A 48,752-nucleotide genomic window follows, 5' to 3' on the forward strand; every position below is an offset into this window, starting at 1 on the left:
CCGGCCGCTCCCCGAAACCGGAAGTGACCCGATGACCCGTCGAGGCCTCGTGCTGCCCGGACGCGCCTGTGGCGTCCGGACGACAGTAGCGCGCATCGCGCACCCCCGTCCGGTGCGACCCCGCACCGGCTGGACTTTTCCTGCGCCGTCCCACCCCGCTGTGCTGCGGGCCGTGACCACCGCCGGGCGTCGGCCCGGCGACCGGTGAGCCGCCCCGCCCCGCATCCGGTCACCGCACCCGTCCGCCGGGACGACCCGCCCGCCGACGCCTGGCTGGCGCACCGCCGTGCGCGCCTGATCTGGGGGTCGCTGCTGGTCGCGGTCCTGGTCGGCCCGTCGGTGATCTGGATGCTGCGTACCGGCCCGCTGCCGCTGCTGCACCAGATGTCGGTGCTGACCGGTCTGCTGGCGCTGTCCGCGATGGTGATCGTCGCCGTGCTCCCGTCCCGGGTGCGCGGGCTGTCCGGCGCACTCGGGCTGGAGACCCTGCTGGGCCTGCACCGCAGGCTCGGCATCCTCGCCGGGGCCCTGGTGGCGCTGCACCTGGCCTGCGTGGTCGCCGACCAGCCGGAGCGGGTGGGACTGCTCGTCCCGATGGCCGCCCCGGCCCGCGGTCAGGCGGCCACCGCCGCCACCGTCGCGATCGGCGTCCTGCTCCTGCTCGCGGTGCGCGGGGTGCGCTCCGGCACCCACGAGGTGTGGCGCTGGGTGCACCTGAGCCTGGCCGCGCTGGTGGTCGGGGCGTCGGCGCTGCACGTGTTCTGGCTGAACAACCTGGTCACCGACGCCGTCATGGGGCCGGTGCTGTCCGGGCTCGGGCTGGTGCTGATCGCGGTGCTCGTACTGCGCTGGGGCGCCCGCGCCGCGGCCGGCGAGTTCCGGGTGCACGTCGTGCGCCCGGAGAGCCCGACCGTGTCCACACTGGTGCTGACCCGGCCGGCCCGGCACGCCGGCCCGTGGTTCCGGCCCGGCCAGTTCGCCTGGCTGCGGCTGGAGCGGATGTCGGTGGAGGAACACCCGTTCACCATCGCCTCGTCCGCCGTCGACGGTGGCCGGGTCGAGTTCACCGTCCGGCACACCGGCGACTTCGCCTCCCGGCTGCGTGAGCTCGACCGCGGCACCCCGGTGTGGGTGGACGGCCCGTACGGCTCGTTCACCCCGGACGCGGTGCCCTCGACCGGGCTCGTGCTGATCGCCGGCGGGGTCGGCATCACGCCGATGATGAGCATGCTCCGCACCGCGGCCGACCGTGGCGACCGGCGGCCGTACCGGCTCGTCGTGCACGCCCGCGACCGCGCGGACCTGCTGTTCCGGGCCGAGCTGGCGCACCTGCGCACCTGCCTGGACCTGCAGGTCACCGAGGTCCTGCGCCGACCGGCCCCGAACTGGGGCGGTGCCACCGGGCCGATCGACACCGCGTTGCTCGCCGCCGTCCTGACCGACCTGGACCAGCCGCACCTGCGGCTCGACTACTTCATCTGCGGACGCCCGCAGCTGGTGACCGACGTCCTCGACACCCTCGGCGCGCTCGGCGTCCCGGACGACCGGGTCCACACCGAGCAGTTCGCCCAGGTCTGACCCCCGTTCCACAAGGAGAGACACCATGTCCCGCCGGATCCCCGGCCCGCTGCGCTGGTCGATCCTGGCCGCGATCGCCGCGGTCCTGGCCGTCGCGCTGGCCCAGTCCTGGGCGACCGTGCCCACCGCGGTCGCCCAGGGGTGGACCCAGACCCGGTGGGGTCCGCTCGGCCCCGCCGACCGCGACCTGCTGGAGAAGGTCCGCCTCGCCGGTCTGTGGGAGGCCCCCACCGGGGAGCAGGGCGAGCAGCAGGCCAGCTCCCCGGCCGTGCGCGAGATCGCCGGCAAGATCGGGGCCGAGCACCACGACCTCGACGAGCTCGTCCGCACCACCTCCGAGCAGCTCGGCGTCCCGCTGCCCAGCCGGCCCAGCGACCAGCAGATCGGCTGGATGAACGACCTGACCGCGCGGACGGGCACCGACTACGACCGGCAGTTCGTGCACATCCTGCGGTCGGCGCACGGCTCGGTGCTGCCGGTGATCACCGACGTGCGGGTGGGCACCCGCAACGACCTGATGCGCCGGTTCGCCACCGAGGCCGACACTTACGTGACCCGGCACATCGGTTACCTGGAGTCCACCGGGCTGGTGGACTACGCCGCGCTGCCCGCACCGCCCGATCCGGCGCCGCTGCGCAGCACGTCCGATGTCGTCGTCCCGGCGCTCGTCGTCGGGGTGGCGCTGCTCGCCGCGGGCGGGCTGCTGATGACGCTCTACCGGCGCGGCCGCCCCGGGGGCGGCAGCGCGATCCTCCCGAAGCTGCTGCCCGCCACCGGACTGATCCCGCGTCCGCGACGGCCGCGTGACGACGACGCCGGTGCCGCCGCCCGGCCGGTCCTGCCGGTCGGCCCGCCCGACCCGTGGGACGAGCTCACGCGCGTCCCGCCGACCCGGCCGGGACCGGACGACGACGTCCTCGGCACGGCCCGCGACCGGCCCCTCGGGGCCGCCGCCACGCCCTCCGACCCCGCTCCGCCCGTCGACCCCGCACCGCCTCTGGACACAGCCCCGCCCTGGGATCCCGCCCCGCTGTTCGGGGCCACGCCCACCGACCACCTGTCCGAACCCGATCCCGATCCGCACGGGACGGCGGAGCCCGCACCCGGGCGCCGCCGGCACCCGTCCCCACCCAGCGGCGCGCGCCACGCGCGGACCGCGCCGAGGAGTCGTCACCGATGAGAGCCAGAACAGCCAGCCGCCGCCGGATGATCGCGGCCGCCACCTTCGCCGCCTGCCTGCTCGTGGCGGGCCCGGCGGCCTACGCCGCCGGCGCGGTGACGGCGGACCGGGAGAACCCGGGTACCGAGAACGTCGCGGAGTCCGGCAGCGGGTCCGGGGTCACCGGGTCCGGGTCGAGCGGTGGTCACAACCACTCGGGGTCGGCGTCGTCGGGCCAGGAGGAGGACTCGGGCTCGGCGGGCTCCGGCTCCGCCGCGGAGGACTCCGACCGGGCGGCCCCCGGGCAGGAGGACCCGGCGCAGTCCGCTGCGGAGCAGGAGGACCCGGGACAGGAGGACCCGGCGCAGGAGGGAGCCGAGCAGGACGCTGCTGCTCCGGACGACGACAACCAGGCCGGTGACGGCAACGACGACAACGCCGGCGCCAACGACGGCCCCGACCAGGCCGCCGCCGAGCCCCTGGACATCCTGGCCTCCGACTGCACTGGCAGCGACCTCGTCGCGCACGACGGCTTCCAGAAGGCCCCGCGCTGCGTGTCGACGTCGTTCGGTGAGGTCGCCGCGGCCGACAAGAGCCCGTCCCTGCTGATCACCGATGCCCCGGACCGGGTCGCCCCCGGTGAGGCGTTCTCGATCACCGTCAGCACCCGGAACCTGGTCCGCGACCGGTTCCTCCCCGCGGCCCAGGGTGGCTACTACGTCGAGTCGTCGCTGCTGAACGAGGAAGGTCTGCAGCGCGGGCACTTCCACACCGCGTGCCGGATGCTCCCGAACTCCGACGAGGCCCCGGACGCCGCTCCGGAGCCGCTGTTCTTCGAGGGCACCGAGGACGGTGGCGGGGGCAGTGCCCCGGACAGCGTCACGGTCGAGGTGCCCGGCGTCGAGCAGGCGGGCGAGCTCCAGTGCTCGTCGTGGGCCGGGGACGGCTCGCACCGCACGCCGATGATGCAGCGGGCGAACCAGACACCCGCGTTCGACTCCGTCCGGGTCGAGGTGGGCTGACGTGCCCAGCGCCGCCGGACCCGCGCTGACCCTGGCCGCCGTCGGCGCGGTGGCGGTCGGGGTGGCGACGGCCAACGTCGTCCTCACCGCCGACCCGGCACCACCCGCCGTCGAGCAGGCGACCGGTGCCCTCGCACTCGGGTCGCCGCTGCCCGCGCCCGCCGCCCCACCCGCGCCGGATGCTCCGCAGGGCTCCGCCGGCTACACCGGCTGGTCGGCGGACCGGGCGGTGAGCGTCGACATCCGGGTCGAGAACGGCTCGGCGAAGGCCTACGTGTGCGATGGCGCGGCCGTCGAGTCGTGGACGACGGGGCCGGTCGCGCAGGACGGTCCGACGGTGCTCACCGCCGGGGACGGCAGCCGGGTCGAGTACACCGTGCGGGACGGCGCCGCGTCCGGCACCGCATCGGTGGGCGGGACGACGTGGGAGTTCACGGCTCCGCGCGCACCCGCCGCTGCGGAACCAGCCGCGCCGCCCGCCGGCAACACCGGGTCCGTCGGCGACGCCGGATCGGGCGGCTACGGAGGTGGCTACTGATGAGCCCGCGCGCGCGGCACGCCGACCGCGACACCACCGACCCGGTCGGTTTCCCACCGGTCGCGGACGCCGCCGTCCCGCACCCCCGCCGCCCCGACCACAGCGGCGGATGGGTCGGACGCCCGGCTGCGGCCACGCCGCCCGGCCGGGCCACCCGCTCCGGCCCGAGTGACCGTCCCGACCGGGCCGATCTCTCCGGGTGGGCCGGCCGGTCCGACTGGCCGGGCCCCGACGACGGATACCCGCCGGACGAGCGCACCTGGCTCGAGCCCGACCCCGCTGCGCCGGGACGGAACCGCGCGGGACACAGCGTCCGACGGTTCCCACCCGGCGACCGGCGGGCCGCCCCGCCCGACGACGGCTGGGACGCACCCGCACCCGAGGCCGCCGGGCGCTGGACGAGCATCGCCGCCCGGCGGCGCGCCATCGCCGCGCGCAACCGGCGCGTGCCGCCCGGCCCCGCGGCTCCGCCCGGACCTGCAGCTCCCCGCATCCCGGAGGCCGAGCTGTGGGACCCGTACGGGCCGGACGGCACCGGTCCCGAGCCCCGCGTTCCGCGGAACGCCGTGCGCCCGGGCGAGCCGGGCCCGCCGCAGGCCGGTCGCGTTCCGCGGAACGCGCCGGGCCCCGCCGGGGACCGGGACGAGCTGTGGGACGGACGCCGTCCGCCAGCCGTTCCGCCCGTCGGCGACATGCCCGCGCCACGTGACGGTCGCGTTCCGCGGAACGCTCCTGCTCCCGACGACGCAGGCGATCCGTGGGACGACCGTGTTCCGCGGAACGCGGCGTCGGCACCCGGCGACACCGACGAGCCGTGGGGCGACCGCGTTCCGCGGAACGCGTCAGGATCCGGTCTCGGGGACCGCCCGCGGGGTGAGCGTCGTCCGCACGGGTTTCCGGCGCCCGGGGACGGCCCCGAACCGCACGACGACCGCGTTCCGCGGAACGCGGTCGGTGGGACGGCCGAGCCGTGGGACGCGCCTGCCCCGTGGAACGACCCGAGCCCGGGCGAGGCGGACGCTCCGTGGGAGGGCCGCGTTCCGCGGAACGCTCCCGGCCTCGATGAGGCGGCCGAGGTGTCGCCCGGCAGCGTTCCGCGGAACCTCGGCGGCACCGTCGGCTCCGGCGACTCCGGTGACCCAATGGCCCCGACGGCCACCGCGGAACCGTGGGAGCGGCCCGGGCCGCGGGGGCCGGCCGACCCCTGGGACCCGGCCCCGCTGCTCGACCGCGCGGGCCGGGGTCCGCGCGCGGCGCCCGGCCGGGCCGACGCGCGGACGTGGACCGGCGAGCACGAGGCCGTCACACCTGCTCCGCAGGACCACGACCCGGACGCCGACCTCGCACACGGTCCCGGCGGCGCCGTGCCACCGGACGGGCCGCACGGCGGTCTCCCGTTGCGGTCGGTGCTGATCCCGGTCGTCGTCGGCTCCCTGGTCGCTGTCGCACTGGGCGTCCTGGCCCGGCAGCACGAGGGCACGGGCGTCGCGGTGAACCTCGCCGGTTTCTCCAGCGGAGGCGCCGTGAAGGCCTGGCTCGGGTCGTTCGCCCTGCTGCTCGCGATCGTCCAGGGCGTCACCGGGCGGATGCTGCACCGTGGCAGCGCCGACCCGATGACACCCGTCGTGCACCGCTGGTCCGGGCGGGCCGCCGTGCTGGTGACCGTCCCGGTCGCGGTGCAGTGCCTGTACGCCTTCGGCTGGTCCGGTGCGACGACGTCGGCCCTGCTGCACTCCGCGCTGGGCTGCGTGTTCTACGGCGCGTTCGTCACGAAGATGCTGCTCCTGCGTCGACCCGGCGTGCCGGGCTGGGCGCTCGCCGTCGCCGGCGGGCTGCTGCTCGCGATCCTCGCGGGCGTCTGGCTGACCTCGGCGCTGTGGTTCTTCACCGGCAACGGCCTGACGTTCTGACCCGTACCGACGATCCAGGAGACCCCATGTCACCGCTCACCCGGCGCCGGTTGCTGACCGGCGCGGGCGCCGCCGCGGCCTGCTGTGCCGCGGGCTGTGCCACCTACGGAACGCCCCGGGGGACCGCGTCGGCCGCGGCCACCGGAACCGGCCCCGCGCCGTCGAGCGAGCCGGCGGTCCCCTCCGCGCAGCCACAGGCGGCCGCCCAGCGCCTGGCCGCGACGGCCGACATCCCGGTCGGCGGCGGCCGGGTGTTCTCCGGTGAGGGCGTCGTCGTCACCCAGCCGCAGCCGGGCACCTTCGTCGGGTTCGACGCCACCTGCCCGCACGCCGGCTGCCTGGTCGACCAGGTGACCGACTCCGGCATCTCCTGCCCGTGCCACGGCAGTGTGTTCGGCACCGGCGACGGCGCCCCGCTGGACGGTCCGGCGCAGTCCGGGCTGGCCCAGCGACCGGTGCGGGTCGAGGGTGACCGCATCGTGCTGGCGTGAGCCCTGAGAGCCGCACCGGCGTTCGGGCGCAGCCGCTGCGCCGAATGGCCGAACGCCATCCCGTTCACCGTCCGGACGGTGACGCCCGGCGGTCCGATGTCTCAGACCTGATCACCCCGGCCCTGCGCCTCGTAGCGTGCAGGGGCGCCGCAGTGCGGCACGCTCCCCGACTTCCGGCCCGCGTGCGGCGACGTCACCGTCGGCCGGCGATGCTCCCCGTCGCCGGACACGACCCGAGGCGACGTCGCCGACCCGACCGTGGCGCCGGAGGACCTGCCGTGCCCGGGACCTCGACCCCGGGCACGGCAGGGCACGACCGACCCGGAGGTTCGACATGACCACCACCTCGGACACGCACGCCCCCGACACGCGTCCCACCGACACCCGCCCCACGGGCGCCCGTACGGCCGGGACCGAGCACCACGCCGCGGTCCCGACACCGCGCCGTACCGGCGAGGGCGAGAGCTGGCTCGCGCGCCTGGGCTGGGAGGAGACCGACTGACGGTCGGTCACCCCCGGTCGCCCGGTCGCGGTGTGGCCAGGGCGGCGAGGAGTCCGTCGAGCGCCGCCAGGCTGTGCGCACTGACGACGTCGTCGCAGTACGGCCGCGCGGCCGCCATCCCGCCGACGAGCGGCCGGTAACCGGACAGCCGGGTCCGCGGATTGCACCAGACCACGCGGTAGGCGAGTCGCGACAGGCGGGCCATCTGGCGGCCGAGCCGGTCCGGGCCGCCCGTCTCCCAGCCGTCCGAGATGATCAGGACGACGGCACCGCGGGCTGCTCCGCGTGCTCCCGGACCGTCCAGGAACGCCGCCAGCGCATCGCCGATCCGGGTTCCGCCGGAGCGGTCCCGGACGGTCCGGGCCGCCCGGTCCAGGGCGGCGCCCGGCGTACCGTGGCCCAGCTCCGCGGTCAGCCGGGTGAGCCGGGTGGCGAACGCGAACACCTCCGCGCGGCTCCCGGCCCGGGCGCACCACAACAGCTGCAGCAGGGCCCGGGCCCACGGCTCCATCGACCCGGACACGTCGCACAGCACCGTCAACCGGCGCGGCCGCAGCCGGCGCGACCGCCGCAGCGTGCGGACCGGGTCGCCGCCGGTGCGACGGGCGGCCCGCAGCGTGGCGCGAAGGTCGATGTGGCGCCCGTGCCGGTGCGGCTGCACCCGCCTGCTCCGCCGCCGCGGCGTGACCAGGTGGAACGCCGACATCGCGGCGACGAGATCGCGCAGTTCGGCCTCGGAGAGCTCGTCGAAGGGCTGCTCCGAGAGCCGCTCGGCCGCGCTCGCGACCGCCGCGGACGGCACGTCGGTCCCGCCCTCGGCGGTGCCGGCGGCCGCGCGGGGCGCGCCGGAGCCGGGTGCCCGGACGGCAGAATGCTCCGGGCCCGCCCCCGGGGTGCCCGCCGCCTCCGGCTCCACGGGGGGTGCGTGGGTGTCGCCGCGGGACACCGCGGGGTCGACGAGTCCGCCGAACACCCCGTCGAGCACGCGGTCCAGGACGGCGAGATGCTCCGGGTCGGCGATCAGGGTGGCGCGGGCGCAGTACCGCAGCCGTGCCGTCGTCGCCGGGTCCACCGCGACCACGGCTGCCGCGAACCGCGCCGCCCGATCCGGCCCGACCGGCAACCCCGCCGCCCGGCAGGCCGCGGTGAGCCGCGCGACCAGCCGGGCCAGGTCGGGTTCAGTCACCGGCCACCAGCCGGGACAACCCGTGCGCACGGACGGTCTCGGCGTCCTCGTCGTACTTCACGACCGCACCGAGGCTCAGCTCGGCCGCCCGCGCGTCGAGCTCGGACAGCCCGAGCACGTGCAGCGCGGTGGTCCAGGAGATCGCCTCGGCCACCCCCGGTGGTTTCACGAGGTCCAGCCTGCGCATCCGGGCGACCGTGCCGGCGACCCGCTCGGCGAGGTAGTCCGCCGCCTCCGGCACCCGACGCCGGATGATCTCTGCGACCCGCTCCGGACCCGGGTGCGCGATCCAGTGGTAGAGGCAACGTCGTTTGAGGGCGTCGTGCAGATCGCGGGTCCGGTTCGAGGTCAGGACGGCGACGGGTGGGATCACCGCCCGCCGCGTCCCCAGCTCCGGGATCGTCACGGCCGACTCGGCGAGGAGCTCGAACAGGAACGCCTCGAACTCGTCGTCGGCCCGGTCGATCTCGTCGATCAGCAGCACCGCGGGCCGCGGCCCGGGGTGTTCGACGGCGGCCAGGAGCGGACGGGCGAGCAGGTGGTCGGTGGTGAACAGGTCGTCGTCGCGCAGGTGCTCGCCGCGGGACTCGGCCAGCCGGATCGACAGCAGCTGGCGCGGGTAGTTCCACTCGTAGAGGGCCTCGGCCGCGGTGATCCCCTCGTAGCACTGCAGCCGCAGCAGCGGGGTGTCGAGCACCTCGGCGAGCGCGGCCCCCGCCCGGGTCTTGCCGACGCCCGGTTCCCCCTCGAGCAGCAGCGGCTGGCGCATCCGGACGGCCAGGAACGCCGCCGTCGCGAGAGCCTCGTCCGCCAGGTACCCGACCGCGTCCATCCGGTTCCGCAGGTCGTCGACCCCGGTCGTGCCGTCCTCGCCCGGGCTCATCCGCAACACCCCTGGCCCGCCGCACCGTCCGGGTCCGCGGCCGCCCCCGGCCCGCGGGTGCCGGACGTGCGGGCGGCGGTGAACTCGCACCAGATCGACAGGGCGATCTCGTGGGCGGAGCGGGCACCGATGTCGAGGCCGGCCGGGGCACGCACCCGGTGCCGCTGCTCGTCGGACACCTCCAGCCCGGCCAGGACGGCGGCCGCGCGACGACGGCTGGCCACCAGGGCCACGTACCCGGTGCCCGCGGTCAGCGCGGCGGTGAGCACCTCGGGTTCGTCCTGCCCGTGCGAGGCGACGACGACCGCGTCGGCCCCGGGCGGCGGAGGCGCCTGCGCGGAGGCGGCCACGACCTCGTACTCGAGTGCGGCCGCCAGCCGGGTCAGGGAACGCGCCACCGGGCCGTCCCCGCAGACCGCGACCAGCGGCGGCGGCAGCACGGACTCCAGGAAGATCTCCAGCGCACCGCCGGACAGGCACGGGTTCGCGACCGTCCGCACCCCCGGGCGCGGGTCGCCGGTGCCGTCCGGGGAGATCCGCAGGAGGGCGGACGCACCGTCCGCGAGCAGGCGCAGGCTCTCCGCCCGGGTCGTGGACTCGGCGCAGGTGCCGCCGACGAACCCCTCCATCGTCCCGTCGGGCAGGACCAGCGCCGAGTCCCCGGGCCGGGCGCTGGTCGGCCGTTCCGCACGGACGACGGTGGCCAGCACGAACGGTGTCCGGCCGGCGCGCAGCACCCCGGCCCGGGCCACGAGTTCCTGATCGACGCTCATCCGATCGCCAGATCCGTCCGCAGCGGTGTGCCGCGCACCGCCCGCCACACCGCCGCCGGGGTCAGCGGCATGTCGGCGTGCCGGACCCGGATGGCGTCGAGCACCGCGTTCGTCACCGCGGGCGGCGACCCGACGGTCGCGGACTCCCCGACCCCCTTGGCGCCGATCGGGTGGTGGGGCGACGGCGTCACCGTCTCGCCGAGCTCCCACGACGGGCACTCCATCGCCGTCGGCAGCAGGTAGTCCATGAAGGACGCCCCGAGGTGGTTGCCGTCGGTGTCGAACGCCATGACCTCCATCAGCGCCATCCCGATCCCGTCGGCGAGCCCGCCGTGCACCTGGCCCTCGACCACCATCGGGTTGATCCGCACCCCGCAGTCGTCGACGGCCACGAACCGGCGGACCTTCACCTGCCCGGTGGCGGTGTCGACGTCGACCACGCACACGTACGCACCGCACGGGTAGGTCAGGTTGGGCGGGTTGTAGACGCAGGTGGCGTCCAGGTGGCCCTCGACGTCGTCGGGCAGCTCCAGGTCGGAGTGCGCGGCCATCGCGATCTCGTTCATGGTCGCCGCGGCGGCCGGGTCGCCCGCCACCCGGAACGCGCCCTTCTCCCACTCCAGGTCGTCGGGGGACACCTCGAGCATCGCCGCGGCGACGATCCGGGCGCGGTCACGCACCTTGCGGGCCACCATCGCGGTCGCCGCACCGGACACCGGCGTGGACCGTGACCCGTAGGTGCCCAGCCCGAACGGGGTCTGGTCGGTGTCGCCCTGGACGACCTCGATGTCGTCCGGCGAGATCCCCAGCTCCTCGGCGACGATCTGCGCGAACGTGGTCTGGTGGCCCTGGCCCTGGGTCATGCAGGACAGCCGCAGGACGGCCTTGCCGGTCGGGTGGATCCGCAGCTCGGCCCCGTCGGCCATGCCGAGCCCGAGGATGTCCATCGTCCGGCGGGGCCCCGCCCCGACCGCCTCGGTGAAGAACGACAGCCCGATGCCCATCAGCATCGGGGACTCACCCCGTTCGTAGGCCGACCGGACCTGCTTCTGCTCGGCCCGCAACTCGTCGTAGCCGGCCATGTCCAGCGCGGTCGCCAGCGTCCGGGGGTAGTCGCCGGAGTCGTACTCCCAGCCCAGGGCCGTGGTGTAGGGGAACTGCTCGGAACGCAGCAGGTTGGTGCGGCGCAGCTCGGCAGGGTCCCAGCCCTGGTCGTGGGCGAGCACGTCGACCAGGCGCTCGATCAGGTAGACGGCCTCGGTGATCCGGAACGAGCAGGCGTACGCGACGCCGCCGGGCGCCTTGTTGGTGTAGACCCCGGTGACCGCGCAGTGGGCGGCGGCGAGGTCGTAGGAACCCGAGAACACGTGGAACAGGCCCGCCGGCATCTTCGACGGCTGGGCGGTCCCGTTGAACGCGCCGTGGTCGGCGAGCACCGTCACCCGGACGCCGAGGAGCTTCCCGTCGTGCGTGGCCGCGATCTCGCCGCGCATGTGGTAGTCGCGGGCGAACGAGGTGCTCATCAGGTTCTCCGAGCGGTCCTCGGTCCACTTCACCGGTGCGCCGGTGACGATCGAGCCGACGACCGCGCAGACGTACCCCGGGTAGATCCCGACCTTGTTGCCGAAACCGCCGCCGATGTCCGGCGAGATGATCTGGATCTTGTGCTCCGGCAGGCCCGCGACCAGGGCGTACACCGTGCGGTGCGCGTGCGGGGCCTGGGTGGTGGTGTACACGGTGAGCTTGCCGGACACCGGGTCCATGCTCGCGATCGAGCCGCAGGTCTCCATCGGGGCCGGGTGCGACCGCGGATACAGCATGTCGCACGAGGACACGACGTCGGCGCGGGCGAACACGTCGTCGGTCGCGGCCGCGTCGCCGGCCTCCCAGTCGAAGATGTGGTTGTCGGTACGGCCCTCCTGGTCGTCGCGGATGACGGGTGCGTCGGCGTCGAGTGCGTGCTGCGCGTCGATCACCGCGGGCAGCGGGTCGTACTCGACGTCGACCAGGGCGAGCGCGTCCCGGGCCGAGTAGCGGTCCTCGGCGACGACGAACGCGACCTCCTGCCCCTGGAAACGGACCTTGTCGGTGGCCAGGACGGACTGGACGTCGTGCGACAGCGTCGGCATCCAGGCCAGGCCGAGACCGGCCAGTGTCTCGCCGGTGATCACTGCGCGGACCCGGGGATGTGCCTCGGCGGCGGAGGTGTCGATCGAGACGATCCGGGCGTGCGCGTGCGGGCTGCGCAGGATCGCCGCGTGCAGCATCCCGGGGAGCACGATGTCGTCGAGGTAGCGGCCCTTGCCGCGGACGAACCGGGCGTCCTCCTTGCGCCGCATCGAGCCGTAGCCCATCGGGGTGGCGTCCAGGGCGCGGAAACCGGTGTCGGGATCGGTGGTGGTCATGCCCGCGCCTCCTGGTCGGCGGTGCGCTCGATCTCGGCGGCGGCGCGGACCGAGCGGACGATGTTCTCGTAGCCGGTGCACCGGCAGATCTGCCCGGAGATGGCCTCCCGGATCGTCGCCTCGGACGGATCCGGATCGTCGTCGAGCAGCCGGCGCGCGGTCATCAGCATCCCCGGGGTGCAGAACCCGCACTGCAGGCCGTGCCGGTCGGAGAAGCCCTGCTGGACCGGGTCGAGGGTGTCCCCGGTGGCCAGGTCCTCGACGGTGCGGACCCGGTGGCCATCGGCCATCACGGCCAGCACGGTGCAGGTCTTGACCGGGGTCTCGTCCAGCCAGGCGACGCAGACGCCGCAGTTGGAGGTGTCGCATCCCCAGTGGGTGCCGGTCAGGCCCAGGGTGTCGCGCAGGAAGTGCACGAGCAGCAGCCGCGGCTCGACGTCGCGGGTGTACCCGGTGCCGTTGACGGTGACGGTGATCTCCACGGTTCAGGCCTCCTGTCCGCGGGCGCGCGCAGCGGCGCGGCGCAGCGCCCTGGTCGTGAGCTCACCGGCGAGGTGACGCTTGTAGTCGACGGGTCCGCGCTGGTCGGCGACCGGGCGGCAGTCCTCGGCGGCGATCCGGCCGGCCTCGGTGAACGCGTCGTCCGATCCGGGAACCCCGCGCAGGAACTCCTCCGCCCGGGCCGCGGCGAACTGCGCCGCTCCGACGGCGGTCAGCCCGATCCCGGCATCGGTGACGACGCCGGTGGGGTCGAGCCACAGCGCGGCACCGGCCGCGGCGACCGACCAGTCGCCGACCCGGCGTTCGACCTTCTCGTAGGCGGACCCGCCACCCGGGCGGACCGGAACCCGGATCTCGACGAGGATCTCGGCGTCGCCGACGACGGTCTGGTAGGGCCCGACGTGGAACTCGCGGACCGGCACCTGGCGTCGTCCGTCCGCGCCCTCGATCACCGCGACCGCGTGCACGGCTGCGAACGCGGCGGACAGGTCCTCGGACGGGTCGGCCTGGCAGAGCGACCCGCCGACCGTTCCGCGGTTGCGGACGACCGGGTCCGCGATCACCCGCTCGGCGTCGACCAGGATCGGGAAGTGCTCGACGGCCAGCGGCGAGGCCAGCAGGTCGGCGTGCCGGGCCATCGCACCGAGCACGAGCTCGGTGCCGTCGAGGCGGATGCCGGTCAACTCGGCCACGTCGTTGATGTCGATCAGGGTCTCCGGTTCGGCGATCCGGAGTTTCATCATCGGGATCAGGCTGTGCCCACCCGCCACGAGGCGGGAATCGGGGCCGTACCTGGTGAGGAGTTCGACGGCGTGGGCCACGCTCGTCGCCCGCTCGTACTCGAACTGCGCCGGCACCTGCACGGGACGCTCCAGATGTCGGTGGCGCCCGTGACGGCGCCACGTCGGTGATGGGACGACCGAGAGTGATCCCGCTCACAGAAATGTTCAAGGGTCGGATAACCCTTCACTTAAGATCGGCGACCCGCACAATCGGTCCGCATGACCCTCACCCAGCTGAGCGCGTTCGTGCTGGTCGTGCGCCTGGGCACGGTCAAGGCGGCGGCCGCGGCACTCGGGGTCAGCGAACCCGCGGTCTCCCAGGCGATCACCGCGTTGCGGCGGCACTTCGGGGACCAGCTCCTGGTCCGCGGCGAGAACGGGATGGTCCCGACCGCGGCCGGGTCACGGCTGCTGGGCGTCGCGGCGCAGATGGTCGCGCTGGGCACGGAGGCCGAGGCGGCGGTCCGCTCGGCGCAGGGGGCGGCCGAGGTCGTCCGGCTGATCGGGCCCAGCGACGTCGTCGAGTTCGTCGGCGGGCCGCTGGCCGAGGCGTTCTCCGCCCGTTCGGGACGACGGGTCGAGGTGACCGCCGGGGTGGCCGGGGTCGCCGAGATGGCGGTGCTGGTGTCGCACCGGCTCGCGGACCTCGCACTCGGGCCCGTTCCGGTCGAGGACCGCAGCCTGCGCCTGGTCAGTGAGCCGGTCTTCCGCGGGCGGCTGGTCGTGCTGGCCGCGGAGCGTCCGTGCGGTGCGCCGAGCGCCTGGCCGTGGCTGGTCGATCCGGCCGGGGCGGACCCGGAGGGCGAGGTCGGACGCCTGCTGGCCCGGCTCGCCGTGCCCGAGTCCCGGATGCAGGTCTTCCCGAACCAGACCGCGGCGTGGGAGGCCGCGGCCCGGGGGGCCGGGGTCGCACCGGGGATGGCGCACCTGGCCGCACCCCGGCTGCGCCGCGGCGAGCTCCAGGTGGTGCAGGTCCCGGGCACACCGCTGCCGGTGGTGTGGCACGCGACCACCCTGCCGCCGGACCGGCGCGCGCCGGCGACCGGTTCCCTGCGTCGCTACCTGAGCACCCCGGAGGCGATGACGTTGCTGGGCAGCCCCGGCGCCGGCGTGCCGCCGTCCCGGTTCCGGCCGCCGGTGCACGTCACGATCTGGTCCTGAGCAGTGGGCGCCGCGCAGCGCCGCTACGACCCGCCGACGCCGTGCTCGGCCAGCCACGCCGCCCGCCGGCGGGCCGAGGCCTGGGCGAGCCACGCGTCCTGCACGATCTCGGCCAGCTCGGCCCGGTCGAGCTCGCCGATCCGGCTCGCCCGCAGCAGCACCGACGGGTGGCCGTCGAAGTGGGCGGTGGTGAAGAACGGCGTGCCCGGGTCCTGCACCAGGGCGAGCTTGTCCTCCTCGGAGTCCACCCAGAACACGATCACGTCCGGGTAGCGTTCCCCGGTCTCCGGGTCGCGGGCGTCGGGACGCGGGGTCCGGAAGAACACGAACGACTTCCGCCCGACCTGGTAGACCGGGTTGCCCCGAGTCCCGTGCACGACGGTGACGTGCGGCATCCCGGTCGCCAGCTCGTGCACGTCCTCGACCCGGGCCCGGCGCGGTGCCACGCCGCTCACCTACCCGAGCGTGAAGGGGTCCCGGGTGCCGCCGGAGAGCTCCACCCACACAGCCTTCTCCTCCAGGTACTCCTCGACCGCGCCGACGCCGTTCTCCCGGCCGAGCCCGGAGTGCCCGAACCCGCCGAACGGCACGCTGGGCGCCACCACCCGATAGGCGTTGATCCACACCGAGCCGGCCCGGATGCGCCCGGCGACCCGGTGCGCGCGGTGCACGTCCTTGGTCCACACCGCTCCGGCCAGGCCGTACGGCGTGTCGTTGGCCAGCTTCACCGCCTCGTCCTCGGAGGTGAACGTCAGCGCGGCGAGCACCGGCCCGAACACCTCCTCCCGGTACACGGTGGACTCCGGCGTCACGCCGGTGATCACCGTCGGCTGCACGAAGTAGCCGCCCAGCCCGCCGTCGGCCGCGCCGCCGTAGGCGATCGTGTTGCCCTCCGACCGGGCCTGGTCGAGGTAGCCGAGGACCTTCTCGTACTGGGGCCCGTTCGCGACCGGGCCCATCTCGGTGTCCTCGGCGTTCGGGTCGCCGAGCCGGATCCTCGCCGCCCGCTCGACGACCAGCCGCACGAGCTCGTCGTGCACGTCGGCGTGCACGATCAGCCGCGAGCCGGCCATGCAGGTCTGGCCGGTCGCGGCGAAGACGCCGGCGATGATCCCGTTCGCGGCGGCCTCCAGGTCGGCGTCCGGGAAGACGATCTGCGGGGACTTCCCACCCAGCTCCAGCGTGACCTTGTTGATGTTCTCGGCGGCCGCCTTCGCGACCGCCCGGCCGGTCGCCGTCGAGCCGGTGAAGGCGACCTTGTCCACGCCCGGGTGCCCGGCCAGGTGGGCCGCGGTGTCCCGGTCGTTCGTGGACACGACGTTCACCACCCCGGCCGGGATCCCGGCCTGCTCGATCAGCTCGGCGAAGCGCAGGGTCGACGCCGGGGAGTGCTCCGACGGCTTGATCACGATCGTGCAGCCCGCGGCCAGCGCGGGCGCCAGCTTCCAGGTCATCAGCAGCAGCGGCGAGTTCCACGGCGTGATCGCGGCGACCACGCCGACCGGCTCCTTGCGCGTGTAGACCAGGTAGTTCGGGTTCGGCGACGGGATCTGGCGGCCCTCGACCGTCGTCGCGACGCCGGCGAAGTAGGTGTACCAGCCGCCCAGCCCGGTCAGCTGGCCGATCATCTCGCGGTAGAGCTTGCCGGAGTCGTTGACCTCCGTGCGGGCCAGCGCCTCGGCGTTCTCGGCGACCAGCTCGCCGAGCCGGCGCAGGCAGACGGCCCGGGCGAACGCCGTCATCGACCCCCACTCGCCGTCCAGCGCGGCCCGGGCCGCTCCGACGGCGGCGTCGACGTCGTCGGGCCGGCAGTCGGGCGCGGTCGCCCACGCCTGTCCGGTGTAGGGGTTCTGCGTCTCGAAGGTGGCCCCGGACGCGGCGTCGACCTGCCTGCCGCCGATCAGCATCCGGAACGTCTCGAGCTCGGCCATGGGTGGTCCTCCTGCAGGCGGCTGTCGGTGGCGCACGTCGGTGATCGAGACCTTACGAATCCGGGTCGCCGTGCGCATCGGTAGGACGGGTGCAGCCGCGGGAGGATGGGGCACATGGCACTCGATCTCCACCACGTCGTCGACGGCCCCGCGGATCCGGGTACGGACGCGCCGACCCTGCTGTTCGGGCCGTCGCTCGGCACCGACCTGCACCTGTTCGACCCCCAGGTGGCCGCGCTCGCCGACCGGTACCGGTGCGTGCGGTTCGACCTGCCGGGCCACGGCTCCTCGCCGGACGCCTCCGGGGACCTCACGATCGAGGACCTGGCCCGCGGGGCGCTGGCCGCCGCGGACGCCGCCGGGGTGAGCGAGTTCCACTACGTCGGTGTCTCGATCGGCGGGGCGATCGGGCAGTGGCTGGGTGCGCACGGCGGCGACCGGGTGCGCAGCATCGCGTTGCTGGCGACGGCGGCACGGTTCCCGAACCCGGAGGCGTGGCCGCAGCGTGCGGCGACCGTGCGCGAGCAGGGCACCGAAGCGATGGTCGCCTCCCGGCCGGGCACCTGGTACGTCGAGGACTGGGCCCGGCGCAACCCCGAGGCGGAGCGGCGGCTGCTGGACATGCTGCGCGCCGCGAAGCCGGAGGGCTACGCGGCCTGCACCAGCGCGGTCGGTGCCTTCGACATCCGGGCCGAGCTGGCGTCGATCTCGGTGCCCGCGCTCGTGGTGGCGGGCGCCGACGACCCCGCCACGCCGCCCGCGGTGGTCCGCGAGATCGCGACCGGCATCGCCGGCGCCCGCTACGCCGAGATCGCCGACGCCGCGCACCTGCTCAGCTACGAGCGCCCGGACGAGGTGAACGCCCTGATCGAGGAGCACCTTCGGTGCCTGTGAGTGGTTTTCGCGGTCAGGACCGCGAAAACCACTCACAGGCGCCGTCGCGCGCGGTAGGCGGCGACGTGCGCCCGGTTCGCGCAGTTGCCGGTGTCGCAGAAGCGCTTGGAGCGGTTGCGGGACAGGTCGACGAGCACGGCGTCGCAGTCCTCGCCCGCGCACCGTCGTAGCCGGGACAGGTCGTCGCCGCGGACCAGGTCGGCGACGGCCATCGCCACCTCCGCGCCGATCCGGTGCGCGAGCGGGGCGTTGCGCGGTGTGACGTGCAGGTGCCAGTCCCAGCCGTCGTGGCGGGCCAGGTGCGGACGGGCGTCGGTCTCCTCGAGCAGGTCGTTCACCAGCTCGACCGTCCGGTCCCGGTCCGGCTCGTCGTCACCGCGGGGCCACAGTGCCGCGACCCGGCTCCGCAGCTCCCGCACCGACGCGCGCTCGGCCGGGGAGCGCTCCCGGTCGCCGGTGTAGACCTGGCCGTCCAGCCAGGCGTCGAAGGCGTCCTGGTCGTCCAGGACGTCGTGCTCGTCGGTCGCCGTGTTCACCAGCGACGCGGCCGCGGCGAGGGCAGCCTGTGTGTCATGGGCGAATTCCATGTTGACCCCTGACATCGTCGGTTCCTAGTGTCAGGAGTCTATGAGTGCTTCGGTCGTGACACGACGGGACCGGACGGTCCACGGGCTCGCGTGGGCGCTGGTCTCCGCGGCCGGCTACGGGTTCTCCGGCCCGCTCGGCACGGCGTTCCTGAAGGCGGGCTGGTCGCCCGGCCTCACCACGTTGATGCGCATCGCCGGGGCCGCGGTGCTGCTCCTGCCGGTAGCGGTGATCATGCTGCGCCGCCACCCGCTCACCGGGCCCGGCGCGCGCCAGGTCCTGCTCTACGGCGTGGCCGCGGTCGCGGGCGTGCAGCTGTGCTTCTACCAGGCGCTGCAGCACCTCACGGTCGGGGTGGCGCTGCTGCTGGAGTTCCTCGCCCCGGTCCTGCTGGTCGGCTGGACCTGGGCGCGGACCCGGCGCACCCCGGCCGCGATCGTCCTGATCGGCTGCCTGGTGTCGCTGGCCGGCCTGGTGCTCGTCGTCGACCCGTTCGGCCCGCAACGGGTCGACGTCGCCGGTGTGCTGTGGGGGCTGGCCTCGGCGGTCTGCGTCTGCGTGTACTTCGGGCTGCCGGGTGGCGGCGACGAGGGCCGCGTCCCGCCGATGCTGATGATCTCCGGTGCGATGGTGGTCGGGGCGGTCGTGCTGACCGTGACCGGACTGACCGGGATCACCCCCTGGGAGGTGGGCGCCCCGACCGGCGCGCTCGCCGGTGTGGAGATCGACTGGCTGCTGCTGGCCGCGATGATGGTCGTGCTCGCCACCGTGCTGCCCTACGTCACCGGGATCATCGGCATCCGGCTGCTCGACACCCGTGTCGCCTCGTTCGTCGGACTCTCCGAGGTGATGTTCGGCGTGCTCGCGGCGTGGCTGCTGGTGTCCCAGGCGCCGACGCCCGTCCAGTTCCTCGGCGGGGCGCTGATCCTCGGCGGGATCGTGCTGATCCGGCGGGCGGAGAACCGCGCCCCCGTCGCCCCCGCCGAGCCCGCCGTCGACGGCTGATCCGGACGTCGTTCAGGCCTGCAGGGCCGCCCGGTCGAACTCGCCGTCGCGGACCCCGGCGACGAAGGCGTCCCACTCGGCGGCGGTGAATCGCAGCACCGGGCTGTCGGGGAGCCGGCTGGAGCGGACCAGGATCTCGTCCTGGTCGACACCGACGGCGACGCAGCCGCCGTGGTGGCAGTAGGAGCTGATCCGGAAGTCGATGCCGCTGTCCTGTGCCGCGGCCGGCGGGGGAGTCACAGCCGGGGAACGTAGGGCGCCGGAGCGGGTCCGACCAGCATGGACGGCCGGTCGGCGACGACCGAACGCCTGACGCAGCCGACGGTGCGCCGAGTGGTCGATGACCGCCGGGGCGCGTGACCCGTTCCGGTGATCAGGTGCGCTGGAGCACGTCCTCGATCAGCTGCCGGGACTCGTCGGGATCGAGGGCCTTGGCGGCCACGTCGTCCCACACCGCGCGGTAGCGGTGCACCTCGGCCGGAGTGTCGAAGTAGGTGTCGACGCCGGTGCTCTCGACGTTCACGACCGGCCAGTCCTGGTCCGACCGTGGCTCGAAGATCGCGAACGTGCTCGTGGCGCTGGTGTAGCCGGCCGAGAACGGCAGGATGCGGAGCACGACGTTCGACCGGTGCGACCGCTCCACGAGCTCGCGCAGCTGGGCCCGCATCGTCTCCGCGCTGCCGGGGGACCGGTGCAGCGCCGACTCGTCGAGGATGGCGTGGAGCTCCATCGGTGCCTCGTCGGAGCGGTCGGGGGCGACGACGCGCTGGCGCCCCATCCGGATGTCGGCGAGCGTGGTGAGCTCGTCGTCGGTGATGTCGGGGATGGCACCGCGCAGGACGTCCCGGGCGTACTGCCCGGTCTGGAGCAGGCCACTGATCGGTGTGCTGTAGATCAGCACGGCCCGGGCCTCGGACTCGAGGGAGATGTAGAGATCGAGATCGGCCGTCACCCGGACCGAGAACGGCTGCCACCAGCCCGGCGACTTCGCCTCGTTGGCCCAGTTCAGAACCTGGTCGCGGGTCTCGGGGGCGGCGTCGTAGATCTCGAGCAGGTCGCGGACGTCGCGGAACTTCGGTTCGACGTGCCCGGTCTCGATCCGGCTCAGCTTCGAAGCGGACACCTCGAGCAGCTTCGCGACGTCCGTCAGCTGCTTGCCCCGCCCGACGCGCAGCTGTTTGAGGACGTGGCCGAGGCGTCGCCGGATGACGACGGGGCCGTGTGTGACGGTCATGAGCCCTCCTCGAGAGCGCGAGAGCGCCGGTCTCTCCGCCGCGAGCCTACTCACTGCCCGGGGCGCTGCAATTTCGTTCGGCTGCACATTGCACGGAAACGAAATTGCATCGGGCCTGGTGCAGGCGCGCGTGCAGCCCGCATACTCGGCTCCCGGATCCTGAACGGCGGTCATCACCGCTGAAGGGGGTGCGCCATGCACGACCATGACGGCACCACGGTCCGTATCGAGGCCCACGCTGCGGCGTCCGGTGGCCGGCGGTGGGTCCGATGACCGCCCTGCTGGTCGCGGCCGGCGGGATCGTCCTGCTCCTCGGGTTCGCCGTGCTCATCGGGGTCTCGATGGACACCGAGGCGCAGCGCCGGGTGTGGAAGCAGGTCGCCCGGGAACGCCGCGCGTTCCGGGAGGAGCGCCTGCGCGCCGTGTCCGAGCCGGCCGCGCGCTGCGCCGACTGCCCGCGGCGACGCTGACGGCGGGCGCGTCCCGCAGACGAACGGCGCGCCTCCCGTGCGGGAGACGCGCCGTCCGGTCGGGTCGGCGTGGTCGCGGGTCAGCCGGCCAGCGCCTGCCGGATTCCGTCCGGCGTGGGGTTGTCGACCTTCTGCCCGTTTACGAGGACGGTCGGGGTGCTCTGCACGCCCGCCTCGAAGGCCTGCTCGGTGACGCCCTGCGCCCAGGGCTCGAAGCGCTTGTCCTCGATGCACTGACCGACCTCGGGTCCGGCACCGGCCTGCTGGGCGAGCTGGGCGAGCTGGTCGTTCGGCAGGCCCGGGCCACCCTCGGGCGGCTGGTTCTCGTAGAGCAGCTTCTCGAACTGGGGGAACACCCCGGCGTCGGCGGCGCAGCCTGCTGCCGCAGCAGAGCGGGACGAGTACTGGTCGGTCGAGGCCCGGTCCAGGATCGCGATCGGGTGGTAGGTGACCTCGGCCTGCCCGGTGTCGCGCAGTTCCTCGAGCGTCGACCCGGACAGTGCCTCGAACTGCTTGCACATCGGGCACTGGAAGTCGAGGTAGACGCTGATCTTGTTCGGTGCCGCGGAGTTCCCGGTCGGCACGCCCTGGGCGGTCGCGTTCGCCGGGACCACGACCTCGCGAGGCGCGTTGTTCCAGTACACGCCGACGCCGACGAGAGCGGCGAAGGCGACGACGACGATGAGGCCGATCACCGTCGCCTGGGAGGGCCCCCGCTTGGAGGTCAGCGGGTTCTTCGTCGGCGCCTTCCTCTTACCGGCCATCATCGGTCCTCCTCGCGGTGGTCGTCACGCCTCTGTTGTACTGGGCCCTTGCCTTCGACGGCCGCTCGGGGTATCCGAGGCCCGTGCGGCGAGGTTTGACGTCGTGTAGAACCATGGAGGCGTGAGCATCGACAGCGCCGCGGACCGGGTCGGTACGGAGACGGACGTCCGTACGGTCGAGCTGCGCATCGACGGGATGACCTGCGCCGCCTGCGTCGGCCGCGTGGAGCGCAAGCTCGGCAAGCTCGACGGGGTCCGGGCGACCGTGAACCTCGCCACGGAGCGCGCGGTCGTGGAGTACCCGGGCGAGACCCCGGTCACCACGCTGGTCGAGACGGTGCGCAAGGCCGGCTACGGCGCGACCGAGGTGCGCGCGCACGCCGACACGGGGGACGCGGCGACCGAGGACGACACCGCGCTGAGGCGGCTGCGCCGGCGGATGGCGGTCGCGCTGGTGCTGTTCATCCCGCTCGCCGACCTCTCGCTGGCGATGTCGCTGGTCCCGACGCTGCGCTTCCCCGGGTGGCAGTGGGTGGTCGTCGCGCTCGCGCTGCCGGTCGTGGTGTGGGCGGCGTGGCCGTTCCACCGCACCGCCTTCGTCAACCTGCGCCACGGCAGCACCTCGATGGACACGCTCGTCTCGCTCGGGGTGATCTCGGCGTCGGCGTGGTCGCTGGGGGAGATGGCCTTCCTGGACACCCGGGCGACGCTGACCGGCTGGGAGGCCGTGCTGCACCCGTCCGGGCCGCTCTACCTGGAGGTGGCGGCGGGGGTCACCACGTTCGTGCTGGCCGGGCGCTACTTCGAGGCCCGGGCCCGGCGCACCGCGGGGCGGGTGATGCGCTCGCTCGCCGCGCTGGAGACCGACGAGGTCACCGTTCTCGTCGACGGGACGGAGAAGCGCGTCCCGGTGGGACGGCTGCGGGTCGGCGACCGCTTCCTGGCCCGGCCCGGCGAGCGGATCGCCGCCGACGGCGTCGTCGAGACCGGGCGCGCCGCGGTCGACACCAGTGCGATGACCGGCGAACCGGTTCCGGTCGAGGTCGGGCCGGGGGAGGCGGTCACCGGCGGCACCATCCCGTCCGGCGGGCGCCTGGTCGTGGTCGCCGAGCAGGTCGGCGCGGACACCCGGCTGGCCCGGATGATCGCCGCCGTCGAGCGGGCGCAGACCGAGAAGTCCGCCACCCAGCGCCTGGTCGACCGGGTGTCGTCGGTGTTCGTGCCGATCGTGCTGGTCCTGGCCGTGCTCACCCTGCTCGGCTGGCTGCTCGCCGGGGCCGGGTGGACCGGCGCGCTCGGGCCGGCGATCGCCGTGGTGATCATCGCCTGCCCGTGCGCGCTGGGCCTCGCGACGCCGACGGCACTGATGGTCGCCACCGGCCGCGGGGCCGAGCTGGGCATCTTCGTGAAGGGCTACCGGGCACTGGAGACGACCCGGGCCGCCGACACCGTCGTGCTCGACAAGACCGGCACCCTGACGACCGGGCGGATGACCGTCGCCGACGTCGCGGTCGCCGACGACGCCGACCCGGACGTGCTGCTGGCCCGCGCCGCGGCCGTCGAGTCCGGCTCCGAGCACGCCATCGCCGAGGCGATCCGCGCGCACGCCCGCGAGGCCGGCCTGAGCGTCCCTCCGGTCGAGGACTTCGTGGCCCTGCCCGGCCTCGGCGCGCGCGGCACCGTCGACGGCACCGAGGTCACGGTCGGCCGCCCGCCCGAGGAGACCGGTCCGCTCGCCGAGCGGATCGCCGGGTGGGAGGCGGCCGGGCACACGGTGATCGCGGTGCACACGCGCCGGGCGGGCCACGACACAGCGGGCCACGACACAGCGGGCCACGACACAGCGGGCCACGACACAGCGGAGCCGGGGACCCTGGCCGGGGTCGTCGCGCTCTCCGACCCGGTCAAGGAGTCCGCGCCGGTCGCGGTCGCCGAGCTGGTCGCGATGGGTCTGCGACCGGTGCTGCTCACCGGCGACCGGCCCGCCGCCGCGCAGGCGGTCGCCCGGGCCTGCGGGATCACCGACGTCGTGGCCGGGGCGATGCCCGACGGCAAGGTCGACCACGTGCGGTCCCTGCAGGAGCAGGGCCGCACCGTCGCGATGGTCGGGGACGGGGTGAACGACGCGGCCGCCCTGGCCGCCGCCGACCTGGGCATCGCGGTCGGATCGGGTACGGATGTGGCGCTGGAGGCGGCCGACGTCGTCCTGGTGCGCGACGACCTGCGGGTGCTCCCGGCCACGGTCGAGCTGGCCCGGGCCACGATGAGCACCATCCGCGGCAACCTCTGGTGGGCGTTCGGCTACAACACCGCGGCGATCCCGGTCGCGATGGCCGGGTTGCTCAACCCGCTGCTGGCGGGTGCGGCGATGGCGGTGTCGTCGTTCCTGGTCGTCACGAACAGCCTGCGCCTGCGCCGGGCCGCGAGCTGGGCGGACGGTGCGCTCGGTGCGGTCCGCGGCACCGAGCGCGACGAGGAGGAGCAGTACGTCCCGGCCGGGCCCGGCCCGGAGCGTCCCTGACCCGTTCTCCCTACATTTGTGGATCCGGACGGCCCTGGTGCAACAGGGCCGTTCGGTCGAGCGAGACGGGGGCGTGACTACCCCGCAGCGCCCGCAGCAGGGCGACATCCGGACCGCCCCGGCGTACGGCCGGGCCACCGTGGAGCAGGCCACCGGGCAGCCGTCCGGCGCGCCCGTCCCACCGATCCCCCAGCAGTGGGTGCCCGCCGGGCTCGCGCCCCAGCCGACCGGCTGGGCGCCACTGCCGCCCGCGCCGCGCAACGGCCTCGGCATCGCCGCGCTGTGCCTCGGCGTCGTCGGGCTGCTGTTCGGCATCGTCCCGTTCACCGGTTTCATCGCGTTCGCGCTCGGCGGGGTCGGGGTCATCCTGGGCGTGGCCGGGTTCGCCCGTGCCCGGCGCGGCACGGCCACCAACACGGTGACGGCCGTGTCCGGCACGGTCATCTCGGCGATCGCGATCGCCCTGGGGGTCTGGGGCATGGTCATCGTGTTCACCGGCCTGAACCGGCTGGCCGAGGACCTGGAGAGCGTCCCGGGGCCGGTCGCCCCGATGTCCGCCCCGGTGGGCGGTGCCGGCCCGCAGGCCGGCGCGCCGCCGGCCGCCGCGACACCGGTGGAGGCGCCGGCCGACGAGACGCCCGCCCACGCGGCGCCGACCCAGGACGCTCCCACCTACGAGGCGCCGTCGTACGAGGCGCCGTCGTACGGGACACCGTCCTACGAGTCGCCGTCCTACGGCTCGTCGAGCCTGCCCGCCTACGAGACCCCGGCGGCCGCCGGCCCGGTGAGCTACCGGCTCGAGGTCACCGGGACCGCCACGAGGATGATGCTGTCCTACGGCACCTCGAACGCGATGAGCTCGTCCTCGGACTACCGCTCGCTGCCCTGGTCGACGACGGTCGAGACCTCCGGCGACTGGCCCTACGCCTCGATCAGCGCCATCAGCTCGGGCCCGGGCTCGATCACCTGCACGATCACCGACACGGCCACCGGGGAGGTCGTCTCGACGCAGACCTCGCAGTCCCTGGACGACAGCGAGTACAGCTCGGCGAGCGTGTCCTGCACCGCACCCTGACGTGACCCGAGCCCTGACGTGACACGAGCCCACCGGGACGCCGGTGGGCAGCGTGGGCAGCGTGGGAGACCCGAGCCTCAGCCGCCCTGGCGCAGCTTCGCCAGCATCTCGTTGTAGGCCTTCAGCTCCGCGTCGTCGTCCCGCTCGGCCTGGCGGTCCTTGCGGGCGGCCTCCCGGGAATCGTCGCGCGACCACTGCACCACCAGCGTCACCAGCACCAGCAGCATCGGGATCTCGCCGGTCGCCCAGGCGATGCCGCCGCCGACCTTCTGGTCGTCGAGCAGGTCCAGCCACGGCAGCCCGACCTGGGCGTAGAAGTTCCGGCCGAGCACCTCCGACGAGCTCATCACGGCGATCCCGAAGAACGCGTGGAACGGCATCGTCGCCAGCAGCACCGCCAGCCGGCCCAGGTGCGGCAGCCGGTGCGGCGCGGTGTCGACACCGACCAGCGGCCAGAAGAACAGGTAGCCGACCAGCACGAAGTGCAGGTTCATCAGCTGGTGCGCCCAGTGGAACCGCAGCGCGCCGTCGAAGATCGGCGTGAAGTACAGGACGTAGAACGAGCCCACGAACAGCACCGCGGCGAACGCCGGGTGGGTCAGCACCCGCGCCACCGGCGAGTGCACGGCGGCGAGCAGCCACTCCCGCGGTCCCGGCTGGTGGTCGCGCCCGGCCGGGCGGAGGACCCGCAGGGCCAGCGTCACCGCGCCGCCCAGGGCGAGCAGGATCGGGGTGAGCATGTTCAGCGTCATGTGGCTGATCATGTGGACGCTGAACATGGACGGCGCGTAGTGGCCCAGCCCGGACGACGTCGCGAACAGCAGCGCCGCGCAGCCCAGCATCCAGGCCCAGGTGCGTCCGACCGGCCAGCGCACACCCCGGGCGGCGAGCCTCCGGACCCCGGCCGCGTACAGGCCGGCGAGCAGCAGCGCACCGGTGCCGAACAGGATGTTCCAGCGCCACTCGACGAGCATCGTGATCGCGGAGAACGGACGCTCGACGTTCCAGCCGATCAGGGTCTCGAGCGCGGTGTCCGGGCGGGCGAGGAAGCGGGGCGGCACCAGCCGGGTCCCGGCGAGCGCGAGGGCCGCGACGAGCGCACCGGCCAGCGCCAGCACCGGCAGGAGCCGGTCCGTGCCGCGGGCGGCCGCGTCGGTACCGAGCGACCGCGCGAGTACCGCGGTGCCGGCGACGAGCAGCACCAGCAGCACGGCGGAGGCGGCCACGGTCCGCACGTAGGCGGAGCCGGTGAGCGGCCCGGCCCAGAGCGACACGACCTGGAAGACGATCTCGCCGATCAGGTAGAGCGTCCCGGCGCCGACCAGCAGTGCCCGGCCGCGGCGACCGGGTGCGCCCGCCGTCGCGCCACCGTGGATCCGGTACGCGGCCAGCGCCGCGGCCACGCCGAGGAAGGTCACCCCGGCGACGGAGCGGATCATCGACGCGTCGCCGCTCCAGTCGTGGGCCATCCCGGTCGCGGCCGGGTGCACCGCCGCCGGGACCGCGGCGATGGCTGCGCTGACCAGGCCGAGCGCGGCGGCGGAACGCCAGCCGAGCGCGACCGCCGCGCCGCCCGAGACCAGCAGCAGCACGACGCCGGCGAGCACCCAGCCCATCGGCTCGTCCAGCGTGCCGGCCGGGGCGAGCCAGCCGAACGGCCCGGCCCCGGCCAGGTCCCCGACCGAGGTGCCGGTGGTCTCGGCGACCGACAGCCATGCGGTCACGATCGCGGCCACACCGCCGACCAGCGCGGCGAGCGCGCCGCGGCGCAGCGCGCGGTAGCCCTGCACGCCCACGGTCCCGGAGGCCTGCGGCGGGGCGACGAACCCGGCCACCAGCAGTGACCCGGCGGCCAGCGCCATCCCGGCCACGGCGGCGACCCGCGAGAGGATCACCCCGATCCGGATGCCGTCGGGCGGGGTGGGCAGGCCGCCCTGGCGCCAGAAGCCGTCGTCGCCGATCGTGGCCGCGACGGCGATCCCCCCGCAGACGGCGATCAGCAGGACCGTCAGCGTGGTCGCCGTCGCGCGACGGTCCCGGCGTGTCACCGGGGCGGTGCCCCCGGCTGTGTCATCGATCGCGGGGCCGTCGATCGCGGGGCCGTCGGGTGCAGGACCCTCCGGCCGCGACCTCTCCGCCGCCGGTTCCGTGCTCGCGCTCACCGGGGACTCCTCCGCAGGTCGAACCGGGCGTGCCGGTCAGATCGTGCCGGCCCGCGCTCTCCCCACGATGGTCCCCGATGGCGTGCGGTGCGCGCCGCCCCGGGTAGCGGACGCCACCTGCGCGCTCAGTTCCCGCCGCCGGAGAGGCGGGACCACCACTGCTGGACCGTGTTCCAGAAGCTCTGCGCGTTCTGCCCGAGCTCGTTCGGATCGGGCAGGTTCGACGGCAGTTCGGTCGGGATGTTCGACGGCAGCTCCGTCGGGATGTTCGAGGGCAGGGTCGGGAACGGGAACCCGCCGTCCTCCTCGGAGGTGGGGCTGTCGGTGGTCTCCTCCGTCGTCTGCTCGGTGGTCTCCTCGGTCGTCTGCTCCGTCGTCGCCGGGGCGCTGGACTCCGTGGTGGGCGGGGCCTGGGTCTCGGAGCCGTCCCCGCCGAAGAGCAGGAACCCGATCAGCAGCACCAGCAGCGCCACCACGAACGCGCCGATCGCGATCCACTTCCCGGCCCCGGACGAGCCCAGGTCCCGCTGCTCGGGCTCGGGCTCCACCGGGGGTGGCGCGGCCGGTGATGGACCCGGCCCGGCCAGCGTCTCGGCGACCTGCCGGGCGTCCGCGCGGCGGTGCGGGTCGGTCACGGTGGCCTGGGAGATCGCCGAGTGGAGCGGTTCCGGGACGTCGCCGGGCACCACCGGGGCGCGGTTGACGCGCTCGGCGGCGCCCTGCAGCCCCTCGCCCTGGTACTCCTGCCGCCCGGTCCAGGCCTCCAGCAGCACCAGGCCGAGGGCGTAGACGTCGGTCGGCGGGCCCACACCGCGGCCCCGGACCTGTTCGGGGGACAGGTACGCCGGGGTGCCGATGATCTCCCCGGCGGCGGTGTGCCCGTCGGCGCCGAGCAGCGCGGCGACACCGAAGTCGGCGAGCCGGGCCCGGCCGTCGGAGTCGATGAGGATGTTGGACGGCTTCACGTCCCGGTGCGTGATGCCCTGGCCGTGGACGTAGGACAGGGTCTGCGCGACCTCGTTGCCGATCCGGCGGATGTCCTCGGGCGGCAGGTCCTCGCGGGCGATGACGTCCTTGAGCGTCGGCCCGTCGACCAGCTCCATCACCAGGTAGGCGCGCTCGGGCTCGACGGCGAAGTCGTGCACGGCGACCAGGCCGGGGTGGCGCAGGTTCGCCATGACCTGCGCCTCCTGCTCGAAGCGCTGGTCGGCGGTCGGGTCGTTGCCCGGGCCGAAGATCTTGACCGCGACCGGGCGGTTGAGCCGGGTGTCGGTGGCGCGGTGGACGTCGGCCATGCCGCCCTGCCCGATCAGCCCCTCCAGGCGGTACCGGCCACCGAGCAGTTCCGGTTCGGTGACCGGCGCCGGCATCATCCGGGTGGCGTCCGGGCGCTGCGGGCGGGGTGCGCCGTACGCCGCGGTCGGGGGCGGCCCCGTGCGGCGAGTCGGGTCCTCGCCCGGACCCATGCGACGGGTCGCGTCCGGCGGCGGCCCCTGGTGTGCGGCCGGGCCCTGCGGCGGGGGCGGACCGCCCTGCTGTTGCGGCGGCGGGCCGACGCGGCGGGTCGCGTCCGGCGGCGGCCCGGGCGCGTGATCGGGTTGCCGGCGGCGGTTGCCGGTCTGCCACGGACCGGGCGCACCCCGGCGGGTGCGGTCCGGATCGTCCCCCCGCTGCACGGGCCCTCCCGGTGGTCGTCGTCGCGGGCCGGCACGCGCACGCGCCGTCCGTCCGCCTCACGGGCGGAAAGGTCGGCCGACCGTACCGTCACCCCCGGCGCGGGAACCGGCTCGGCACGCGGGCCCACGGAGTGATCGACAATCGCGGAGCGTCGCGTACGGCGCGCGTGCGTGACGCGCCGGGGCGCCCGGTCACCCGGTGGTGATCACCCGCTGCAGCAGCTCCGCGATCGGCTCCGGGTGGATCTGGACGCCGATGTGGGTGGCGTCGAGGTCGTGCACGACGAACCGGTTGTCCGGGGTCAGCGCATCCGCCTCGGCGATGTAGCGGTCCTGCAGCGCGAGCGGCATCGCCCGGTCCGCGGGGAGCCGGACGTAGTGGCGCGGGATCCGGCCCCAGGTGTCCGGGTTCGCGCGGATCAGCTCGTCCTCGATCACGATCGACTCGTCCGGGTCCTGCGCGTGCAGGTAGGTCAGCAGCTCGTCGCGGGTGCCGTCGGCGAGCAGCGCCTCCTGCAGGACGTCGAGCAGCTCCGCGTCGGCGGTGCCCCAGTCGAACCGCAGCGCGCCGACGAGGCCCGGATCGGCGAGGAGCAGCCCGGCGGTGCGGTGCAGCAGGCTCTCCGCGTTCTCCGGGGAGGCGTGGTACTCGCCGACCCCGGCGGACACGGGGCAGTGCGCCGAGATGTAGACGAGCCGGTCCACCAGCTCCGGGTGGGCGTTGCCGACGGCGTTCAGGGTGGCGCCGCCGCGGCTGGCGCCGACCAGCACGACCGGGCCGTGCTCCTTCGCGCGGCGCAGGACGGCGGCGACCGACGCGAGGTCGTCGGAGGTGCCGACCCCGGCGATCCCGCTGCGTTCGGACGCCAGCAGCTCCGGGTCCCGGGTGCCGAGCAGACCGCGCGGTATGCGGGCGCCGAAGCCGTGCCCGGGCAGGTCCACGGCCAGCGCCCGCACCCCGCGGAGCGCGAGCTCGCGGACCGCGGGGCCCCAGGACGCCGAGTTGCAGGACGCGCCGTGCACCAGGACGACGGTCGGTTCAGCGGTACTCACGATGCTGATCATGCCGGGTGCGGGGGCGGTGATGTCCATCGAGTTCCGGCTCCGCGCCCGGGGACCGGCACGGTTCCGCGCGACCGTCGTCGCCGGGCTCGGCTCGCCGCCCCGGCGTGCTCGTGCTCCGAGGGGCACCCCGGTGGCGCTGTGTGCCCCGAGGGTGCCCCTGGGGGCGTCCGGTGCGCGGGGTCAGCGTGCGGGGGCCGGGGTGCGCAGGTCGGCGGCGGGGAACGGCGGCCGGTCGTCGAGGCGCACCGACAGCTTCCCGGCGGCGCGCCAGGCGCGGGCGGTGAGGTCGCGGTCCTCGTCGGTCACCAGGTTCCCCATCACGCGCAGCGCGACGGTCATCAGCGCCCGCGACCGCATCCCGACCGGGCCGGCCAGCGGCAGCAGCCGCGGGATCGTGATCAGCCCGGCCAGCCGGCGGGCGATCGAGAACGCCTGCCCGTAGTGCGAGCGCAGGGTCGCGGCCCACGCGGGGGAGAGGTCCGCCTCGGTGGCGAGCAGCTCGGCCACCAGCCGGCCGGTCTCCAGGCCGTAGTCGATGCCCTCACCGTTGAGCGGGTTCACGCAGCCCGCCGCGTCGCCGATCAGCGCCCAGTTCGGCCCGGCGACACCGGAGACGGCGCCGCCCATCGGCAGCAGCGCCGACCGCACGAGCTCCACCTCGGGGCCGAGCTCCCAGTCGGCGCGCCGGGCGTCGGCGTAGTGCTTGATCAGGCCGCGCAGCTTGAGGTTGGCCGGGCGGCGGTCGGTCGCCAGCGTGCCGACGCCGATGTTGACCCGGCCGTCGTTCAGCGGGAACAGCCAGCCGTACCCGGCCAGCACCTCGTCGGACGCGCCGCGCAGCTCCAGGTGCGAGCTGATCCAGTCGTCGTCGTGCCGGCCCGAGGTGATGTAGCCGCGGGCGGCGACGCCGTACGCGGTGTCCTGGTGCCACTCCCGGCCGAGCACCCGGCCCAGCGTGGAGCGGGCACCGTCGGCGACGACCAGGCGCCGGCAGCGGACCGAACGGCCGTCGGCGAACACGACCGACTCGACCCGGTCGCCGGCGAACACGACGTCGACCGCCTTCGCGCTCTCCAGCGGTGTCGCGCCGGCGTCGAGCGCGGCGCGGCGGATGCCGGCGTCGAGCTCGGTGCGCGGGATCGCCGACCCGTGCGCCGGCAGCGACCCGCCCGGCCACGGCAGCTCCAGGACCTGGCCGAACCCGTGCGCGCGCAACCCGCGGTTGGTGCCGTGCCCGTCGACCCAGTCGCCGAGGCCGAGCCGGGTGAGCTCGGCGATCGCCCGCGGGGTCAGCCCGTCCCCGCAGGCCTTGTCGCGGGGGAACGTGGCGGAGTCGGCGAGGACGACGTCGCACCCGTGCCGGGCGGCCCACGCCGCCGCCGCCGCACCGGCCGGTCCCGCCCCGACGACCAGGACGTCGGTCTGCTCCGGCCCGGCCGGGGTGGCGTCCGAGTCGGGGGTGCTCGGCGACGAAGCGGAGACGGTCATGGGGCCAGTGTCGCAACCCGCCGTCCGGCGCCGCCGCCGAGCGTGCTCCCGGTCACGACCGCTCACGATGTCCGCAAGTGGCTACGGTGTGGTCATGCCCCGTCCGGAGAGCCTCGACCAGGCGCGGTCCGAGGCCGTGCGCGCCGTCGCGTCCCGGACCCCCGGGCTGGAGCTCCTGGTCCTGCACGGATCCCGCAGCCGCGGCGAGGCCCACCCGGGGTCGGACTGGGACCTGGGGTACCTGGGCGACGTCGATCCCGCCGGGCTCCTGGACGCGATCACGAGCGCGCTCGGCACCGACGCCGTCGACCTCGTCGACCTCGCCCGCACCACCGCCCTGCTCCGGTTCGAGGCCGCGCGGGACGGGATCTGCCTGTACGAGTCGGCCGGAGCCCACCTCGAGTTCGTCCTCGACGCCACCAGGTTCTGGTGCGACGCCGGCCCCGTCATCCGGCGGGCACAGGAGGACGTGCTCGCGGAGCTGGGCCGATGACCCGGGGGATCCGGCCGGAGCTCCTGGCCGAGCGGGCCGCGACCGTCCGCCGTCACCTCGACCGGGTCGCCGACCGGCTGCCGCGGGACCCGGCCGATCTGGCACCCATGACCGACGCCACGGACGCGGTGGTCCTGCATCTCTGGCAGGCGATCCAGGTGGTGATCGACACCGCCATGTCGTCCTGCGTCACGATGGGCCTGGGCTCGCCGGCGACGTACGGCGACGCCTTCCGGGCACTCGGCCGGTACGGCGTCCTGGATGTCGCACTCGCGGAGCGGCTCGCCCGGGCGGCCGCGTTCCGCAACCTCCTCGTCCACGCCTACGGGGAGCTGGACCTCCGCCGGGTGCACGTGATCGCTTCCGAAGGGGAGGCCGACCTGCTCGCCTTCCTCGCGGCGCTGCGCGACGCCTGAGCTCAGGGGCGGGTCAGGTGCCCGAGGATGACGTCGTGCGCGAGGCGGGCCTTGTCGTCGCCCCGGAACTCGACCTCGTAGGTGTGCGACCCGACGGTCACCGAGATCGTGCTGGAGCTCGCGAACCGGCCCAGCACGTTGCGGTCCGCGACGAACGAGACGGTGCCGATCCGCGAGTACGGGATCGAGGTGATCGCCGTCTTCTTCCCGGCGAACGAATTGTCCTGCAGCACCACCCGCAGGTCGGTCAGGCCGAGGAAGCCGGTGCCGGTGCCGACCGCGTCGAGCACGGCGACGATCCGCTCGCCCTCCAGCAGGCCGGCCGCCACCTTGTCCAGCTGGTCACGCTTGTCGAAGACGGGCTCGCTCATGGGTCCCATCATGCCGACGCCCACTCCTCGGCCGCGGCGACGGCCAGGCCGAACAGGCCCGAGCGGGCCTGCCGCGCCGTCGTCCAGCCGCGGTGTTCCCACTCCGGCCCGGCCAGCGAGTCGGCGGCCAGGAACACCTGGCCGTACCCGACCCCGAGCCGCTGCGCGGCCGCGACCAGCGCGGAGGCCTCCATGTCGACGACCGCGCAGCCCTCCTCCCGGCGCCGGGCCACCCGCCGTGGGGTCTCCCGGTAGACGGCGTCGGTGGTCCAGCAGCGCCCCACCACCCACGGCAGCCCGGCCCCGCCCAGCACCCGCTCCAGGGCCGCGACCCCACCGGGATCGGCGTCGAGCGTGCGCGACGGCGGCCGGTAGTGGAACGAGGTGCCCTCGTCACGCAGCACGCTGCCGAGGACCACCGCGTGCCCGAGGGTCAGCTCGGGCAGCAGCGCACCGGCGCCACCGACCCCGACGACGGTCCGCACACCCATTGCGACCAGGTTCTCCAGGAACATCGCCGCGAGCGGTGCCCCGACCCCCGGGTGGAGGACGGCGACCGGCCGGCCGCCCGGCCCGTGCGTGCGCCAGATCGGGGTCCGGCCCAGCTCGGTGCGCAGCACCGACAGCGCGCGGGCGCCGTCGGCCCCCACCCCGTCCACGACCTCGGGGAACCAGCAGAGGACGGCCGTGTCCGGCATGTCCGGCGGGCGCCGCACGACCGACGCGGCCCGGACGACGCCCTCGGCGTCGAGATCGTCCTCGAACAGGGGCAGGGCGGGGAGATCCACCCGGGCGATCCTGCCCGGTCCGTCCCCGCCGAGCTGCGGCCCGGCGGTATCCGGGCCCGGTGCCACCGCCCGCGGTGCCCGCGGCAGTATCGTCGGGATTCGGTCCCGCAACCCCGAGGGGCCGGTCGGGACGGTGGAGCAGGCATGGCCGGAGACTTCCGCGGCCCGCCCCCGGGCGGTGGGCGGCCGCCGCAGGGCGGGCAGCCGCCGCGGCGCGGCGGCAGCCCGGGCTGGGCGAACCAGCCCCGGCGGGGCCCGCTCCCCGGGCACGGCGGCCGCCCGATGCCGCCGCCGTCACCCCCGCAACAACCTCCGCCGCAGCCGCCACCCGCCCGCGGGCGGGGCCCGCTGCGCAAGCCCCCGCCCGGCCGGGCGCCGGGGAACCTGCCACCGGCCGCCCCGCCGCCCCGGGGTGGTGCGGGATCCCGCCCGGCGGGTGCTGCCGGGGCCGGGCCGCCGGCGCACCCCGCGTCGCAGGCCCCGCGGGACGGCCGGGTCACCAAGGGTCCGACGCTGCCCGACTGGCGGCGGATGCGCGGCTCGATGCGCGGCCGCTGGAAGGCCGTCCTGATCGTGCTGCTGGTCGCGATCGTCGGGTTCGGCGTGTACCTCGACCAGAACATGACCCGGGTGGAGGCGCTGCCCGCGGACTCCGAGGCGTCGTCGTCGGGCACGAACTACCTGATCGTGGGCTCGGACAGCCGCGAAGGTCTGTCCGGTGAGGACGCGGAGCGCCTGGCCACCGGCGAGGCCGCGGGCCAGCGCACCGACACGATCATGCTGCTGCACACCGGCAGCTCGGGCAGCGTGCTCGTCTCGATCCCGCGCGACTCGCTGGTCCCGATCCCGGGCCACGGCAACAGCAAGATCAACGCAGCGTTCGCGATCGGCGGCCCGCAGCTGCTGACACAGTCCGTCGAGGAGGCCACGGGCCTGCGGGTCGACCACTACGTCGAGGTCGGCTTCGGCGGTTTCGTCGGTGCGGTGGACGCCGTCGGCGGGGTCGACATGTGCGTCGAGGAGGCCATCGACGACCCGAAGGCCGGGCTCGACATCGAGGCGGGCTGCCAGGAGCTCGACGGCCCGACCGCGCTGGGCTACGTCCGTACCCGGGCCACGGCGGGGTCGGACTTCGACCGGGTGCAGCGCCAGCGCGAGTTCCTCTCCGCGCTGCTCGGCAAGGCGACCAGTCCGCTGACGCTGATCAACCCGTTCCGGATGGTGCCGCTCGCGTCGGCGGTCACCGACACGATCACCGTCGACGACGGCGACCACATCTGGAACCTCGCCGGGCTGGCCTGGGGGATGAAGGGCGTCGCAGGCGGCGACGGGGTTCAGACCACCGTGCCGATCGGCGGCTCCAGCGGCTCCGGCCTGAAGTGGGACCGCAGCCGGTCGCAGGAGCTGTTCGGCGCGCTGCAGCAGGACGAGGCGCCGCCGGCGTCGAGCTTCGGGCCCTGAGCGGGCCGGGGGTCAGGCGGACTTCTTCGACCGGCGCCGCGTGGTGGTCGTCTTCGACCCGCCGCCCTCGGTGCCGGTCGCGGCCGTCTCCTTCTCCTCGGTGGCCTTCTTCGACCGGGACTGCGTCGTCGACCGGGAGCGGGTCGCGCCCGAGCCGGTCTTCGCCGAGCCGGTCTTCGCCGAGCCGGATTTCGCCGAGCCGGACTTCGCGGCCGACGAGCCACCCGACGACGCGCTGCGAGACGACGAGCTGCGAGACGACGAGCTGCGAGACGACGAGCTGCGAGACGACGAGCCGCCCGACGACGAGGACGCCGAGCCGGACGACGACCGCGCCGCGTCCACACTGGCCTGCAGCGCGGACAGCAGGTCGCTCATCGAGTCGGCGCTCTCGTCGGTCTTCTCCGCGGCCGGGGCCGGGCGGGCGTCGCCGTGGGTCTTCTTCTCCTCGATCAGGTCGACCATCGCGTCGCGGTACTCGTCGTGGAACTCGGACGGGTCGAAGTCCGCGCCCATGCTCTCGACCAGCGACGACGCCATCTGCAGCTCCTGGGGCCGCAGCTCGACGTCGGTGTCGAGGATGTCGAACTCCGGCTCGCGCACCTCGTCCGGCCAGATCATGGTCTGCAGGACGATCGCCTTGTCCCGCACCCGCAGCAGCGCCAGCGTCTCGCGCTGGCGCAGCGCCACCTTCACCACGGCGGTCCGGTCGGTCTCGTTGAGCGCCTCGCGCAGCAGCGCGTAGGGCTTCGCGGCCTTCGTCTCCGGTTCGAGGTAGTAGCTCTTGTCGAACAGCAGCGGGTCGATCTGGTCGTTCGGCACGAACTCGATCACGTCGATCTCGTGCCCGGTCGAGACCGGCAGCGAGGCCAGGTCGTTCTCGTCCAGGGTGATCAGCTCGCCCTCGGGCGTCTCGAAGCCCTTGACGATGTCGGCGTAGGACACCTCCTCGCCGCACACCTCGCAGGTCCGCTTGTACCGGATCCGGCCGCCGTCCTCACCGTGCACCTGGTGGAAGCGCACGTCGTGGTTGGACGTCGCCGAGTAGACCTTGATCGGGACGCTGACCAGCCCGAACGACACGGCCCCGCTCCAGATCGCGCGCATGTGGCGTTCCCCCTCCGTGGCCCGGCCGGACCACGTCGCGTGGCGCGGCGGACGGTCGGTGACAGCATGACGGTGTGTTGCCCATGCTCGCCACCCCCGGACCGCTCCCGACCGGTCCCGGCTGGTCGTTCGAGGTCAAGTGGGACGGCATGCGCGTGCTCGCCTCGGTCACCGAGGGCGCGGCCGGTGCCGGGCGGACACTGTCCCTGCGTACCCGATCCGGCCGGGACGTCACGCCGAATTTCCCCGAGCTCGCCGATCTGGTGACGCTCGCCCCGGACGTCGTGCTCGACGGCGAGGTGGTGCTGCTCGACGCCGGCGTGCCCAGCTTCGCCGCGCTCGCGCACCGGATGCAGGGGGTGGTGGACCCGGCGGCCGCCCGGCGCCGCCCGGTCACGTTCATGGTGTTCGACGTGCTGCGGCTCTACGGGGTCGCGCTGCTCGACCGGCCGCTCGCCGAGCGGCGCGCCACCCTGGAACGGCTCGACCTGCCTGGACTCGCGCACGTCGAGGCGTCCCCGCTGTACCCGGACGGTGCGGCGCTGCTCGACGTCACCGCGCAGCGCGGACTGGAGGGCGTCGTGGCGAAGCGGGAGACCTCGCCCTACCGGCCGGGCCGGCGCAGTCCCGACTGGGTCAAGGTCGCGCACCGGCACTCGCAGAGCTGCCTGGTCGGCGGGTGGCGTCCGGAGAAGGGCGGGCGTGCGCGGATCGGGGCCCTGCTGCTGGGCGTCCCCGGGCCGGACGGGCTGGAGTTCGCCGGTCGCGCCGGGTCCGGACTGGCCGGGTCCGCGGTGCAGCAGGTGCTCGCGGCCCGGCTCGGGCCGTTAACCGCGCAGGCCTCCCCGTTCGCGACCACGATCCCGCGGGTGGACGCGGCGGGGGCGCGCTGGTGCACGCCGTCGGTGGTGGTGGAGATCGCCCACCTCGGGTGGACGTCGGCGGGGCGGCTGCGCCAGCCGGTCGTCCGTGGGGTGCGCGACGACGTCGACCCCGCCGAGGTACGGCGGGAGCCGGGCTGATGACACGGTGGTGGGCATGGCGCTCATGCTGAGCTGGCGGTCCGGCCCGGGGACCGACGGTGCGACCGGCCTCGAGTCCGCCCGGATCACGACGTCCGGCGGCGGGTTCCGGGCGGTCGGCCGGATGATCCGCGGTACCGCGGACGGCGTGCTGACCGCGTCCTACCGGCTCGTCGTGGCCGGTGACGGCACGCTGTCCCGGCTGGCGGTCGACGTGGCGACCGCGGCCGGCGAGCAGCAGGTGACGATCAGCCGCAGCACCGACGGCGTCTGGCTGGTCGACGACGGGTCCGGCGGCACCCGCGGTGCGTTCGGCGGCGCGTGCGACGCCGCTCTCGCTTGCAGCCCGGTGTTCGCCGCGCTGCCGGTGCGCCGGCTGGGCCTGCACCGCGACCCGGCGGAGCACGTGCTGCCGACGGTGTCGGTGGACCTGCCGACGCTCGCGGTGGCCGCCACCGAGCGGACCTACCGCACGGTGCGGGCGGGTACCGGCACCGAGCCCGCCGTGGTCGCGCTCGCCGCGGGCGGGCCCCCGGCAGAGCTCACGGTCGACGCGGACGGTTTCGTCCTCGACCATCCCGGTACGGCCTCGCGGGCCGGGCTCGGGGCGTAGCGACCGGGCCGGGCCCGGGCGTGCGGGCTCAGGACTTCGGGGGTTCCAGCACGTCGCCCCGGCGGCCCAGCTCGCGCAGCTCGGCGAGCACGGCCGCCGGGTCGCCGTCGAAGGAGACCGGCAGCTCCAGGGGCTCCCGGGTGGACGCCCACCGCATCCGCGCCTCGTGCCCGGAGTGCACGGTGGCGGCGAGCCCGCCGGTGGAGGCCAGCGCCCCGCGCATCGCCCCGAGCCGGCCCAGCGCGTCGTCGACGGCGGCGAGCAGCGCGGCCCGGTTCCCCTCGCACATCGCGAGCACCAGCTCCGGGCGGGTCCCGGCGACCCGGGTGCCGTCGGCGAACGAGCTCGCCGACAGCGCCAGGGCGAGGTCGTCACCCTGCTCGCCGGCGCCCACCGAGGCGAGCACGGCGGCGAACAGGTGCGGCAGGTGCGAGATCCGGGCGACGGCGATGTCGTGCTCGTCGGCGGCCGAGGGCACGACGCGCGCCCCGCAGGCCCAGGCCAGCCCGGCGACGTCCCGCCAGACCTCGAGGTCCGCACCGTCGTCGGCGGCGACCACCCAGGCCGCCCCCTCGAAGAGGTCCGTGGTCCCGGCCGCCCAGCCGGACTCGGCGGTGCCGGCCATCGGGTGCCCGCCGACGTAGCGGGCGCGCGGGGCGAACTCGGCGACGGCGTCGGCGACCGCGACCTTCACGCTCACCGCGTCGGTCAGCCGGCAGGTGGGTGCGACGGCGTCGACGCGGCGCAGCACCGGCTCCAGCGCGGTCAGCGGGACGGCGACCACCACCAGGGCGTCGGCCTCGGCGGCCCGGGCCAGCGCGGCGTCGGTGTCGGTGGTGACGTCGAACCCGTCGGCGACGGCCGCGGCCGCGGTGGCCTCGGACGCCGCCGTGCCCCAGACGGTCCGTCCGGCGCGTGCGGCGGCGCGCATCAGCGATCCGCCGATCAGCCCGGTCCCCAGCACGCACACCGCTCGCATGCGTCCGAAGCGTAGAGACCGCCGGTGGCCCGTCCGCTCACGCCCCGGGGCCCGGGCCCGCCGGGCCGCGCGGGGAGATCCGCCGGCCGACCTCGATGCTCCGGGTCAGAGCCGGTTCGCGAGCGCCCCGGCGAGCTCGAGCAGGTCGGCCTCGCCCACGGTCACCCCGGCGAGCTGGATCCCCGCGGGCAGCCCCGGGACGGGGACGGGCACGGCCACCACGGGCAGGTCCAGCAGGTTGAACGGTGACGTCGTCTCCAGCATCGACGGCCGTACCGGCGCGCCGGCGACCTCGGTCGCGCCGATCGGGGTGGCCCGCAGCCGCGTCGTCGGGCACAGCAGCACGTCGCAGTCGAGCTGCGCCGGCAGGGCCGCGGACAGCCGGGCCCGGGCGCGCCGGGCGTCCACGTAGGTGTGTGCGGGGCCGTCGGCGTGCGGGGCCAGCCGGTCCGCGGTGGCCGGCTGGTACTCGTCGCGCCGGGTGGTGAACCACTCCCGGTGGGTCGCCCAGGCCTCCGCGCCGACGATCACCGGGTAGGTGGCGGCGAGCTCCGCGACGCCGGGGGTGCCCTGGTCGGCGACCGGGTGCCCGAGCCCGGCCAGTGCCGCGGCCGCGGCGTCCACGGCGTCGCCCAGCACCGGGTCGTGCGGGCGCCACCAGTCACCGCGTGCGACCCCGATGCGCAGCGGGCCGCCGCCCGCCCCGGAGCGGGCCGGACCGCCGAGCGCCGCCCGTGCCACGGCCAGCGACGCCGCGTCGGCGGCGAGGAGCCCGACCGTGTCGAAGGACTCCGCGAGCGGGAACACCCCGGCCCCGGGCAGGGCGCCGCGGCGCGGCTTCAGCCCCGCCACCCCGCACAGCGCGGCCGGGGTCCGCACGCTCGCCCCGGTGTCGGTGCCGACGGTCAGCGCGAGGTGCCCGGCCGCGACGGCCGCCGCCGAGCCGGAGGACGACCCGCCCGTCACCCGCGACAGGTCGTGCGGGTTGCGGGCGGGGCCGGTCGCGGCGACGTCACCGACCGGGCCGTAGGCGAACTCGTGGGTGTGCAGCTTCCCGACGACGACGGCGCCGGCCGCCCGCAGCATCGCCACCACCGGGGCGTCCGCCCCGGCCGGGGCCGCCCCGGCCAGCAGCCGCGACCCGCAGCGGGTCGGCAACCCCTCGACGTCGATCAGGTCCTTGATCCCGACGGCGACCCCGTGCAGCGGCCCGGCCCGCTCACCGCGGGCCGACAGCGCGGTCAGCTCCGCGGCGCGGGACCGGGCCCGCTCGGCGTCGAGCTCGATCACGCAGTTGGTCTCGTCGCGCTCCAGCCGGGCGAGGACGTCGTCCACGTGCTCGGTGGGGGAGAGCTCACCGGAGGTCAGGGCCTGCAACAGGGCGGGGAGCGACAGCACGCGTGCAGCGTGCCGCCGCTCCCCGCAGGAGGACAAGCGATCAGTGCGTGGTCATCGGTGCCCGGCGCGGGCGAGCTCCCGCGCCTCCTCCTCGCTGGACGCGGCCGGCTGCGACCCGCGCAGCGGCCGGCCGTTGGTCTCGGGCAGGAACCACAGCGTCACGGCGCCGACGACGCCGGCGGCGATCAGGTAGTAGCCGGGCCAGAGCAGGTCCCCGGTGGTGAGCACGAGTGCGCTCATGACCAGCGACACCGTCCCGGCGAAGGCCGACACGAACAGGTTGAACGCGATCGACAGGCCGCCGTAGCGGATCTCGGTCGGGAACACCGCGGGCAGCGTCGAGGGGCTGGTCGAGGAGAAGCAGATCAGCAGCCCGCCCATCAGCACGAGCCCGAGCAGCACCGAGGGCACCGAGCCGTTCTGCATCAGCAGGATCATCGGAACGCCCAGGACGATCAGCCCGCCCGCGCCGGTCCACATGATCGGCTTGCGGCCGACCCGGTCGGAGAGCCTGCCCAGGAACGGGATGACCAGCACGGCCACCCAGAGCACGGCGATCTGCAGCCACGCCGAGGTGGTCGAGTCGATCGGCGTGCCGCCGTGAGCGGCGACGTCGTCCTCCAGGTAGGTCGGCATGTAGCTGGTGAGCATGTAGTTCGTGACGTTCCAGGCGACGACGATGCCGCCGACCATCATGAACGTCGGCAGGTAGCGGGTGAAGATCAGCCGGAAGCCGTCCTTGACCTCGGTGCCCTCGCGCTCCTCCGACTGCGAGAGCAGGGTCTGGAAGGCCGGCGTCTCCTCCAGCCGCACCCGCAGGTAGACCCCGACGATGCCCAGCGGCAGCGCGACGAAGAACGGGATCCGCCAGCCCCAGGACGACATGAACTCCTCGCTGAAGACCAGCGGGAGGACCGAGGCGACGGTCGCGCCGAAGGCGTAGCCGACGAAGGTCCCCAGCTCCAGGAAGCTGCCGAAGTACCCGCGGCGACGGTCCGGGCTGTACTCGGCGATGAAGGTCATCGCGCCGGCGTACTCGCCACCGGTGGAGAAGCCCTGCACCACGCGCGCGCAGACCAGCAGGATCGGTGCGGCGATGCCGATCGTGGCGTAGGAGGGGATGAGTCCCATCAGGAACGTCCCGAACGCCATCATGATCACGGTGATCGAGAGGACCTTCGTGCGCCCGATGCGGTCCCCGAGCGGGCCGAAGAACAGCCCGCCCAGCGGACGGAAGAAGAAGGCGACGGCGAACGTCGCGAACACCGCGACCTTCGCCAGCGGCCCCTCCGGGAAGAACTGCGCCTCGATGGTCGTGGCCAGGTAACCGTAGACACCGAAGTCGAACCATTCGGTGATGTTGCCGACCGCTGCCGCGGCGACGGCCCGTTTCATGGTGGCCCGGTCGGTCACGGTGACGCCCGAAGTACCCCCACCAGTGTGTTCGTCCACGTCGATCCCCCTGACGACATCATCCGGAAACGATGCTTACGTTACGAAACGATCGCTTCGTGGTGATGCGTCCGATTTCGTGAGTGGTTTCTCCGGACGTTAGTCATGGCAACCGGAAACGGCACATCGGAGGGGTGCCGACCTGTGACGGACCTCATTGTCACCGGTGGGGATCTGCCGGGCGACGCGGCGGCGTATGGCTGGAAGAATTGGTGGTGGGCGCAGTCAGCGTCGACGATCAGGGTGAGGAGGAGCCGTCATGGCGACCGTTTTCATGTCGATCATCGCGAGCACGGGAGCAGGCCTGGCGGTGACCACCGCACTGGCCGCGTACGCGCAGCGCAACTGGAAGGGCTACGGCCGTTCCGGCGCCGTGAGCGCCGCCAGCGCCAGCCCCGCGTAGACCGCGACACCGGCCGGGAACGCCGCCTCGTCGAACACCACCCGGTTGGAATGGTTCGGGGCGGCGTCGCCCGGCGCGACCCCGGCCGGCCGGGCCCCGAGGAACGCCAGCGACCCGGGCACCCGGGCCAGCACGTAGGCGAAGTCCTCGGCCCCCATCAACGGGTCCGTCATCGCCACGCAGGCGTGCCGCCCGAGCACCTTCTCGCCCACCCGGACCAGCGAGGAGGTGGCCTGGGGGTCGTTCACCGCGACCGGGTAGCCGGGCTCGATCTCGACCTCGGCGGTGCACCCGTACGCGGCGGCCAGGTGCCGGCAGTGCTCGGTGATCTCCCGGTGCAGCAGTGCCCGGACCGGCTCGGACAGGGTGCGCAGCGTCGCGGTCAGCTGCGCGGTCTCCGGGATGACGTTGTCGGTGGTGCCCGCCTCGATGCGGGCGACGGTGAGCACCGCGGGCTGGTGCGGCCCGACCCGGCGGGTGAGCACGGTCTGCAGGCCGCCGACCATCGCGGCAGCGGGCGGGACCGGGTCGCAGGCGTCCTGCGGCGCCGACGCGTGCCCGCCCCGGCCGGTCACCGTCACCCGCACCCGATCGGCCGCGGCCATGATCGGGCCCGTGCGGTGGTGCAGCTGCCCGCTCGGGACGGTCGAGGAGATGTGCAGCGCGTAGGCCAGCTCCGGCCCGTCGTCCAGCAGCCCTTCCTCGATCATCCGCCGGGCGCCGTGGAAGCCCTCCTCGCCCGGCTGGAAGGCGAGCAGGACCCGGCCGGCGATCCGGTCCCGGTACCCGGCCAGCAGGCGCGCGGCGGAGGCGAGCATCGCGGTGTGGGTGTCGTGGCCGCAGGCGTGCATCGCACCGTCGACGCCGGAGGCGAAGTCCAGGCCGGTGTCCTCGTGCAGCGGCAACGCGTCCATGTCCCCGCGCAGCAGCACCGTCGGGCCGGACCGCCCGCCCTCCAGCACGGCGACCACCGAGCCGCACGACCGGCTCGTGCGGACCGACACCGGCAGGTCCGCCAGCGCGTGCAGCACGGCGTCGCGGGTGCGGGGCAGCGCCAGCCCGAGCTCCGGCGTCCGGTGCAGCTCCCGGCGCAGCGCGACGGTGCGCGGCTGCAGGGCACGCGCGGAGCTCAGCAGGCCATCGGGCAGCCCGGCGACGGACGCGGGAGTGATCGGCATGGACCGATCGTCGCCCACGACCGGCCGCCGGGCGACCAGCGGCGGCGATGTGACCACGCATACCTGGTCGTGGCGTGGCTCACAACGCTCTCGCGACGTACCGTATCGGGCGTGCCCACCCAGAGCGTCGAGGCCACCCCGGACACCCGGGGCGCCGCCCTTCCCGGATTCGCGGTCGCCGCGATCCGCGAGGAGGGCAAGTGGCGTTGTGTCCAGCTCGACCCGGTAGCCCTGGTCGATCTCGACGCGGCGATCACCGCGCTACGCGCGCAGCGGTCGACCGGGGCCGTGCTCGGCCTCCTCGACGTCGACGACGAGTTCTTCGTCCTGCTGCGGCCCTCGCCGGGCGGGGTGCGGATGCTGATCTCCGACGCGGCCGCCGCGCTGGACTACGACGTCGCGGCCGACGTGCTCGACCTGCTGCGGGTCGAGCTCCCGCCGGACGACGACGTGCTCGACGACCCCTGGCCCGAGGGGGACCTCGGGATCGTGAGCGATCTCGGCCTGCCCGCCGACGAGCTGGAGATCCTGGTCGAGGACCTGGACCTGTACCCGGACGAGCAGCTCGACACGATCGCCCGGCGCTGCGGCTTCGCCGCGGAGCTCGACGAGCTGGTCAACTCCTGAGTGTTCCGCCCGGCCGACGAGCGCGCGCTGGGGCGGGCCCTGGAGGTGGCGCGGGCGGCGCCCGCGACCGGTGACGTCCCGATCGGTGCGGTGGTCCTCGCCGCCGACGGCACCGAGCTGGCCGCCGCCTGCAACGCCCGGGAGGCGCTCGGCGACCCGACCGCGCACGCCGAGGTGCTGGCCCTGCGCGCCGCGGCCCGGGTCGTGGGCGAGTGGCGGCTGACCGGCACCACCCTCGCCGTGACCGTCGAACCGTGCACGATGTGCGCCGGCGCGATCGGGCTGGCCCGGGTCGACCGGGTCGTGTTCGGGGCCTGGGAGCCGAAGACCGGCGCCGCGGGTTCGCTGTGGGACGTGCTGCGCGACCGTCGGCTGGCGCACCGACCGGAGGTCGTCGGCGGCATCCGCGCAGGTGAGGCCGCCGCCCAGCTCGAGTCGTTCTTCGCCGCCCACCGGGACCGCCCCCCGGACCGATCGGCGTGAGGGCGTTTAGTAGCCTTCTCGGCGGTAGCGTGTCCGAGCGGCCGAAGGAGCGCGCCTCGAAAGCGCGTGAGGTTCACGCCTCCGTGGGTTCGAATCCCACCGCTACCGCCACCCGGGAAGCCGGGCCCCGATCGGGGCCCGGCTTCCGGTCGTTCCGGAGGAGTTCTCCGGGACGTCCGACCACGGTCGGACGTCCCGGATCAGCCCCCGCTCCGATGTGCACACCCCCGCTCCGGCGCGATCCTGGTGTCACCGCACAGGGAGAAGGAGCAGGAGATGACCACCATGACCGCCGACCCGCAGCGCCCGGCCCCGCGACCCGGCGACCCGGACGCCTACCCCGTCCTCACCGTCCTGATGCTGATGCTCGGCGGCTTCGTGCTCCCGGTCGTCGGCTGGCTCGCCGGTGTCGTGATGCTGTGGACCGGGCGGGCCTGGACCGTCGGGGAGAAGTGGCTGGGGACGCTCGTGTGGCCGGCGGTGGTCGGCGTGCCCGGGGGCCTGCTGGTCGTCTCCGTCCTCGTGGGCGGCCAGGGGAACGGCGCTCCGGCGTGGACGATCGTCGCCGCCGGTGTGCTGGGTGTGCTCGGCGTCGTCGTGCTGCTGCCGTGGACGTTCGTGCGGCTGCTGCGGGCCGGTCGCCGGTGATCGGCCCTACCCACCGAGGTGGGTGCCGACGCTCACCCGAAGGGGTCATCGCCAACGTCGCCGGGCAACCGGTTAATGCGGGTTAACGTGGCCTGTGTCATCCGCATCTGCGGATGAAGCAAGGCTCACCTGACCTGAGGTGACCTGCGAGTAGTTGCGTCGTCACGGAACGCCGTGCGGAACACCGGGGGCCGGAACCCTCGCATCGCGTCCCGCACCTCGGCGCCGCGGGCCTCGTTCGCCTCCCGACGGACTCCGGTGGGCGGCTCCCCCTGCATCACAGCCCCCGGAGGTGATGGAGAGGACGACGATGTCTGCCCCGACACGTGCACCCAAGGAACGCCGCGACGTCAGCCGTCGCCGCTTCCTCGGCTACCTGGTCGCTGCGCCCACGCTGGTCGTCGCCGCCGAGCTCGGCCGCCAGCAGCTGTTCGCCCCGCCCGGGGCCTCGGCGGCGGCGATCCCCTCGCCGCCGCAGGTCGCCGACGCCTACGACCTGCTCGACGCGATCCGCGACACCGCCCGCCCGACCGCGAACCTGGTGAAGGTCGAGGTCAACCGGGACGGCACCGTCTCGTTCGCGCTGCCCCGCTCCGACAACGGCCAGGGCATCATCACCTCGACCGCGATGATCATCGCCGAGGAGATGGACCTCGAGCCCGAGCAGGTGAACGTCACGCTCGCGGACTCGCGCCCGGAGCTGGTGTTCAACCAGCTCACCGGGGGGTCCAGCACGACGTTCTCGACGTTCACCCCGATCCGGGTCGCGGCCGCCATCGCCAAGGGTGCGCTGCTCGACGCCGCCGCCCACCTCCTCGGGCAGGACGTCGACACGCTCACCAGCCGCGCCGGCCTGATCACCGGTGCCGGCGGCAGCGCGATCCCGTTCTCCGAGCTCACCGAGGCCGCGGCCACCGACGTGACCAAGCAGGTCGAGGTCGCGCTCAAGCCGCGCGAGGAGTTCTCGATCATCGGGACGGAGCGCGGCAAGTCCGACGCGCGCGCGATCGTCACCGGCAAGAAGCAGTTCCTCGCCGACATGAAGGTGCCGGACGCGCTGCCGACCGTCATCTGCCGCGGGCCGAACCTGAACTCCGAGCCGCTGAGCGTCGCGAACGCCGACGAGGTCCGGAACATGCCCGGCATCACCGACGTGGAGATGGTGAGCACCGGCGTCGCGGTCCGCGCCGCGACCACCGGCCAGGCCATCGACGGTGTCAACGCGCTGCGTGTGGAGTGGGACGGCGGCACCGTCGAGGGTGAGAACGACGAGTCCGTGCTCGAGAAGGTCCGCGCCGCCGAGCTGCCGCTGGCCGTGCCGTCGGTCCCGGGCGAGACCGTCGAGGGCGACTTCACGTTCTACTTCCGCAGTAACTCCGCGCTCGAGACGAACATGGCGATCGCCGACGTCCGGGACGGGTCGGCCGAGATCTGGTCCGCGCTGAAGGTCCCGATCACGGTCCAGCACGACATCGCCGAGCAGCTCGGCATGCCGGTCAACGCGGTGACCCTGCACGTCGTGGAGGGCGGTGGCTCCTTCGGGCGCCGGCTGTTCGGCGACGCGGCCAAGGAGGCCGCTGAGGTCTCGCAGAAGCTGGGCAAGCCGGTGAGCCTGATCTGGACCCGCGCCGACGACTCCCGCCAGGGCCGCACGCACCCGATGGCCACCTCGCGGATCCGGGCCGTCGTGGCCGGCGAGTCGGTGGTCAGCTTCGAGCAGCGCCACACCAGCGTCACCACCGACTTCGGGCACGGTCTAGGTGACGCGGCCACCGCGGCTGCGGCCAAGCTGCCGCTGGGCGCGGTCGGGTTCTCCGAGGCGATCTGGGAGCTCACCCAGACCACCCCGTACGACTTCGGCGCCCAGACCCGCGTTCTGTCCGAGGTCGACCTGCGGTTCAACACCAGCTCGATGCGCAACGTGTACTCCCCGGACGTGTGCACCGCGCGCGACCTGATCGTCGACCAGATCGCGGCGAAGATGGGCAAGGACTCCTACGAGTTCCGCCGCGAGTTCCTGCGCGACGACGCCATGCGCGCCGTGCTGGACAAGGTCGCGGAGGAGGGGAACTGGGGCCGCTCCATGGAGGAGGGCACCGCCCAGGGCATCGGCTTCCACATCGAGTACAAGAGCTTCGCCGCCTGCCTGGTCGAGCTGGACTGTCGGCCTGAGACGGTGAACCGCGAGATCCGCTCGGCCCGCACCGGGCCGCGCGTCACCAAGGTCGTCTTCGCCAGCGACGGCGGACTGATCATCAACCCGCTCGGCTACAAGGCCCAGGTCATGGGCGGGATCAACGACGGCATCGCGATGACGCTGACCTCGAGCCTGCACCTCGAGGACGGGCACTTCATCGAGGCGAGCTGGGACAACTACTTCTACACCCGCCAGTGGAACACCCCGCTGGACATGCAGATCTTCATCGTCGACAGCGGACGCCCGGAGCCGGGCGGCGTCGGTGAGCTCGCGGTGGCGCCGACCTGCGGTGCGATCGCCTGTGCCTACGCGCGGGCGACGGGGACGGTGCCGGAGTACTTCCCGATCCTGCACAAGGAGCCGCTGCCGTTCGAGCCGTACCCGACGGTGCCGCCGATCCCGCCGTCGCCGACCAACGGCCTCGAGATGGCCCGCTAGGAGGACCCGAGCTCATGTCGACACATACTTTCAAGGTCAACGGCGAGACCGTGACCGTCGATGTCGAGGACGACGTGCGGATGTTGTGGGTCCTGCGCGACGTCCTCGGGATCACCGGCCCGAAGTACGGCTGCGGGATCAACGTGTGCAAGGCCTGCACCAGTCATGTCAACGGCAAGGCGTTCAACCCGTGTTCGGTGCCGGTGGGGGCGATCTCGGAGTCCGATGAGATCACCACGATCGAGGGTCTGGCCGACGGGGACACCCTGCATCCGATGCAGGAGGCCTGGATCGACAACGATGTGGCGCAGTGCGGGTACTGCCAGCCGGGTCAGATCATGGCGGCGGTGGCGTTGGTGAAGCGGTGTGAGGCCGAGGGTCGGGACATCGACGACGAGGCCCTGGACGAGATCCGCAACATCTGCCGGTGCGGTACCTACAACCGCATCCGGGAAGCGATCAAGGCCGGCGCCGACAACATGTGAGACGGCGCCACCGTGACCGCCGCCCGGGCTCCCGGCGGCGGTCACGGTGCGCCTTCGCGGGCCACCGGCCGCGGACGTACGGCACCGCGGTGCCGTGCGGGGAATGCTCCCCGAACCGAAGGACGGATGCGATGAACAACCGGATGCGACGCTCGTTGGTCGCCGTCGGCGCCCTGGGTGCCGTGGCGTTCCCGCTGGCCGGGATGGCGGCCGCGGAGGAGGGTGACGGGCACGGCTACCCGAGTACGCAGAGCCCGACCCAGGCGGTGGACGCGGTCGGTGCCATCGGTGGCACGGCCGGGTACGGCGTGCTGGACGCGGCCGACAGCTACTCGCCGGGCAACCGGCCCGAGGGCGTGGCCGGGACCGAGGTCGAGTTCCCGGCACTGACCCCGGGCTACGCCGAGGGCCCGGTGGGTGGCCTGCTCAACG

The 48,752-nt window shown here is 74.4% G+C and carries 48 protein-coding genes and 1 tRNA gene; 26 read left to right on the forward strand and 23 right to left on the reverse strand.

The features are described 5' to 3' along the window. Nucleotides 1-204: 204 nt before the first annotated feature. From BM093_RS22195 to BM093_RS36095, 7 genes are all read left to right on the forward strand, one after another. Complete coding sequence (locus tag BM093_RS22195; protein ID WP_093348299.1) at nt 205-1,578, forward strand: ferredoxin reductase family protein; 1,374 nt, start codon at nt 205-207, stop codon at nt 1,576-1,578. 25 nt (nt 1,579-1,603) lie between these two features. Further along, on the forward strand, nt 1,604-2,758 hold the full coding sequence (locus BM093_RS22200) for a DUF4142 domain-containing protein (protein ID WP_093348302.1): 1,155 nt from the start codon (nt 1,604-1,606) through the stop codon (nt 2,756-2,758). After that, the gene (locus tag BM093_RS22205) at nt 2,755-3,759 is read left to right on the forward strand and encodes a Pecanex-like protein 1 (protein WP_143105484.1); all 1,005 of its coding nucleotides are present in this window, start codon (nt 2,755-2,757) and stop codon (nt 3,757-3,759) included. Before BM093_RS22200 ends, BM093_RS22205 begins: the two co-directional genes overlap by 4 nt. A gap of 1 nt (nt 3,760) precedes the next feature. Further along, nucleotides 3,761-4,297, forward strand: coding sequence for a hypothetical protein (locus BM093_RS22210; RefSeq protein WP_093348312.1), 537 nt, complete (start codon nt 3,761-3,763; stop codon nt 4,295-4,297). After that, nucleotides 4,297-6,207: a DUF6529 family protein gene (locus BM093_RS37475; RefSeq protein ID WP_245773710.1), complete on the forward strand. Its 1,911-nt coding sequence runs from the start codon at nt 4,297-4,299 to the stop codon at nt 6,205-6,207. Before BM093_RS22210 ends, BM093_RS37475 begins: the two co-directional genes overlap by 1 nt. 26 nt (nt 6,208-6,233) lie before the next feature. After that, on the forward strand, nt 6,234-6,698 hold the full coding sequence (locus BM093_RS22220) for a Rieske (2Fe-2S) protein (RefSeq protein WP_093348315.1): 465 nt from the start codon (nt 6,234-6,236) through the stop codon (nt 6,696-6,698). Between the two features lie 334 nt (nt 6,699-7,032). Continuing rightward, complete coding sequence (locus BM093_RS36095; protein WP_177238635.1) at nt 7,033-7,200, forward strand: hypothetical protein; 168 nt, start codon at nt 7,033-7,035, stop codon at nt 7,198-7,200. 7 nt (nt 7,201-7,207) lie between these two features. On the opposite strand, the gene BM093_RS22225 is transcribed toward BM093_RS36095, so the two are convergent. Genes BM093_RS22225 through BM093_RS22250 form a run of 6 tightly spaced genes read right to left on the reverse strand, consistent with a single transcriptional unit; the run spans nt 7,208 to nt 13,811 of the window. Then, entirely contained in the window at nt 7,208-8,386 is a 1,179-nt protein-coding gene (locus BM093_RS22225; protein WP_093348318.1) for a vWA domain-containing protein, read from the reverse strand. Then, the gene (locus tag BM093_RS22230; RefSeq protein WP_093348322.1) at nt 8,379-9,269 is read right to left on the reverse strand and encodes an AAA family ATPase; all 891 of its coding nucleotides are present in this window, start codon (nt 9,267-9,269) and stop codon (nt 8,379-8,381) included. Before BM093_RS22230 ends, BM093_RS22225 begins: the two co-directional genes overlap by 8 nt. Next, the gene (locus BM093_RS22235) at nt 9,266-10,042 is read right to left on the reverse strand and encodes an XdhC family protein (RefSeq protein ID WP_093348326.1); all 777 of its coding nucleotides are present in this window, start codon (nt 10,040-10,042) and stop codon (nt 9,266-9,268) included. The genes BM093_RS22230 and BM093_RS22235 overlap by 4 nt, the downstream gene beginning before the upstream one ends. Continuing rightward, on the reverse strand, nt 10,039-12,447 hold the full coding sequence (locus BM093_RS22240; RefSeq protein WP_093348330.1) for an aerobic carbon-monoxide dehydrogenase large subunit: 2,409 nt from the start codon (nt 12,445-12,447) through the stop codon (nt 10,039-10,041). The genes BM093_RS22235 and BM093_RS22240 overlap by 4 nt, the downstream gene beginning before the upstream one ends. Then, nucleotides 12,444-12,929 (reverse strand): (2Fe-2S)-binding protein, encoded by a 486-nt coding sequence (locus tag BM093_RS22245; RefSeq protein WP_093348335.1) that lies wholly within the window; start codon nt 12,927-12,929, stop codon nt 12,444-12,446. The genes BM093_RS22240 and BM093_RS22245 overlap by 4 nt, the downstream gene beginning before the upstream one ends. Nucleotides 12,930-12,932: 3 nt before the next feature. Beyond that, nucleotides 12,933-13,811: an FAD binding domain-containing protein gene (locus tag BM093_RS22250; protein ID WP_093348340.1), complete on the reverse strand. Its 879-nt coding sequence runs from the start codon at nt 13,809-13,811 to the stop codon at nt 12,933-12,935. Nucleotides 13,812-13,949: 138 nt separating this feature from the next. On the opposite strand from BM093_RS22250, the gene BM093_RS22255 reads away from it, so the two are divergent. After that, entirely contained in the window at nt 13,950-14,891 is a 942-nt protein-coding gene (locus tag BM093_RS22255) for a LysR family transcriptional regulator (protein WP_093348345.1), read from the forward strand. A 23-nt stretch (nt 14,892-14,914) separates the two neighbouring features. On the opposite strand, the gene BM093_RS22260 is transcribed toward BM093_RS22255, so the two are convergent. Together BM093_RS22260 and BM093_RS22265 are read right to left on the reverse strand one after the other, a co-directional pair. Continuing rightward, a complete protein-coding gene (locus tag BM093_RS22260; protein WP_245773711.1) occupies nt 14,915-15,346 on the reverse strand; it encodes an MmcQ/YjbR family DNA-binding protein in 432 nt (143 codons plus the stop codon). Next, complete coding sequence (locus BM093_RS22265) at nt 15,347-16,822, reverse strand: aldehyde dehydrogenase (protein ID WP_093348350.1); 1,476 nt, start codon at nt 16,820-16,822, stop codon at nt 15,347-15,349. Nucleotides 16,823-16,936: 114 nt separating this feature from the next. Between BM093_RS22265 and pcaD the strand changes: the two genes are divergently transcribed. After that, complete coding sequence (gene pcaD, locus BM093_RS22270; RefSeq protein WP_093348355.1) at nt 16,937-17,716, forward strand: 3-oxoadipate enol-lactonase; 780 nt, start codon at nt 16,937-16,939, stop codon at nt 17,714-17,716. A gap of 32 nt (nt 17,717-17,748) precedes the next feature. On the opposite strand, the gene BM093_RS22275 is transcribed toward pcaD, so the two are convergent. Beyond that, nucleotides 17,749-18,303, reverse strand: coding sequence for a CGNR zinc finger domain-containing protein (locus BM093_RS22275; RefSeq protein WP_093348360.1), 555 nt, complete (start codon nt 18,301-18,303; stop codon nt 17,749-17,751). A gap of 55 nt (nt 18,304-18,358) precedes the next feature. Here BM093_RS22275 and BM093_RS22280 point away from each other — a divergent pair, with 55 nt between their 5' ends. After that, nucleotides 18,359-19,306, forward strand: coding sequence for an EamA family transporter (locus BM093_RS22280; protein WP_177238636.1), 948 nt, complete (start codon nt 18,359-18,361; stop codon nt 19,304-19,306). A gap of 12 nt (nt 19,307-19,318) precedes the next feature. Here the strand turns inward: BM093_RS22280 and BM093_RS22285 are convergent, their stop codons facing one another. Both BM093_RS22285 and BM093_RS22290 read right to left on the reverse strand, forming a co-directional pair. Further along, nucleotides 19,319-19,546, reverse strand: a complete 228-nt coding sequence (locus BM093_RS22285) for a DUF397 domain-containing protein (protein WP_093348371.1) — start codon at nt 19,544-19,546, stop codon at nt 19,319-19,321. A 133-nt stretch (nt 19,547-19,679) separates the two neighbouring features. Next, on the reverse strand, nt 19,680-20,540 hold the full coding sequence (locus BM093_RS22290; RefSeq protein ID WP_177238637.1) for a helix-turn-helix domain-containing protein: 861 nt from the start codon (nt 20,538-20,540) through the stop codon (nt 19,680-19,682). Between the two features lie 269 nt (nt 20,541-20,809). On the opposite strand from BM093_RS22290, the gene BM093_RS22295 reads away from it, so the two are divergent. Further along, nucleotides 20,810-21,010, forward strand: coding sequence for a hypothetical protein (locus BM093_RS22295; protein WP_143105485.1), 201 nt, complete (start codon nt 20,810-20,812; stop codon nt 21,008-21,010). A gap of 80 nt (nt 21,011-21,090) precedes the next feature. Here the strand turns inward: BM093_RS22295 and BM093_RS22300 are convergent, their stop codons facing one another. After that, nucleotides 21,091-21,777, reverse strand: a complete 687-nt coding sequence (locus BM093_RS22300; RefSeq protein WP_093348383.1) for a DsbA family protein — start codon at nt 21,775-21,777, stop codon at nt 21,091-21,093. A gap of 118 nt (nt 21,778-21,895) precedes the next feature. Here BM093_RS22300 and BM093_RS22305 point away from each other — a divergent pair, with 118 nt between their 5' ends. After that, nucleotides 21,896-24,295, forward strand: a complete 2,400-nt coding sequence (locus BM093_RS22305; RefSeq protein WP_245773712.1) for a heavy metal translocating P-type ATPase — start codon at nt 21,896-21,898, stop codon at nt 24,293-24,295. Nucleotides 24,296-24,368: 73 nt separating this feature from the next. Further along, complete coding sequence (locus BM093_RS22310; RefSeq protein ID WP_093348387.1) at nt 24,369-25,370, forward strand: DUF4190 domain-containing protein; 1,002 nt, start codon at nt 24,369-24,371, stop codon at nt 25,368-25,370. A 77-nt stretch (nt 25,371-25,447) separates the two neighbouring features. Here the strand turns inward: BM093_RS22310 and BM093_RS22315 are convergent, their stop codons facing one another. The 4 genes from BM093_RS22315 to BM093_RS22330 all read right to left on the reverse strand — a co-directional run bounded on the left by BM093_RS22315 (nt 25,448) and on the right by BM093_RS22330 (nt 31,761). Continuing rightward, the gene (locus tag BM093_RS22315) at nt 25,448-27,532 is read right to left on the reverse strand and encodes a cytochrome c oxidase assembly protein (protein ID WP_093348391.1); all 2,085 of its coding nucleotides are present in this window, start codon (nt 27,530-27,532) and stop codon (nt 25,448-25,450) included. A 125-nt stretch (nt 27,533-27,657) separates the two neighbouring features. Continuing rightward, complete coding sequence (locus BM093_RS22320; protein ID WP_093348396.1) at nt 27,658-29,208, reverse strand: serine/threonine-protein kinase; 1,551 nt, start codon at nt 29,206-29,208, stop codon at nt 27,658-27,660. Between the two features lie 192 nt (nt 29,209-29,400). Beyond that, nucleotides 29,401-30,261 (reverse strand): alpha/beta fold hydrolase, encoded by an 861-nt coding sequence (locus tag BM093_RS22325; protein WP_245773713.1) that lies wholly within the window; start codon nt 30,259-30,261, stop codon nt 29,401-29,403. Nucleotides 30,262-30,453: 192 nt separating this feature from the next. Beyond that, nucleotides 30,454-31,761, reverse strand: a complete 1,308-nt coding sequence (locus tag BM093_RS22330; protein ID WP_177238638.1) for a geranylgeranyl reductase family protein — start codon at nt 31,759-31,761, stop codon at nt 30,454-30,456. A 94-nt stretch (nt 31,762-31,855) separates the two neighbouring features. On the opposite strand from BM093_RS22330, the gene BM093_RS22335 reads away from it, so the two are divergent. Together BM093_RS22335 and hepT are read left to right on the forward strand one after the other, a co-directional pair. Further along, nucleotides 31,856-32,254: a nucleotidyltransferase domain-containing protein gene (locus BM093_RS22335; protein ID WP_143105486.1), complete on the forward strand. Its 399-nt coding sequence runs from the start codon at nt 31,856-31,858 to the stop codon at nt 32,252-32,254. Continuing rightward, nucleotides 32,251-32,670, forward strand: coding sequence for a type VII toxin-antitoxin system HepT family RNase toxin (gene hepT, locus BM093_RS22340; protein WP_093348405.1), 420 nt, complete (start codon nt 32,251-32,253; stop codon nt 32,668-32,670). The genes BM093_RS22335 and hepT overlap by 4 nt, the downstream gene beginning before the upstream one ends. 2 nt (nt 32,671-32,672) lie before the next feature. On the opposite strand, the gene BM093_RS22345 is transcribed toward hepT, so the two are convergent. Further along, nucleotides 32,673-33,041 (reverse strand): PH domain-containing protein, encoded by a 369-nt coding sequence (locus tag BM093_RS22345; protein ID WP_093348408.1) that lies wholly within the window; start codon nt 33,039-33,041, stop codon nt 32,673-32,675. A gap of 8 nt (nt 33,042-33,049) precedes the next feature. Beyond that, a complete protein-coding gene (locus BM093_RS22350) occupies nt 33,050-33,829 on the reverse strand; it encodes a nucleoside phosphorylase (protein WP_177238639.1) in 780 nt (259 codons plus the stop codon). 144 nt (nt 33,830-33,973) lie between these two features. On the opposite strand from BM093_RS22350, the gene BM093_RS37975 reads away from it, so the two are divergent. Continuing rightward, nucleotides 33,974-35,290, forward strand: coding sequence for an LCP family protein (locus BM093_RS37975; RefSeq protein WP_093348410.1), 1,317 nt, complete (start codon nt 33,974-33,976; stop codon nt 35,288-35,290). Between the two features lie 12 nt (nt 35,291-35,302). Here BM093_RS37975 and ku read toward each other — a convergent pair whose 3' ends face one another. Next, entirely contained in the window at nt 35,303-36,397 is a 1,095-nt protein-coding gene (gene ku / locus BM093_RS22360) for a non-homologous end joining protein Ku (RefSeq protein ID WP_093348414.1), read from the reverse strand. A gap of 83 nt (nt 36,398-36,480) precedes the next feature. On the opposite strand from ku, the gene ligD reads away from it, so the two are divergent. Together ligD and BM093_RS22370 are read left to right on the forward strand one after the other, a co-directional pair. Then, nucleotides 36,481-37,419, forward strand: coding sequence for a non-homologous end-joining DNA ligase (gene ligD, locus BM093_RS22365; protein ID WP_093348417.1), 939 nt, complete (start codon nt 36,481-36,483; stop codon nt 37,417-37,419). Nucleotides 37,420-37,435: 16 nt separating this feature from the next. Continuing rightward, entirely contained in the window at nt 37,436-38,032 is a 597-nt protein-coding gene (locus BM093_RS22370) for a putative glycolipid-binding domain-containing protein (protein ID WP_093348524.1), read from the forward strand. Between the two features lie 28 nt (nt 38,033-38,060). Here BM093_RS22370 and BM093_RS22375 read toward each other — a convergent pair whose 3' ends face one another. The 3 genes from BM093_RS22375 to BM093_RS22385 all read right to left on the reverse strand — a co-directional run bounded on the left by BM093_RS22375 (nt 38,061) and on the right by BM093_RS22385 (nt 41,861). Further along, nucleotides 38,061-39,011: a prephenate dehydrogenase gene (locus tag BM093_RS22375; protein WP_177238640.1), complete on the reverse strand. Its 951-nt coding sequence runs from the start codon at nt 39,009-39,011 to the stop codon at nt 38,061-38,063. Nucleotides 39,012-39,116: 105 nt separating this feature from the next. After that, nucleotides 39,117-40,409 carry an amidase gene (locus tag BM093_RS22380; RefSeq protein WP_093348420.1) on the reverse strand — a complete coding sequence of 431 codons (1,293 nt, stop codon included), beginning with the start codon at nt 40,407-40,409 and terminating at the stop codon, nt 39,117-39,119. Nucleotides 40,410-40,460: 51 nt separating this feature from the next. After that, nucleotides 40,461-41,861, reverse strand: a complete 1,401-nt coding sequence (locus BM093_RS22385; protein ID WP_425439189.1) for an MFS transporter — start codon at nt 41,859-41,861, stop codon at nt 40,461-40,463. Nucleotides 41,862-42,120: 259 nt separating this feature from the next. Here BM093_RS22385 and BM093_RS36100 point away from each other — a divergent pair, with 259 nt between their 5' ends. Continuing rightward, on the forward strand, nt 42,121-42,264 hold the full coding sequence (locus tag BM093_RS36100; RefSeq protein WP_177238641.1) for a hypothetical protein: 144 nt from the start codon (nt 42,121-42,123) through the stop codon (nt 42,262-42,264). On the opposite strand, the gene BM093_RS22390 is transcribed toward BM093_RS36100, so the two are convergent. Continuing rightward, nucleotides 42,216-43,442, reverse strand: a complete 1,227-nt coding sequence (locus BM093_RS22390; RefSeq protein WP_093348534.1) for a M20 metallopeptidase family protein — start codon at nt 43,440-43,442, stop codon at nt 42,216-42,218. The two genes, BM093_RS36100 and BM093_RS22390, sit on opposite strands and share 49 nt — an antisense overlap. 111 nt (nt 43,443-43,553) lie before the next feature. On the opposite strand from BM093_RS22390, the gene BM093_RS22395 reads away from it, so the two are divergent. The 7 genes from BM093_RS22395 to BM093_RS22425 form a co-directional block, all read left to right on the forward strand. After that, nucleotides 43,554-44,069: a tRNA adenosine deaminase-associated protein gene (locus BM093_RS22395; protein ID WP_093348427.1), complete on the forward strand. Its 516-nt coding sequence runs from the start codon at nt 43,554-43,556 to the stop codon at nt 44,067-44,069. Further along, nucleotides 44,070-44,552, forward strand: coding sequence for a nucleoside deaminase (locus tag BM093_RS22400; protein WP_093348432.1), 483 nt, complete (start codon nt 44,070-44,072; stop codon nt 44,550-44,552). Nucleotides 44,553-44,575: 23 nt separating this feature from the next. After that, a tRNA-Ser gene (locus BM093_RS22405) sits at nt 44,576-44,663 on the forward strand. 165 nt (nt 44,664-44,828) lie between these two features. Beyond that, the gene (locus BM093_RS22410) at nt 44,829-45,200 is read left to right on the forward strand and encodes a hypothetical protein (RefSeq protein WP_093348435.1); all 372 of its coding nucleotides are present in this window, start codon (nt 44,829-44,831) and stop codon (nt 45,198-45,200) included. Nucleotides 45,201-45,510: 310 nt separating this feature from the next. Further along, entirely contained in the window at nt 45,511-47,835 is a 2,325-nt protein-coding gene (locus tag BM093_RS22415) for a molybdopterin cofactor-binding domain-containing protein (RefSeq protein WP_245773714.1), read from the forward strand. Nucleotides 47,836-47,849: 14 nt separating this feature from the next. Further along, entirely contained in the window at nt 47,850-48,320 is a 471-nt protein-coding gene (locus BM093_RS22420) for a (2Fe-2S)-binding protein (RefSeq protein WP_093348445.1), read from the forward strand. A gap of 131 nt (nt 48,321-48,451) precedes the next feature. Further along, on the forward strand, nt 48,452-48,752 hold a 301-nt coding region (locus BM093_RS22425; RefSeq protein ID WP_218162872.1), incomplete at its 3' end, for a hypothetical protein.

This window comes from Pseudonocardia ammonioxydans (assembly GCF_900115005.1).
Lineage (GTDB): Bacteria > Actinomycetota > Actinomycetes > Mycobacteriales > Pseudonocardiaceae > Pseudonocardia > Pseudonocardia ammonioxydans.

Excerpts from the sequence above, each read along its gene's own strand:
- BM093_RS22200 (WP_093348302.1), top strand. The coding sequence starts at position 1,604 with ATGTCCCGCCGGATCCCCGGCCCGCTGCGCTGGTCGATCCTGGCCGCG.
- BM093_RS22205 (WP_143105484.1), top strand. The coding sequence starts at position 2,755 with ATGAGAGCCAGAACAGCCAGCCGCCGCCGGATGATCGCGGCCGCCACC.
- BM093_RS37475 (WP_245773710.1), top strand. The coding sequence starts at position 4,297 with ATGAGCCCGCGCGCGCGGCACGCCGACCGCGACACCACCGACCCGGTC.
- BM093_RS22220 (WP_093348315.1), top strand. The coding sequence starts at position 6,234 with ATGTCACCGCTCACCCGGCGCCGGTTGCTGACCGGCGCGGGCGCCGCC.
- BM093_RS36095 (WP_177238635.1), top strand. The coding sequence starts at position 7,033 with ATGACCACCACCTCGGACACGCACGCCCCCGACACGCGTCCCACCGAC.
- BM093_RS22230 (WP_093348322.1), bottom strand. The coding sequence starts at position 9,269 with ATGAGCCCGGGCGAGGACGGCACGACCGGGGTCGACGACCTGCGGAAC.
- BM093_RS22235 (WP_093348326.1), bottom strand. The coding sequence starts at position 10,042 with ATGAGCGTCGATCAGGAACTCGTGGCCCGGGCCGGGGTGCTGCGCGCC.
- BM093_RS22240 (WP_093348330.1), bottom strand. The coding sequence starts at position 12,447 with ATGACCACCACCGATCCCGACACCGGTTTCCGCGCCCTGGACGCCACC.
- BM093_RS22255 (WP_093348345.1), top strand. The coding sequence starts at position 13,950 with ATGACCCTCACCCAGCTGAGCGCGTTCGTGCTGGTCGTGCGCCTGGGC.
- BM093_RS22265 (WP_093348350.1), bottom strand. The coding sequence starts at position 16,822 with ATGGCCGAGCTCGAGACGTTCCGGATGCTGATCGGCGGCAGGCAGGTC.
- pcaD (WP_093348355.1), top strand. The coding sequence starts at position 16,937 with ATGGCACTCGATCTCCACCACGTCGTCGACGGCCCCGCGGATCCGGGT.
- BM093_RS22275 (WP_093348360.1), bottom strand. The coding sequence starts at position 18,303 with ATGGAATTCGCCCATGACACACAGGCTGCCCTCGCCGCGGCCGCGTCG.
- BM093_RS22290 (WP_177238637.1), bottom strand. The coding sequence starts at position 20,540 with ATGACCGTCACACACGGCCCCGTCGTCATCCGGCGACGCCTCGGCCAC.
- BM093_RS22295 (WP_143105485.1), top strand. The coding sequence starts at position 20,810 with ATGACCGCCCTGCTGGTCGCGGCCGGCGGGATCGTCCTGCTCCTCGGG.
- BM093_RS22300 (WP_093348383.1), bottom strand. The coding sequence starts at position 21,777 with ATGATGGCCGGTAAGAGGAAGGCGCCGACGAAGAACCCGCTGACCTCC.
- BM093_RS22330 (WP_177238638.1), bottom strand. The coding sequence starts at position 31,761 with ATGACCGTCTCCGCTTCGTCGCCGAGCACCCCCGACTCGGACGCCACC.
- BM093_RS22335 (WP_143105486.1), top strand. The coding sequence starts at position 31,856 with ATGCCCCGTCCGGAGAGCCTCGACCAGGCGCGGTCCGAGGCCGTGCGC.
- hepT (WP_093348405.1), top strand. The coding sequence starts at position 32,251 with ATGACCCGGGGGATCCGGCCGGAGCTCCTGGCCGAGCGGGCCGCGACC.
- BM093_RS22345 (WP_093348408.1), bottom strand. The coding sequence starts at position 33,041 with ATGAGCGAGCCCGTCTTCGACAAGCGTGACCAGCTGGACAAGGTGGCG.
- BM093_RS37975 (WP_093348410.1), top strand. The coding sequence starts at position 33,974 with ATGGCCGGAGACTTCCGCGGCCCGCCCCCGGGCGGTGGGCGGCCGCCG.
- ku (WP_093348414.1), bottom strand. The coding sequence starts at position 36,397 with ATGCGCGCGATCTGGAGCGGGGCCGTGTCGTTCGGGCTGGTCAGCGTC.
- ligD (WP_093348417.1), top strand. The coding sequence starts at position 36,481 with ATGCTCGCCACCCCCGGACCGCTCCCGACCGGTCCCGGCTGGTCGTTC.
- BM093_RS22370 (WP_093348524.1), top strand. The coding sequence starts at position 37,436 with ATGGCGCTCATGCTGAGCTGGCGGTCCGGCCCGGGGACCGACGGTGCG.
- BM093_RS22375 (WP_177238640.1), bottom strand. The coding sequence starts at position 39,011 with ATGCGAGCGGTGTGCGTGCTGGGGACCGGGCTGATCGGCGGATCGCTG.
- BM093_RS36100 (WP_177238641.1), top strand. The coding sequence starts at position 42,121 with ATGGCGACCGTTTTCATGTCGATCATCGCGAGCACGGGAGCAGGCCTG.
- BM093_RS22390 (WP_093348534.1), bottom strand. The coding sequence starts at position 43,442 with ATGCCGATCACTCCCGCGTCCGTCGCCGGGCTGCCCGATGGCCTGCTG.
- BM093_RS22410 (WP_093348435.1), top strand. The coding sequence starts at position 44,829 with ATGACCACCATGACCGCCGACCCGCAGCGCCCGGCCCCGCGACCCGGC.
- BM093_RS22415 (WP_245773714.1), top strand. The coding sequence starts at position 45,511 with ATGTCTGCCCCGACACGTGCACCCAAGGAACGCCGCGACGTCAGCCGT.
- BM093_RS22420 (WP_093348445.1), top strand. The coding sequence starts at position 47,850 with ATGTCGACACATACTTTCAAGGTCAACGGCGAGACCGTGACCGTCGAT.